The following is a 57,671-nucleotide window of genomic DNA, read 5'->3' on the forward strand; positions in this document are numbered from 1 at the left end:
TTCACGACGAAGGAAACAATCACACAAGGGTAACAATACGTTCCCGGTTTGCGTCTGAAGAAGCTCTCAGACAAGTACTGGAGATGGGCGCTGTCGAAGGCTTTGAATCACAATTTGAACGCCTGGCCGGTTATCTGGACAGGATCCAGGAGGAGTTGCTCGATTATCAATAATGTGTATGACAAGCGGCATCAGCTGAACAGCATCTTACAGAACACATAATCCCTGCCGGAGAGTCGGCGGGGATTATGTGCTTTACTGCTTTTTCCGGCTGTGAAAATGATCGGCTATCCAGTTTCGGAGATCATCGACTTCAGTTTCAGTCACACTGTGTCCCGTGGGATAGTCATGATAGTCGGCGTCCAGTCCCGATTCTCGGAGGAACCGGTCGATTGATCGTCCTTTTTCTACGGGAAACAGCGGGTCGAACCGGCCATGGCCGATGAAGAAAGCGGGCTTTGGTTCCTGGCTGCAGGTGATTGTCTCACTTTGAAAGAAGTCGGGCAGACGGCCGCTAAGGACAACAGCTCCTGCTGCCGTATCCGGATGGAGCAAGGCATAGGAAAGACTGAGGATTGCTCCCTGACTGAAGCCGAGAAAGAACAGCGGCTGACGGCTTGAAAGCCCCTCTTTTTGATAAATATCGGCCAGGGCGTGTTCCAGTTTTGCCATTGTTCCCGTGATCACCCGTTTCTCAGACTGAGCAGTGAAATCGGGGATATAGTACGTATATCCGGAACTGAAAGTCAGATCGCCCTGAATATTAATCTGGACAAAATTTTTCTCTCCGTCGGCGGCGATCGAAGCCAGATCATGATAGTCCGTGCCCATGCCATGCAGTGTGACCAGTACCGGCGTGGACGGATCCGTTTTCCCCGGTTTGCTGATTTGATACAGATAAGTCATCTGTTTGTGCCCCTCCTTATACGGCCTGGCTGATAAATCGTGAATTCGGCTGATATGTGCTCAGATCGGCTGATAAATCCCGGCCAGTTCCGGAAAATCCGTCTGAGGCGGCACATTTTTCCTTCCGCAGGGTAAATTATTGCCTGTCTGCTCGCAATTCCAGCCTGATTTCTGTCATTACTTACTCTTTTTTACGTATTTCCTGTCTTAAATGTACTTGCCGGGAACTTATCCGTCAAAGAATTATTCCTGTCGTCAGTGCAAAAAGAAAAAGCCTGAAGAAGTGACTCTTTAACAGGCTTCCTCATACTGAAAAGATCAGTTGATCCATTCGACAACATCCTGAATCGGCTGTCTCGTCTTCGCACGCGGTTCCCTGGCCCGATAACCGAAAGCGACCATACAGGCGATCCCGTAATCGTCACCTTTGATTACGCCTGCGTCCTTCAGCAGCTGTTCCACCTTTTCCTTGTCGAAGCCTTCCATCGGGCAGGAGTCGATGCCAATCTCTGCCGCAGCGGTCATCATGTTGGCCACAGCCAGATAGTCCTGACGGCAGCCCCATTCGAAGAAAACACGGTCGTTGCCGGTCAGCCCGAAATCATTTTTTTCAAAATTTCCGATGGCATCGGTCATCTTTGCGACCACATCCGCAGGCATCTTCTGGATGTCCTTCAGCATGTGCTGCACGTGAGCGGACCGAGCATCAAGACTGTTCGCCTTCCGTGACAGAACCAGAACAAAATGACTCGCTGTGCGCAGCTTTTCGACAGCTCCCCAAGCCGGTCCTTCCAGTCTTTTTCTCAGATCTTTATTTTGTACGACGACGAATTTCCATGGCTCGAGGCCGAACGAGCTCGGCGACAGATGGGCGGTTTCAAGAATAAAGTTGAAATCCTCATCGCTGATTTTTTTATCCGGATCGAACTTCTTGCAAGCGTGCCTGAACTGAAACGCCCGGATAATCGCATTTTTCACCTGTTCCTTGTCAATTGTCTGTGCCATCCTTTTAAATCCTCCTCTAAAGTGCCGGTAAATGAATGAATTTCCGGCATGATGTCCACAGAGAATAGTATAGGTTCTCTATGTGAAAATATTAACTGAACCGCTCAAAGCAGCATGATCATCACAGAAAAATGAACGCCAGGGCGACAAAAACGGCCCAATAGGGGAACCAGAGGGTCAGACTGACGGCATACCAGATGGTCGCCTTCAGGCCCTTCGGGCGGCGTCCCGACAGGCCTTTCATGAGGAAGTAATAGATCGCTGCTGCCGCAGCAGCCAGCAGGAAAAACCATTGCGGCGCTGCATCCGGTGAAATGTGAAGCAAAGCGGCGGTCTGCGCCGGACGGAACAGCAGCATCGTTGCCGCGGCCAGCAGAAGACCGTAGCCGCAGCTGAGCAGATTCAATTTAAGCGGCCTAATCGGCTTCATTTATGTCAGACTCCCGCAGAAATGTACTTTATGACGCAGCAGAGTTTTTCAGACAGCGGATACCCGAACGTCGTAAGATCCCCATTTCATCAGTGGAGTAATTTGCTTTGCAACTGGCTTATTTCTTCGTCGGACAGGCCGATCCTATTCAGGTAATGATGAACGGAGCCATAGGTTTTGAAAAATTGGTCGAGCGTCTTTTCCATATAGATCATATCCGTGCGTCCAACGTATTCCGGAAGGCCGGGATGCTGCTTTCGCAATGCATCAATCAAGCGGCGCCGATAAGTATAGGAAATCTGATAATCCACAAGAATATCACTTTCCGATACGCCTGCTGTCAGCAGAAGAAGTGCGGACACGACGCCGGTCCGGTCTTTCCCGGCAGCACAGTGGATGACGACGGCGCCCGGCTGCCCGGCGATCGTCTGCATGACCCGGCGCATGATCGGAAAATCGGAAATGATCCGGGCATACAGCGGCGGAACGCCTTCAGCCGATCCCGGATCCTGATTACCGATCGCAAACGGGCAGTGGATATAGGTGAAGTCGGGCAATAGCGCGAATGCACTTGGTCTGACAGTAATCTCTCTTGCCGAGCGAAAGTCGATGGCGGCCGTCACGCCGAGATTTTTAAGTATCCTAATGTCCTGCCCGCTGAGGTTGAGCGGGACATCGCTGCGGATAATACGGCCGAACCGGGTGGCGCCGCTATTTGTCGGATAACCGCCCAGATCGCGTGTATTCAATGTACTTGAAAGTGGAATTCTGCGTAATGGCATCATCAATTGTCTCCTTATCTATTATTATAAGCTGTTCTGCGCTGTTTCCGGAATAAAAAGCTGTCACCTCGTTGATTAATCATTCCATTCCGGTAAATCGTGGTACGATGGGATTAAAAACAGGAGAATCTCATGACGCATCGGGGAATATTCATTTTATCGCTTGCTTTTAATTTTGCCTTTATCCTTGGGTCAGCATTTCTGCTTTTGTTCCGGGGCGGTCTGGTGCCTTTTGAAACCTGGCTTGGCCTTCATCCGCCGAATAAACTGCGTCACCCGCTGGTCAGTGTCAAATACGGCGCCAACACACTCGTGAATCAAAGACATTATGACGTCGTCTTCATCGGTGACAGCCATACCGACTTTTTTCAATGGTCCCAGTATTTTCGCCGCACGTCCTGTTCAAATCAGGGGATTTCCGGAGATACGACGGAGGGCGTCCTGAGACGACTGGATCAGGTTCGCAGCGATACGCCGGACAAAGTCTTCCTGATGGTCGGCGTCAATGATTTGCGTCATGGACGGACGGTCGGCCAGACCGAGCGGGGTTATCGGGAAATTGTCCGTCGTCTGATCCGGGAAAACCCGCAGACCGGAATTTATGTCCAGACGATCTTCCCGGTGAACGACAAAAAATATCCGCTCTATTTTCCACAGAATCCGGTGGCGCTTAATCACGAGATCAATCAGATGAACCGCTGGATTGCCGGCTTGCCGAAGCAATATTCGCGGCTTATGCTGATCGACAACCGTCCGATTCTGGATGAGAAGGGACAGCTTCCTGCCCGGATGACTGTCGACGGACTGCATCTGAGCAGCAGGGGTTATGAAAAGTGGACGGCACATTTGACACGTTATGTTTATTAAATTCAGAAAATACAATTTGATGATCAGCCTCGCCAGACAGGCAAAATGTTCGGACAATGAGCCGGCAGATCTTCTGAATCGTGTTGACAAAAATCTTCATGACTGATATGTTTATGTCACTATCATTCAAGGAGCCCTTAAAAATGGCAACAGTGAATCAATATTTGGTCTCACAATTGAATCGATATTATTACTTTGGTTGGTTTAGGTAGTGTTTGCAGCTACACACGGTGTGGATGCAAACACTTCCCCGTTTGCATCTATACCGGCCGGAGTTTTTAAGCACGAATAAATAAGAATACGAAGCCGCATAGATGTTGCAATGAAAATTGTCAATAAGCTGTGCGGCTCTTTTATATCCTCAGACCAGCGAGGAAAAACAGATTAAGAGTCCCGGGTTTATTGACTGCCCCGGGGCTCTTTTTCGACTATTGGGGGATCAGAGAATGCGAAAACAGGAGGGAGAAAAGATCATGTTTGATGAGATTGATCAGTTATGTGTCAATGCCGTGCGTATGCTGAGCTGCGAAAGTATTGAACGGGCCGGTTCCGGTCATCCGGGGCTGCCTCTGGGTGCTGCGCCGATGGCTTATGTATTATGGCGGAACTATCTGAATCTGAATCCGGGTGATCCGGAATGGTTCAACCGTGATCGTTTTATCCTGTCGGCCGGCCATGGTTCGGCCATGCTGTACAGTTTGCTGCACCTGGCCGGATTTTCCCTGACCATTGAGGATTTAAAGCAATTCCGCAGGTTCCGCAGTAAAACCCCGGGCCATCCGGAACGGGGTGTCATCGGCGGGATCGACGCTGCCACAGGACCGCTTGGGCAGGGCCTCGGCATGGCGGTCGGCATGGCGATGGCCGAAGCACATCTGGGTGCGATGTATAATCGGGGCGATCTGGCTGTCGCCGACCATCACACTTTCGTACTTTGCGGCGACGGTGATTTGATGGAAGGAGTCTCTCATGAAGCGGCGAGCCTGGCAGGACATCTGAAACTGAATAAGCTGATTGTGCTTTACGACTCGAATGCCGTCTCACTGGATGGACCGACTTCCTGCTCTTCTTCCGATGATGTCCGCCGCCGTTTCGAAAGTTATGGCTGGCACTATCTGTCCGTTGCCGAAGGTAATGATCTGAATCAGATTGATGCCGCGATTGGCGAAGCAATGAAACAGACGGACAGGCCGACGATTATTGAAGTCAGGACGGTGATTGGTTTCGGTGCTCCGGATCAAGGGACAAATAAAGTCCACGGCACACCGCTGGGTCCGGAGGGCATGGCTGAGCTCAGAGACCACCTGCACTGGGATGCTGCCGATTTCACCGTTCCAGGAGCTGTCTATGACCGCTTCCGGGATAAGGTTTCGGCACGCGGGGCCAAAGCTGAAGCATCATGGCACCGGCGCGTTGCCGAATGGGAGACAGACAATCCGGCACTGGCCCGGCAGCTCAAGCAGTCGCTGGCCTGCCGGCTGCCGGAGACCTGGAAGAACGAGCTGCCAAAGTATACGGAGGGTGCGCTGGAAGCGACGCGAAATGCAAGCCATCAAGTGATCCAGTCGCTCTCCAGTAAAATACCGTTCCTCTGGGGCGGTTCTGCCGACTTGTCCAGTTCCGACAAGACAAGCATTGAAGGCAGCGGCAGGTTCAGCGCGGCCGACCGGATCGGACGCAATATCTCCTTTGGTGTCCGGGAATTTATCGAAGGAACGGCGCTGAACGGGATTATACTTCACGGGGGCAGCAAGGTCTTTGGCGGAACCTTCTTTGTCTTTTCAGACTATATGCGTGCTGCGATCCGGCTGGCCGCACTGCAGCACCTGCCGGTCATCTATGTGTTCACTCACGATTCCATCGCTGTCGGGGAGGACGGGCCGACGCATCAGCCGGTGGAACAGCTGATGAACCTTCGGACAATGCCCAATGTGTCGGTGATCCGTCCGGCAGACGCCAATGAAACCGCTGCTGCCTGGGAAGCGGCGCTGCAATCCCGGACACAGCCGACGGTGCTCGTCCTTTCCCGGCAGAAACTCCCGGTGCTTCAGGATACAGCAGATCTGGCCGGGGAAGGAGTTCGTCGCGGCGGGTATGTGCTTTCACCCCAGAAAGGTGCCGTACCAGAAGGCATTTTGATTGCGACCGGTTCCGAAGTGCATCTGGCTGTCGAAGCGCAGCGTGAATTGTTCCGGGAAGGGCATGATGTTTCCGTGGTCTCGATGCCAAGTTTCGACCGGTTCGACCGACAGAGTCCCGCATACCGCGAAGCGGTGCTCCCTTCCCGGGTGCGCCGGAGAGTATCGGTGGAAATGGGTGCGACACTAGGCTGGGAACACTTTACCGGATCCGACGGCATCTGTCTCGGCGTGAACCGGTTCGGCGCCAGCGGCCCGGCAGCAGACCTGCTCCCGGCCTATGGCTTTACAGTGGATCATGTGGTCGGTGCCTATCGCCAGTTAGTCCGGGAAGTTCCGGATGCAGCGTCTGTAGGGAACTAAAGAAAGATTATTTTTACGCGCTGAGCGTGAAGGGGGTGAATCAATTGAATGATTTTATTGATGGACGGACGCGTCTCTACGGTCTGTTCGCCCATCCTGCGGTGCACAGCCTGTCTCCGTTGATGCATAATCTCAGCTTTCGGCGCAGGCAGATCAATGCCGTTTATCTTGCTTTTGATATCACTTCAGATTTCAGTGATGCCATCCGAAGTATCCGTCAGCTGAATATGGGCGGCGTGAATTTATCGATGCCCTTTAAGAAACAGGTGATTCCTTATCTGAACGAACTGACCCCGACGGCGAAAATGGTTGGTGCCGTGAATACGGTGGTTCATCGCCAGGGACATTTGATCGGCGCCAATACGGATGGAACCGGCTTCTTTGCAAACCTGCGGGCACGCCACTATACGCTCAGAGGTAAAACAGCAACGGTTCTCGGCGCGGGCGGTGCCGGCCTGTCGATTATTGCCGCCGGTGCTTCTGAGGGACTTGGGATGATCCACGTTTTCAAGCGTCGCAATGTCACTTTCCCAAAGGTCGAAGCAAAGTTAAGAGAATTTGCGCAAATTTATCAGACACCGATCCTTCTCCATGCCTATGATGATCAGACTGATTTAAAACGTGCCGTACGTGCCAGTGATTTTCTCATTAATACGACGAATATCGGTATGGGGAATGACCGGCAGTCGATGCCGCTGACCGGGGAGGAAATGGGCGCACTGCTTCCGTCGTCCGTTGTCTGTGATATTATCTATGAACCCAGAAAGACACGCCTTCTGCAGGAGGCTGAAGCGCGCGGCTGCGAAACAGTTAACGGACTGGGCATGCTGATTTATCAGGGGGCACAGTCATTTAAACTCTGGACACATGAAGAAATGCCGGTCGTTGCCGTCACAGCAGCGATCGAGAAAGAATCAGAAACTAATTCGGAAACGAATAATGGAGGAAATAGATCATGATTATTCAATTCAGACAGCCAGATACAGAAATTATCGGTGAATTAAAAGGGAAATTCGAACGAATACCGAAACAGGTTTATGTCTCGGGTACCCATATGGCTGTGATTGGACTGGATCATTTTAATTTTACAGTCCGTGAATCGGCGGCGATCCGCGAAGTGATTACGGAAACACCATCTTACGTGCAGGGCAGCCGGGTTTTTCACCCGGAAGACACGGTCATCCGGCTGCCCCACACGCAGATCGGCGGGAAAAATTTTACGCTGATGGCCGGCCCGTGTTCTGTGGAGTCAGAAGAACACGTGAAGCGCATGGCGGCGGTCGCCAGGGAAGGCGGCGCGACTGTACTGCGCGGCGGGGCGTTCAAACCCCGGACGTCCCCGTATTCGTTTCAGGGTCTGGGAGAAAAGGGGCTGCGTTTCCTTCGTGAGGCGGCCGACGAGAACGGAATGGACGTGATCACTGAGGTCATGGATGAAAGCCATGTCCCGCTCGTTGCCGAGTACACCGATGTATTTCAGATCGGCGCACGCAATATGCAGAACTTTTCATTACTAAAAGCAGTAGGGAAAACCCGGATTCCTGTTGCTCTGAAACGCGGTATGTCCGGAACCGTCGATGACCTTCTTAATGCTTCTGAGTACATAGCGAGTGGCGGAAATCATCATATTATGCTGATTGAGCGCGGTATTCGTACGTTTGACAATAAATACACACGGAATACGTTCGACCTGGGGGCAGTTCCGGTCCTGCAGAAACTGACCCATTATCCGGTTATTGTCGACCCGAGCCATGCCGTCGGTGCCTGGGATCTGGTTGCGCCGATGGCTTATGCCGGTACGGCCTCCGGTGCGAGCGGGATGATTGTCGAAATCCATGATGATCCGGAACATGCTTTTTCCGACGGCCCGCAGGCGCTGAAGCCGGACACGTTTCTGAAAATGGCGCAACATGTTTTGGACCTCAGGCGTTTAATGGATGCCTGGGAGGGATAATCGTGAAAACCATTCATGTGGCTCTACCAGAGAAAAATTATTCCGTCCACATTGAGCCGGGCATTTTGAGTCATCTTGGAGCCTGGGTTGCGAAAATCTGGACGCCGCGTCAGATCGCTGTAATCAGTGACAGCCATGTCGCACCGCTCTATCAGGAGCAGGTGATTGCGCAACTGAGCGGTGCAGGTTTCCATGTGACCGCTTACGTGGTGCCAGCCGGTGAGGCATCCAAGAACTGGATGGAAACGATTCGGCTCTATCGGAAGCTGATGAACGACCACTTCCAGCGGACAGACGGTATCCTGGCGCTGGGCGGAGGCGTTGTCGGCGATCTGGCAGGTTTTGTTGCATCGACCTACATGCGCGGACTGGCGCTGATTCAGATTCCTACGTCGCTGCTGGCGCAGGTGGACAGCAGTGTCGGCGGCAAGACAGCGATCGATCTGGATACCGGCAAGAATCTGGTCGGTACCTTTTATCAGCCGGATGCGGTTTTTATTGATCCTGATCTGCTGGCTACATTACCGCAGCGTTACCTGGCGGAGGGCTACGCAGAAGTCGTCAAAATGGCCGCACTTTCCGGGAACGGTTTCTGGGCGCTTATGGAACAGATCAACCGGCCGGAAGATATTTTAAAACATGCGGAGGCACTGATTGAACAGAGTGTCGCATTCAAAGCAGAAGTGGTCATAGATGACGAGAAGGAAAGCGGCCGCAGACAGATCCTGAACTTCGGCCATACGATCGGTCATGCCATTGAGTTGCTGGCTCAGGGCAAACTGGCACACGGAGAAGCAGTCAGTATCGGTATGGTGCAATTATCCGGGCTTTTTGAAAAATACAGACTGTCTCCGCCGGGGACGGCAGCAATGCTGACGAGCCGGCTGCGGGCCGCAGGGTTACCGGTTGCTTCGTCTCTGATCGGGACAGCTGATTTTTATGAAAAAGTAAAAAATGATAAGAAGAATCGCAGCGGACGGCTGAATCTGGTGTACTTGCAGGCACTGGGCCAGCCTGCACTCTATCCGATTCCCGGCGATCAGGCCCGTCTGTTCTTCTCTGGAAGAATGCCGGAACCGAAGCGATAAGAGGTGTGTTCCCCAAAGTAATACACTCATCCGGAAGCTGAAAGTATGTTATGATGATCAAATAATGAGGTCATGAATCACTGATCATACATTTGCAGGAAGGATGAGGTTATGGAGAACCGGCTGTTTACAGAGAAAAAGCTTCCGTTAAAAGGCGTGTTCAATTTCCGCGATATGGGCGGTTTGAAAACAAGGGACGGCAGACGAATCCGCTCCGGCCTTATCTTCCGGTCGGCTGAACTGGCCGGGCTGACGGCTGACGATCTGGCATATTTAAAGAATCAGCAGATCAGGTTTATTTATGATTACCGAGATAAAGCGGAAGCAGACCTGAAGCCCGATCCGAAAATAGGAAATGAAGAACATATACGTGTGGCTGTCAACGGGGAGGATCGGCTGACGGCGCATTCGGAATGGGATCCGGCGACTTTTTATCGTTCGTTCACGGTGGAAAAATTTGCCCGAGTTTATGCAGATATGCCGATCCATAATGCTTCCTATCAGACGATGATGCATCTGGTAGCCAGGCCTGAGAAGAATCTGCCGCTGATCCACCACTGTGCCGGCGGGCGCGACCGGACGGGTGTCGGTTCCATGCTGATTCTCAAAACACTTGGCGTTTCCGATGAGACAATTGTTGACGATTATTTGCTGTCGAACCGGCTGCTTCATACGTATCATCAGGAATTATTTGCGGATGCGGCCCGTTATCTGTCCGGAGCCGCTCTGCGACGTTTCGAGCAAGGTTTCCTGCTGCATGAGGAGTTTATCGAAGCTTCCATGAAGGCCATCACGAACACCTACAGGACTTTCAGCAATTATCTATCAGCCGAGTTCGGCATCAATGAAAAGGTGCGGAAAAAAATACAGGATTTCTGCCTGGAATGATGACGAAAAAACGTATTTACTGTCTCCTTACGCTAGGGAGATTTTTTTTATCCATCAGCAGAAGATTCACTGTCTGCCTGTTTGCACGCCGTCAAGCTCATGGTGCATTATTTCCCGATATTTCTGATGCGCATTTTTCAGACCATAGGCCCCTGCGTCAGACAGAGGTACTACGCGATACATGCCTCCCTTGTGGGTGACATAGGTTGGGAAAAAGGATGGTCTGCCTAAACGGACAGATATGGTTTTCCCGTCCCTGATCTTCTTAGTCACCCTGATGGTTGCCATACCGCCGAGCTGTTTATATATTCCGTCCTTCTGTCCGGAGAAAAAGTTCCCCAATGAATAAACAACGAGTGCGGTTCTGCCGTCCCTTGCTTTAACCCAGTTCATCGGCTGCAGGACATGAGGATGCGCGCCGAAAATAATGTCCGCTCCCGAATTAACAACAAAACGGGCCAGCGCTTTCTGCTGCTGATCCGGAAGACGCTGATATTCAATCCCCCAGTGCATGCTGACGACGACAAGGTCTGCCTTCTTTCTGGCGGCAAGGAGATCCCTGCTTATTTTCTTCTTATCGATCAAATTAACAAGATAACGTTTGTGTTCAGGGATCGGCATGCCATTGGTTCCAAAGGTATAGGAGAGCCAGGCCACACGGATTCCATGTGAACGGGTCACGACCGTCTTGTTGGCATCAGCAGGCGTCATATATGTGCCAACGTGCTTCATACCGATCCGGTTCATGAATTTCAGTTCGGCAACGATGCCGGCTTCGCCCTTATCCAGAGCATGATTGTTTGCCGTCGAAGAAATGTCGACCCCGGCATCCTTGACAGCCAGTCCGACTTCCTGAGGGCTGTTGAACATCGGATAAGAGGATAAGCCAAGCTTCGCACCGCCGAGCACAGACTCCTGATTGGCCGTCAGCATATCCGGTTTCTGCATAACCTTTTTGACAGCACTGAACGCTGGTTTGAAATTGAATCCTTGTCGCGTCCGGGCGGGATTGTATACACGGTCGTGAATCAGAATGTCACCGACGGCGCCGATGGTCATCTTTTGGGTTGTGATTTTGTCTTTTGCCGGTACCGGGGAAGTTCGTGTGGGCGCGGCACTGGTCTGTGAATGATTAACCGCAGTTCCCGGCCGGTAAAAATGAATGACCCGGTCCGCACCATAAATAATGGAAAATAAAATAATCAATGTGAGCGGAATGAGTATGATCTGTTTAATATATTTTTTCATCACCAATATCACCTGTGCAAGAAGATCTAAAGGCCGATCTGAAAAAAAGGCCACCAGTGCCACTCTATCACATGATAGACCGAATCGGTAGGACGTTTTTGTCAGTAACCGTCGAAAAAAGCCGAAACAGGGCATATCTCAGAGGCCGGGAACCGGAATTGCCGGAAACTGTAACAAGTGGGGCGAACCGTCTGAATACACTGCGAATCATGGTATACTTTAATAGAAAAGGATATGACGATCCACAAAATGAAAGGATGAATACCGAATGACACTGATCATTGTTATCGCTGTAATTGCGATTATCGTGATTTTCTTCATTGTTTCATACAACGGTCTGGTTAAGTATCGCAACTGGGTTCAGGAATCTTTCAGCCAGATTGATGTTCAGCTGAAGCGGCGGCATGATCTGATTCCGAATCTGGTTGAAACCGTGAAAGGTTACGCCAAACATGAAAAGGAGACACTTTCTCAGGTCATTGAAGCACGCAACCGTCTGGTCAGCGGGACCCCGCAGCAGCGCATCGAAGCAGACAATCAGATTGAAGGGGCACTGAGGTCGATTTTTGCCCTGGCGGAATCCTATCCGGATCTGAAGGCGAATCAGAACTTTCTCAGTCTGCAGGAAGAACTGGCTACGACTGAAAATAAAGTCGCTTATTCACGTCAGCTCTACAATAAAACGGTCAAGGATTACAATATCAAACGGGAGTCCTTTCCAACCAATCTGATCGCCGGACTATTCGGGTTCAAACGGGAAGAATTGCTGACGATCCCGGAGACGGACCGCGAAGTTCCAAAGGTGACGTTCTGACGGAGGCCCGCCATGTTATATCAACAGATACAGCAGAATAAGCGAAAAACATTCGTGCTGCTTGTTTTCTTCTGCCTGCTTGTACTGGCCATCGGCTGGGCGGTCGGCTACTTTGCCGGCGGGGATTCGTTGATGGGTATTGTGATTACGGCCATTGTTCTTTGCTTTTATGTGCCGGTCACCTTTGCCAGTGCAAAGGCGCAGGTACTCGGCATGGCCGGTGCCCATGAGATTCAGAAAAAAGATAATCCGATGCTGTTCAATGTTGTTGAGGAACTTTCCGTGGCCGCCAATGTACCGATGCCGAAAGTCTATATCGTTGACGATCCGTCTCCGAATGCCTTTGCGACCGGCATGAAGCCTGATTCAAGTGTGATCGCCTTTACCAGTGGATTGCTGAAACGGCTGAACCGGGAAGAAATTGCCGGCGTGGCCGCTCACGAATTCTCCCATATCCGTAATTACGACATTCGTCTGATGACTTTATGTATTGCGCTCGTCGGCGTCATCATCGTCATTGCCAACGTCGGTCAGCGGATGTTCTTCTGGGGCGGGGGCAGGAACAGTAAGCGCAGCAATGATAAGTCCAATCCGATCCTGATGATTGTCGCACTCGTGTTAATTATCCTCGCACCGCTGGCGGCTCAGTTCGTGCAGCTGGCGGTTTCCCGAAACCGTGAATACCTTGCCGACGCTTCGGCTGTGGAACTGACGCGGGATCCGCAGGGCCTGGTTCAGGCGCTGACCAAGATCAGCAGCGATACGGAGGGTCTGAAGAATGCCAAACCGGCGACGGCATCGATGTATATTGCCAGTCCGTTCGGAGAAAAACGGAAGGCGTCGAACTGGTTTGCCACACATCCGCCGATTGAGAGCCGGATTGAGCGGCTTAAAGCCATGTAATGATGAATGAAATGAGCAGTAAAAGCGGCTATCTGAGGATAGCCGCTTTTACAATGGCGCAAGATGATCTGCCGGTCTGATTCACTGGGTTCAGCGCTGGTTCACACTGTTCTTGACGATGCCGAACTGATCGATGACGTAGGGTGCAGTGCCTTTGATCCGGTCAACTTCATAGACAACAACCGTGAGCTTGTTGTTATCGATCGTCACACCGGCAAAATTCTGAATCGCGCCGCGGACCGGTCTTGTCGGATCAGACGGATCGAGTCCATACTTCAGCGCATGGTTCTCTTCCGCACGATCGAACATATTAAAGAAGGAATCACCAAGCAGCGGCGAGGTATTTCTCTTGTACGTTTTCGGTCCGGCTGTGGCCGGGATCACATAGACAGCGCCGTCCGGGTTTACGGAATAATCGATCGCCTGTCCATTCAGCCATTCGGTGATTTTTGTCGGCTGTGTGGCCTGATTCTGGCCGTTGATCGGTTTTGAGCGTGCATAGATATGATCGTGGCCCTGGATGACCAGATCAACGCCAAGTTTGCCGATCAGCGGAGCAATCTGATTGCGGACGCCGTTTGTATCGATGATATCGGAGTCAGTGGCATGATTTGAGGTTGTATAAGGTCCTTTGTGGATCAGAACGACGGTCCATTTTGCCCCGGCTTTTTTTGCTTTCTTGATATCTGAAGTCATCCAGTTTACCTGAGCCGGAGTGAAATCACGGTACTGACTGGAGTCTTCATTCGTATTCAAGACCACAAAGTGTGTGTTGCTGTAAGTGAAAGAATAGTACGCCCCTGTCGTATTGGTATCCGAAGCAGCGGGTTTCAGATTGAAGTGGTCGATAAACGCATTATTCTTGCGCTCATGATTACCGGCAGCCGGTACGACCGTTGTATTTCCCCAGACCTTCTGACTGTTATTGATCAGCCAGTCCCACTCGGGTTCAACCGTTCCGTCGTCAACAAAGTCCCCGGTTACCGTCATGAACGAATAATTTTTCACCGTAGCTGCAGCCTGATTAAAGGTATCGGCGGCAAGTTCTCCTTCACTTTCACTTTTTGCCTGAGGGTCGGTCAGTTCGAGAAAGGTGAAGGCAGTGTTCTTTTTTGGCGCTGTTTTAATGATGCCTGTTTTACTCCAGATACCGGCTTTGGCATCACCCACACGGTAATAATATTCTGTGTTCGGTCTCAGGCCCTTTGCTTCAGCCTTGTGAACCTGCTCGGCAGAGCTGTTCGATGAAACATAGCTTGTCCCTTTAAAACGCAGTGCTTTGTCAAAGCGGGGCTGGCTTTTCCCTGCCTTTTTCACCAGTTGAAGATCACTGCGGACGGACTGCAGGCTCGTGTACCAGGTGAACCCCTTTGTCGTCCGGGAATCTCCCGTAAAGGTAGGAACCACTTTCGTTACAGCGATTCCCGGCTGGTTTGTTTCTGCCTTGGCTCCGATCCCTGGTGAGATGATGCCGATCCCAAATGTCAGCATGCCGGCAATGAAGAGTGCACCCAACTGTTTCGCGTGCCAGAATTTCAAAATTTTTCACTCCCTTTGAGATTGAAATGCCCTTCACAGAAAATTTTAACGAACATACATCAATGTGATGAAAAGGGGCTGTTACTTTTCGGTAAATGTACGGACTTTTCTCATGGGCGAAAAGATTAAAAAGAAAAGGTCACTGCGACGGTTGATCCACATAGTGTTAAGGACAGCGAGACAATTCTGCATCACTGTTTTCCGAAATAGTGAAGCAAACGAACGTGTACTTAAGACTTTTTAATGAACAATTAATGGATAAATAATGGTAAATATTACTATAAATGTGGCATGAACGTGTCGCTGACAAATAAGTGCGGGTAAAAAAATGCCGCGGATGAACATCCGCGGCGCTTCATTTTTAACTTTTAGCCGAACGTATCCACACAATCTCCGAACAATTCTTTGTCTTCCTTGATTTTTGATTCGCCGCCGAAGACGCAGATGTGATTCTCATCGGTGACTTTCTGCAACAGTCCGGAGAACTTCTGGATGTCTTCAGGTGTTGTCGCAAGCACTTCCTCACGGATCCGCTGAATATCTTGTTCCGATACATGGGCGAAGTAGCGCTCGTCGGACAATTCGCCGATACCGCTTGGTGTCAGCGGAGCGTCCAGGCTGGAGATCGTGCCGATGATATATTTGGTCATCGTGAACGGATCCGCTTTGAAAGACGCGGCAAACTTGGCTGATTCATCATAAATTTTCAAGGTTTCGCGCAGATTCGGATCGCGATAGGACCAGAAAATGAAATTGCCGGAGGATTCGGCTGAGATCCCGCAGCCATAGGCACCGCCAAGCACGCGGACACGGTTCCACAGATAATCCAGCGTCAGCGCCTGTTTCAGCACGAGCATCTGGCCGGTATAGTCAAAGCCGAGCTGTCTGAAATTGGCACCCTTCGCAGCATACTGCACTTTGCTTGAGGTCATCAGGCCTTCGTTACGGGCCGGAATCAGATCAATCGAAACGGATGATGTCCGGCTATCCGGAATGGCTTTCAAATCCAGTTGGTCAAACTGTCCTTTAAACTGTTCAAAGATCTCATGATTTCCGGTCAGTCCGATGATCAGGCGATCTTTGCTGAACAGGGAACCGGTCAGTTGCTTCAATTCACTGGCCAGCTGATCGTACTTCTGATCGAAACCGGCATCCAGATCGCGGATGAACTGATAGAAAGCCAGTCCCCTGAGCCGTTCCTTGTATGCTGCCGATTTTGAAAAATAAGCACCGACACGCCGCAGTGCAACGGCATTGCCGCTCTGGTTGAAGGCAATCTCCAGGCGCGATTTGATTTCTTTGACCAAGTCATGAATCCGCTTTTTGTTGTCGAACCGGCTGCGGCCGAGAATATCATGGATCAGACGGATGCCCTCCGGCAGTTTGTCCTGCAGGATCTTGGCTTTGACGGTAAACTTCGTCGCGAGCTGACTGTCGTCGGTTTTATCCGAAATGACATTGGTTTCAAAATGAACGTCGCCGGTCTGAATGTTGAGTTCATTGACCAGTGCTTCGTAGTCGTAAGTTTCCGTGTCGATTTTCCCGAGCAATTCCTTGAGCAGTGCAAGCAGCGGAATTTGATCCTGAGGCACTGCAGCAGTGTCGAAATACAGGCCGAGATAGGCAATCTTATTTGTCGGCAAGTCGTGAAAGAGGGTTTTGACCCCATCGATTTCGGTTTCAGATAGCGGCAGTGCTTCAGTTTTCTTGTCAATGTCGTCGAGCGACAGCAGCGGAATTTTACGCAGATCTTCCGGACGGTCTTCTGACGACTGGCGCTGCTGCAGCTTCTTCGTGTTGGCCGCGAGCTGATTCAGTGCGGACGGATCAAGACGCTTTTTAAATTCGGCAAGTTTCCGGTTTAATGCCTCGGCTTCTTCACCCGCCATAGTCCGGGAGGGCTTGACGACGACCAGCGATTCATGGTTGCTGTTCAGCAGGTATTTTTCAATCAGCGATTCAAAATAACGGCCGGACAATGCCTGTTTGATCTTCGCCAGTGTTTTTTCAAAACGCATGTGGGTGAGCGGATCTCCGTCATAAAGCCAGCTGTCCATGATCGTGATGCTGTAGATCAGCCCTTTCGGCATCGAACCGTAATCCGCTTCACGCAACTGAAACTCTTTGACGTTGATAGCTGCTTCGATCAGCTTTTTGCTGATCCCGTTCTGAACAAGACCGCTCAGCGTATCACGAACAACCTTTTTGAAAGCATCTTTCTGATCTTCATTGGCATTTTTTACATTCACAGAGAAATAAGGCTGGCGGATGCTGTTGTCGTAGGAGCCGAAGACATCACGGCCGATTCCGGCATCGAGAATGGCTTTTTTCAAAGGGGCAGCAGGACTGTCCAGAAGCAGATAGTCGAGCATGTCGAAGGCCAAATACGTCTCCGGATCGGTTGATTCTGAAACGGCGAAATTCAGACTCAGATAGGTCTTATCCTTCTCGTCTTCGCCCGGGAGAATCGGGTAAGAACGGACCGCTTCCGTTTTTCCGGTCGGTTTCTGCTCGGCGATCGATGAATCCACGTCAATCTTGTCAAACTGGCTTAAATACTGTTTGTCCAGATAATCCAGTTTCTGATCGATATCCAGTTTTCCATACAGGTAAATATAGCTGTTTGCCGGGCTGTAATATTTATGGTGGGAATCAATAAAATGCTTGTAGGTCAGCTCCGGGATATACTCCGGATCGCCGCCGGACTCGAATCCGTATGACGTATCCGGAAACAGCGAACTCTGGTTGGCACGCATCAGTAAACCTTCCGGCGACGAGAAGACCCCCTTCATTTCGTTGTAAACAACGCCCTTCAGATGGATCGGTTCTTTGGCATCATTCAGTTCATAGTGCCAGCCTTCCTGCTGAAGGATTTCCTTGTATTTGTAAATGTTCGGATGGAAGACCGCATCGAGATAAACATCGATCAAGTTCTGAAAATCCTTGTCATTTTTGCTCGCCAGCGGATACATCGTCTTGTCGCTGAATGTGAACGCATTCAGAAAGGTACTTAAAGAACCTTTCAGTAATTCGACGAAGGGTTCTTTCACCGGGTATTTATCAGAGCCGCAGAGAACCGAATGCTCAAGAATATGAAAAACGCCGGTATTGTCTTCCGGCGGAGTCCGGAAACTGATGGTGAAAACCTTGTTTTCGTCTTCATTCCGGAGATAGAGCAGCCGGGCACCGCTTTTGACATGCCTGAAAAGAAAGGCTTCCGAGCCGATATCCGGGACTTGTTCTTTATGTAAAAACTGGAATCCGTGATAGACTTCATTCTGCTGATACTGGGTCATAAGTCCGCCTCCTGTAAAAATGTCGTACACGTAATGACTGTTGCAATGGCTGTTTTCCCAGTTTATTATACAACACCTGTTAAAGAATTATGAATCGGTACGGTATCAGGCGTTAAACCCCAAAAAGAGATAAAACCTCCGTCGCCTTTGGTGGCTTTTTGGAGGTTTTACCGTTCGTTCAATGATTACAGTGCTTCCGGCACAGTGACGTTCAATTCCTGACCAATTCGTTTCAGATCCGCAGCCGTCTTGTCGTCCACGGCAACCCCGTTCTTGCTGTTCTCGGCATAACGCTTGTATTCACGGTCACCCGGAATCTTGATCTCGGTATTCGGCAGGTGTTCCAGGTTCCGGATCCGATCAAACATGCTCGTGACGTGCTCTCTCAGTGTATCCAGATCACCAAAGAACGACGGATCAATCGTCATCAGAAATTGACTGAAGTCATGCTTGCCGACGCTTGTATCGGCAGAAATAGACCCTTGCGCCAGGATACCTGTCAGTAATTCGACAACCAGCGAATTTCCTAATCCCTTGTAATTTGAATTATTTTCTTCAACGCCGCCAAGGGTCAGGACGCCGCCGCCCTTTTGATGGGGTGTGAAGGCTGCTGTCGCAAGAATATCTTCAGCTTTTCTGGCGCTCTTCACAATTTTGCGGTCTTTATCAACAGCCCATTCACCGGGAATATCCTGATTGTTTTTGTCCAGAACCTGAATTTTACCGCTGGATACGACGGACGTTGCCCCGTCAAACACAAACGGATGGGGTTCTGCCGGGAAAGTGAAAGCAAACGCGTTTGACCCCAAAAAGGCTTGCGTCGCATTGGTTGGCACGACCAGCGGGCGGGTATTCGTGTTGGCAATGCCGATCAGCCCTTCCTTAACAGCCATTCGTGCCCAGTATCCGGCGGTTCCAAAATGGTTTGAATTTCGAATGACGGCGATGGAAACAACCGACTTCTTCGCTTTCTCAATCAATTGATGCATGGCAAGTGCACAGGCGACCTGGCCCATGTTCTTGTTGGCATCGATCAGTAAACTTGTCGGCGTTTCTTTCAAAATCTTGACTTCATTTTTCGGTTCAATGGTGTGTTCTTTGACCATGTTCAAATACCATGCCAATCGCTGAATACCGTGAGATGAAATGCCGCGCAAGTCAGCATCCACCAGTGTATCGGCGAGCAGGTCACTGTTTTCTTTTGAAAAGCCGGTTGCAGCAAATACCTTCTGTAAATATGTACGTTCAGATTCTGCACTAATTCTCATGATGGTCCTCTTTCCTATCCTGTAATTGATTTCCCGTAATCCGAATTTTGACGATTAAATAGGCCCTTATTTAATCACTATACTCTTGTATATTTAATCTGAACAAAAAATTCAATATTTTCACTAACATAAGTATTGAAACGGTTACACGGAAGTGAAGCATGCCGTCCGTTATGATCCGATCCTTTTCCGGACGAGGTCTTCCAGACAGTTGAGAAACAGCGGATGGTCGTTCACCGCCGGCAGGTAATGGTAATGGCTGCCGCCTGCCTGATGAAAAACAGCCGCATTCTCCTTCTGGAGTTCTTCCAGCGTTTCAATACAGTCTGAAGTAAAGGAAGGAGCTGCAATCAGGATGTTTCTCACACCGTCGGCGGGTAATTTCCTGAGTACTGAGCTTGTGGCCGGTTCCAGCCACGGCTCATTGCCGAATTTCGACTGAAAGCTCTCAATAATTTTCAGGTCCGGAAACTTTGCTCTCAGGGCATTGGTGGTTTTCCGGCAACGTTCCGGATAATCGTCACCGCTTTCTGCGTAGCGGACGGGTATGCCGTGATACGAGAGAACCAGAGCGTCGGGAGCGTCGTTTTCAACCAGATAAGGCCGGATTCGGTCGGCAATGGCATCTATGTAATCGGCATGATCGGGATAATCACGGATAAACAGGAATTCAGGCAGATCACGCCATTTGGCAACCGTCCGGATGGTCCGGTCCCAGATTGCAGCGGTCGTGGTTGAGGAGTATTGGGGAAACAGCGGCAGAAGAACGAGCCGGCGCATACCCCAGCGGTGCAGTTCTTCAAGTTTGTCCGGAAGTGAAGGATTTCCGTAATTCATTGCCAGTTCCACCCGGATATGATCCGGAGCCAGACGCTTTTCCAGTGCATCCCGCTGCTTGCGGCTCCAGTAGAGCAGCGGCGATCCGTTCTTCGACCAGATGGACTGGTAAAGCCTGGCGGATTTGCCGGGCCGGACGCGCAGGACAATTCCGTGCAGAATCGGCAGCCATTTCCAGCGGGGCAAGTCAATGACCCGCGGGTCGCTGAGAAACTCTCCGAGATAGCGGCGCACCGAAGCGGTGTCCGGGGCGTCGGGCGTACCCAGGTTGACAAGCAGTACAGCAGTTTTTGCAGTCATCTTATCATCTCATCTCAAGTTTGCTGTTCTTTCATTCTATCAAAGCAGAATACATTGGGGACAAGAACAGAAAAACTTTTTAAAGGATCTTCAGGAGGCTGGTATACTGAAACCATCAAACAAGGGGGATTCGCTCATGCAAAAATCAAAACTGTTCTGCCTTAATCGGAAAACAGGGGAGGCAGTTTGCTGAAGCTCCATACTTTCTCCTGTTTTCTTGCCTTTATTTAAAAAATATCAGAAAAGCAGGAGAATGAACCATGAAACAAACACTTGCATCAGGCAATATCCGGCTGCTGTTCTGGCTGGGAATATTCGGAACACTGAACTTTCTCCAGCCTGTGATGACTCTTTTCTATCTGAAGAACGGACTGACGGAGCGGGATATCTTTATTATTCTGTTCTGCTGGAGCTTTGCGGTCCTGATTGGCGAAATCCCGACCGGTGTTTATGCCGATCGTTTCGGGCCGAAGGTTTCGTTTCTGACCGGCTGCCTCGTCAGACTCGCCAGTATTTTTCTTCTATTATTTGCAACGGAACCGTGGCTGTTTTATGTCTCCAGCCTGATTAACGGTCTTTCCGTTACCTTTTATTCCGGTGCGGATGAGGCGTTCATCTATGAATCTCTAAAGGAGAGCGGCGAGACAGGCAAAATGGATCAGGCGATGGGGCGGATCCAGTCGGGCGACTTCATTGCGACGCTCATTTCGGTGCTGTTCGGGGCATTTCTCGCAAAAGATCTGAGCCATGATCAGTTTACGATGCTGATTCTGCTGACCATCAGCTTTCAGATCATCGAATTCGGGCTCACATTTTTTCTAAGGAATCCCAAAGCGGTAACGCAAAAGAAACAAGTCCGGGCATTTCAACAGATTAAGTCGGGGATCGGTGTCATTCGCCGCGCCCCCCGGCTGCTTGTCATGTTTCTCAATGTCACACTGGTCTTTATACCGGCTGGCGCCGTTTTTAAAAATTTTGATCAGCCTTATCTTGTAACCGCCGGGGTGCCGGTCGCCTGGATCGGCGTGCTCTATGCGCTGGCAGCTGTTTTCGGCTTTTTTGCCGCCAATTCGATAGGCCGGCTGACGCATTGTTGTTCACGGATCGTCCTGATGTATACGACCGGATTCCTGTCTGCGGCAGGTCTGGTGCTGGCGGCAATCTGCCGATCCGGAATCTGGACAGCCATCGGCATCTTCTTTTTACTGAAAATTGTCCAGGTTATTCGCTATCCGATCTATTCGCAGATCAGTAATGACTATATCCCGTCGGGAGTGAGGGCGACGACCATTTCGCTGCTGTCCATTGTGGATTCCTGTTGTGATCTGGCTGTGTTCTTACTGTTGATGCCGATTACTTCTGAAAACTCGCTGAGCAGTGTGTTCCTTGGCTGTGCCGTCATCGTTCTTGCCGGGACATTGCTTCCGATCCGGCCAATAAACAGCGATCCGGCCGGTACCCGTCCTTCAGATTGAAAATGGTATGCAGAGCTTAATCAAACGATTGATTAAACGCCTGTCCGCAATTGCTGCAGCCGGACATCATCATATCGTTCTGTTTAGTAGGTATCTTTTCATAAGTAGGTTACAATAAAATAAAGTCAGGGGTGATTAAGATGAAACGAACTTTATCAGTCTGTCCGAAATTTGAGAAGGCATTTCAAATCATCGGAAAGAAATGGAACGGACTGATTATTGAGGTGCTTTTAAACGGGGAGTGCCATTTCAGTATGATTGCCGATGCGATTCCGGAACTAAGCGACCGGATGCTGGCGGCACGTCTGAGAGAACTCGAAGCGCTCGGCCTTGTCGACCGGCATGTCGATACCGGCTATCCGGTCCAGGTCACCTACCGGCTGACGGAGAAGGGGCAGGAGATCCAGCCGGTACTTGCCGAAGTGCATCGCTGGGCAGACAAGTGGTTTGTTTCTGCCGCCGAAGCAAAAATAAAATAATTTACATTTGTCCCGGTCAACGCTATACTTACGTAAGTATCAGAAAATAAATTAGTTGGGAGCGGTTATTTGTGAACAGTGCATTGCAGGCTTTTGTTAAATCGAATGAATTTCTCGACGCAATAAAGAAACGTCGTTCTATATACGCCCTTGACAAAGACGTCAAGATCGAGAACGACAAAATCGCAGCAACCATTGAGGAAGCTGTCCAGTATACACCGGCGGCTTTTAATGCACCTTCTGCCCGTGCAGTCATTCTGTTTGGCGAGGAGAGCAGCAAACTGTGGGGTGAAGGCGGCATCGCGGAACAGGCCATCCGCAAAGTACTCCCGGAAGGACAGTCTTTTGAACCGACGGCGAAAAAACTGGCTTCCTTTAATGCAGGTATCGGTACGGTTCTATACTTTAAGGATGTTGCTGTCGTTAAGAATCTTCAGGAAAAATTTTCCCTTTATGCGGATAATTTTCCAGTCTGGGCGGAACAGACGAACGGAATGACTCAGTTTGCCGTCTGGACGGCTCTGGCCGATATCGGTATCGGTGCTTCGCTTCAGCACTACAATCCACTGATTGATGACGCTGTCCGAAAGACTTTTGATATTCCGGAAAACTGGGTATTGAGAGCAGAAATGCCGTTCGGCAATATTGCGGCACCGGCAGGTCCGAAGGAATTCCAGCTGATCAGCGAGCGTGTCAAAGTCTTAGGGTGACAGTAACATGAAGTAAACAGATTTGATCGGGGCAGAGAACGATTCTCTGTCCTTTTTTGTTTTCATCCATCAGGTCCATGTCTTTTCTTTCCGCCGGATCACCGAAAGTATATCAAGAATTATTAAAAAATTCTATAATTGGTCTGTCAATTCAGAAAAAATGAGGGTATAATGAAACATAATTTGATGCGATATCTTTTCATACATACTACTGGGGGTCAATGGAACATGAAGAAAAAGTTGTCTTTTCTGTCTCTTATTCTGGTGCTCGTGCTGGCGCTGACAGGCTGCGCTTCGGCGGGCAGCTCAGGCAGCAGCAGCGCAGCGGCCAAGAAGACGCTGCGGGTTGTGAACGATGCAACATACCCTCCTTTTGAATATCTCAATAAGGGGAAAATGACCGGTTTTGACGTCGACATTATGAAGGCTCTGGCAAAGGCGGCCGGCTATAAGTACAACCTGGTCAATGTCGGCTGGGATCCAGTGTTCGCTGAATTAAAAAATAAGACAGCGGATTTGAGCATTTCTGCAATTTCGATTACAAGTGACCGCGAAAAGACTTATGATTTCTCGGTTCCTTATTTTCTGTCCACAAATAAAATCCTTGTTGCCAAAAACAGCAGTGTTAAATCTGCAGCAGATCTGAAAGGGAAAAAGATCGCCGTCCAGTCCGGAACAACAGGACAGGTGGCCATTGAGAAAATTGTCGGGAAAAACAATCCGAATGTCAGAAAGTTCAAGACGATCAACCTGGCGATTCTGGATATGCTGAACCACGGTTCTGACGCCGTCGTTGCCGATAATACGGTGATTGAACAGTATGCGCGGAATAACCCGGGCAAAAATCTAAAAGTCATTCAGGATAATAAAGCGTTTGTTCCGGAATTCTACGGCATTATGTATCCGAAAAACAGCAAACTCAAGGCCGATTTTGACAAAGCGATTAATAAGCTCTACAATGACGGCACTTACAAAACAATTTATGAGAAATGGTTCAAGAGTACGCCGGATATTGCTGCTCTGAAAGCACAGCAGAAATAAAATGAGAAAATAAATGAATCTGAAGAGTTGCTTAACAGAAACGTTAGGCAACTTTTTGGTTAGGAGAGGATTTTGTTGAATTTTCGTTTTGACCTGATTTGGGGCTACATGCCCTTCTTTCTGGCGGGCACAAAACTCACGATCATTCTGTCATTGTCGGGTATTGTCTTCGGTACACTGCTCGGGCTGATTATCTGCTTTGGAAAAATGTCGAAGCATCGTGCGATACGGATTCCCTTTCTCTGTTACATCGGCTTTTTCCGAGGAACACCGCTCTACGTGCAGATCCTGATTGTCAACTTCGGTGTCGTTCCTGTGCTGCTTCATCAGTCTAACGGCCTGCTTGCAGGGATCGCGGCGCTGTCGCTGAATGAAGCGGCCTATATTGCCGAAGTATTCCGGGCAGGTATCGAATCGATCGATGACGGCCAGACGGAAGCGGCCCGTTCGCTGGGCATGACGCATGTACAGGCAATGCGTTATATCATTTTACCGCAGGCAGTGAGACACGTTCTGCCGCCGATGGGTAATGAGTTTATCAGTCTGATTAAGGATTCATCGCTTGTTTCCTATATTGCAGCTCCGGAACTGACCTATTGGGCAGTAAACATGGGTGCCCAGTATTCGCTTGTCTGGGAACCTTATCTGACGATCGCGCTGATCTATCTGATCCTGACGCTGACGATGAGTTACTTCGTGCATCTCACGGAAAGGAGGATGGCAACAAAATGATGATCCAGGTAGAAAACCTGAAGAAGACGTTCGGTAATAATGAAGTATTAAAAGATATTAATCTGAGTGTCGACAAACGGGAAGTGGTCGTGGTCATCGGCCCTTCAGGATCGGGAAAGTCGACACTGCTTCGTTGTATCAACCAGCTTGAGCCGATTACTTCCGGGCGTGTTCTGATTGAGGGCGTCGACATATCCGGGCAGAAGACAAATATTAACAAGATTCGCCAGGATGTCGGCATGGTGTTCCAACAGTTTAATCTGTTCCCGCATATGACGGTTCTTGAGAACATCATGCTGGCGCCGATGAAGGTGAAAAAAGTGCCGAAAAGCGAAGCAAAGGAAACCGCCATTGCGCTTCTGAAAAAAGTCGGCCTTGAAGAGAAAGCGGGAACGTATCCGGATTCGCTTTCAGGCGGTCAGAAGCAGCGTATTGCCATTGCCCGCGCACTGGCTATGGAGCCGAAAATGATGCTGTTCGATGAGCCGACGTCGGCTCTGGACCCTGAAATGGTGGGGGATGTTCTGGATGTGATGAAGCGTCTGGCCAAAGACGGGATGACGATGGTTGTTGTGACCCATGAGATGGGCTTTGCCCGGGAAGTCGGCGACCGCGTCATTTTCATGGATGGCGGGTATATTGTTGAGGAAAATGAGCCGCACGAGCTGTTCAGCCATCCAAAGGAGGAACGGACAAAGTCTTTCCTGAGTAAAGTACTGTGATCCGCTGAAAAAGAGGCCTGCTCACCAATGAGCAGGCCTCTTTTTTCAGCGGACGGCTTTTCTTTCCTTCTCTAATTCGTTTAAAAATAACGTTAAAAGGTTTCAGATTTCCTTATAAATCTGTATTTGTTTAATCTCCGGCATCATGCTGTAAGCCGTCAGTCTGTGCTGGCCGTCGTACAATCCAAAGTCCTTATTGCAGATCAGCGGCGGAAGTTTACCGCCGTCATGAATGTAATCAATCATCTGCTTCACGTTATCCGTATGATAATCGTCATAGTTCTGCGGATTTTTCTCCCATTCCTTAAAGGTCATCAGATTCTTGCCGTTCGTGCTGAATGAGCAGGGCGCGTCATACAAAGATTCTTTGTCGACTGTCGTGAGGATAAACTTATGCTCGTCCGTACCAAACGCATCATTTTCAATGTCATTGTACCTGCTGCAAATTTCTTTACCCGTGATATATTCGGTCATGTGTGATTATCCCTTCCTTACAAGGCTGTGTCGCACGTATCTAAGTCTAATTTATAATAATCCCGTTGATTTTGCAAAAAAACTCGTCATCCTTGATTTGACAGTGAATTCTGATAGACTGGTTAATAAAAAAGATAGAGGATGGAGTGACTTTAAGTGACTTTAGAAAACGTCAGAGCAATGTTTCGAGCAGTTGGACGGGAACAGGATATTATTGAACTTCATCAGTCCAGCGCAACAGTCGGACTGGCTGCCGAACATCTGCATGTTGAACCGGAAAGGATTGCCAAAACGCTGGCCTTCCGCGGAGAAAATAAAGAAGGAGCAATGCTCGTTGTTTCAGCGGGTGATGCGAAAATTGATAATAAGGGATTCCGTCATGAGTTCGGCTTCAAGGCACACATGCTTTCCCCGGAAGATACACTTGATCTTGTCGGTCATGCCATCGGCGGTGTCTGCCCGTTCGCATTAAAAAAGGACTGGCCGGTGTTCCTGGATGTATCCTTAAAACGGTTTACAACTGTTTTTCCAGCGTGCGGCAGCAGTAACTCAGCGATTGAGCTGACGATTGACGAACTCTATAAATATGGCCATGCCCGGGGCTGGGTTGACGTGTGCAAGGGCTGGCGCGGCGAAACAGATCTATCCTGAGCAGCCGAAGCGGATCCTTTTTGTCGATTCAGCACATCTTATGAAGTAATTTGTTTGATTTTCTAAACTGTATTCATTATAATTACATTAATCTATTAAAAAGGATACGATTCAATGAACAGTGAATTTACGATAGCTGTGCATTGTCTGATTATCCTGGCAGGCGCACCCGAACAGATATGGAACAGCGAGACTCTGGCGGGTAAGGTGCATACACACCCGGCCCGGGTCAGGAAGATTATGAGTCTTCTGAGAAGAAATTGTCTGATCAGGACAAAAGAAGGTCTGGGCGGGGGTTACCGTCTTGCCTGTGATCCGGAGACTTGCAGTCTGGCTGAAATTTACCGGATGACCTCATGCAGCGCCCTGAAGCTCAACTGGTGTTCGGATTCAGACGATAAGACTGGCAAAGCGGAGAGCAGCGGAATCAGATTGGCACTGGAGCGGACCTTCTCAGGTGCGGAACATGTTCTGGAAAAGTATCTGTCGAAGCAATCGATCGGCTCTCTCCTTCGCGAACTTCAGGGAGAGTCCGGCACGGAGATATCTGCTGCGAAAAGTCTCTCGGAAAAATAATTACAGGATCGGTGGTGATAGGTGATGAAGCAAAGATCAAGCTGGAAAAAGGGCGATTGGGTAAAAGGAAGAACAGTAAACGGCGAGCTGATGTGTGGCTATGTCATCGACTTTGACAGTAATGACGGAACGGTTAAGGTTGCCGTTGTCGCCTGCGATCGTGAGTCAACGGTCGGCAGGACGGTTGAGACGCTGAACTATCTGATCAAACCCTTCCCGGTTCAGCCGTTCAACAATGATCAGCTGCGCAGTCTGGCCGACCTTGCCTTGATCACGTCCGACCGGGAATGGTTTATGGACTTGTCAGGACAGCTGGCCAAAAGTAAAAGCACTGTCAGTGACCGGAAAGAAAAGGCCGATAACTGGTTCTGGTCGCCGCAGCGCTGATAAAGACTACTGGGAATGATTAAATAGATGATTACAGGAGCGCCCGCACACTTATCTGTACGGACGTTTTTATTGACCGGAACCAGGAAGATTTTTACGGACAGTCCGGAAATCAGACGATTTTTTTGGTGACAGTTGGAGAAAGCGTATATTTCTTTTTTTAATAATTAATTTATGAGAGAATGAACAAATGTACGGGTCGGACAAAGATTCCGGTCAGCGGAAAACAACGGTCCGGTTTCGTTGACCTGACGATCAAGTAAATTAATGACAGGAGTTTTGAACGAATGAGTCAACAGAAAATCCGGCAAGAAGAACAGAAGATCAGAAGAGGGATGATTACGGTTGCACTGATCATCGGGGCATTTGTAGCGATCCTGAATGAGACATTTCTGAACATCGCGATGGCCGACCTGATGAAGACATTCAATGTGTCGGCGACAACCGTGCAATGGCTGGCCACATCTTATATGCTGGTCATCGGGATTCTTATGCCGGTTACCGCTTTACTTGCCGGATGGTTCACCACACGTCAGATGTTCCTCGGTGCGATGGCGCTTTTCCTGCTGGGTACGGTGATTTGCGGTTTTTCGCCGACTTTCGGCTTCCTGCTCCTGGGTCGCGTGATTCAGGCATCCGGCTCAGGGCTGCTGATGCCGGTGATGATGAATACCATCCTGTACATTTATCCGGCTGAAAAACGTGGTGCAGCCATGGGGATGATCGGACTGGTTATTATGTTTGCACCCGCTCTTGGCCCGACACTGTCCGGGTTAATTATTTCCGTGTTCTCCTGGCGCTGGCTGTTCTATCTGGTGATTCCGCTTGCCGTTTTCTCCATTGCTTTTGCGGCACGTTATCTGAAAAATGTATCGGATGTCACACGGCCGGCTGTTGAGATTCCTTCAATTATTTTGTCGACAGTCGGTTTCGGCGGGCTGGTCTATGGTATGGGCTCCAGTGCTGAAGGCGGTGCTGTCGGTCCGGTCATGATGATGATCGGTGCCGTGTCGCTGATCCTGTTTGTCTGGCGCCAGCTGGCCATTGACCATCCGATCCTGAATCTGCATACATTTAAATTTCCGATGTACGCCTTGTCGACGATTATCCTGATCCTGATGATGATGACGCTGTTCTCGACGATGATCCTGCTGCCGCTTTACATGCAGAAAGTGCTGCTGCTGTCGTCGTTCGGCGCCGGCCTGGTACTTCTTCCGGGCGGATTGATAAATGGGTTTCTGTCTCCGATTATGGGCAAGCTGTTTGATAAATTTGGGCCGAGGTGGCTTGTTATTCCGGGCATGCTGCTGATGATCCTCGTCATCTTCCTGATGAGCCGAATGAACATTGCAGAAAACACTGTCTATGTGGTCATTCTTTATGCCGTCCTGCTGATCGGCATGGCCATGGTGATGATGCCGGTTTCCACAACAGGACTGAATGATCTTCCAAAGAAACTCTATCCGCACGGGACAGCGATCATGAATACGCTGGAACAGGTTGCGGGCGGAATTGGCACAGCTTTGTTCGTCGGAATAATGGCTTCAGGACAACAGGCTTATCTAAGCCGATCGGCAGATCCGACCAACTCCGGACAGATTCGTCAGGCGATGGTTTCCGGTATGAGCACAGCTTTCCTGATCGCCATGATTCTGGCCGTTGTCTCATTAATTCTTGCATTGTTCCTGAAACGAACGGTTTCTGAAGAGGCGCAGTCTGAGCCCCATTAAATTCATTTGACCAACGAAAAAAACGGTCCCCATCGTTTACGGGGACCGTTTTATGCTGCCCGGCGTATCAGCCGAGTTCCTGATTCTTCGTTTCTTTTCCCAAAAACAGTACAGCAAGTACGGCGATAATAATTGAGATACAGAACACGGTGAAAATAACAGAAATACTAGTGCGGCTGACAATCAGATAACCGACAAGGAGCGGTCCGAAAATGCCGCCGATCCGGCCGAATGCTGCAGCCATACCGGTACCGGTTCCACGGATCAGTGTCGGATACTGTTCCGGTGAGTAGGCATACAATGCGCCCCATGCCCCCAGATTAAAGAAAGAAAGCAGGATACCGGAGGTCAGCAGCAGCGGCAGGGTGGAAGCGATGCCGAAGAAGAAGGCGAAGATGGCGGTTCCGAGCAGGTAAACAATCAGCACCATTTTTCTGCCCCACTTTTCAATCAGCCAGGCCGCAGTGAAGTAGCCCGGCAGCTGAGCGAGTGTCATGATCAGGACGTACTGAAAACTTTTAATCATACTGAATCCCTTCAGGACCACAACACCCGGCAGCCACAGGAACATGCCATAATACGAGAAAACGACGCAGAACCAGAGAATCCAGAGCATGATTGTACGTTTCGCATATTTTCCCGACCAGACTTCGGCGATGTTTTTCAGAAAACCTTGTTTTTCTTCTTTCTTCTTTGCTTCAAACTTTTCTGAGTCCTGAATACTCCATCTCAGATAGATCGCATAGAAGGCCGGGAGTGCGCCGATGACCAGGGCAATGCGCCAGCCATACTGCGGGATGATGAAATATGAGATCAGCGCTGCGACGATCCAGCCGCCTGCCCAGAAACTTTCCAGCAGAACAACGGTGCGGCCCCGCTTTGCCGTTGCCACACTTTCCGAAACAAGCGTAGAGGCAACCGGTAATTCACCGCCGAGGCCCATGCCGATAAAGAAGCGCAGGACGAGAAAGATGGCAAGACCCGTGGTCAGTGCCGATAATCCAGCACCGATGGAGAACAGCAGCATGGTCAGGATCAAAACATTCCGGCGTCCTGCCCGGTCGGCCAGGATGCCGAACAGGAACGCACCGACGGCCATTCCAATCGAACTGATGCTCCCGATCCATCCCATCTGAACTTCGTTGAGTTTCCATTCCTGGGCCAGCGCGACAATAATAAATGAGATCATCCCGACATCCATCGCGTCGAACAGCCAGGCCAGCCCGGCAACGCCGAGCAGCTTTCTTTCTCCTTTTACAGGTGCAGCAGATACAGTTGTAGCAGACATTTAGCGATCCCCCTGAATTCATGATGAGAGCGCCTTGACAAGTTCCAGCCGGGCGCCTTTTTCTTAGCATGTACCGTCAAACTTGACCTTATTATAGAAGTAAATATTACAGGTGTAAAGACACATGAAAGATATATTTTTCTGCCTGGAAAAATCATAAATGGTTTACAAAATAATGTCCGGATTGTGTCCGGACGCTGTTGCCACATGATAAACTGAAAGAGCAGGAGAAGGACAGAGGTCATGCGATGTTTCCGGCCGATGTCCCCGGATCCGCAATCCATGGATAAGCATGTGTGGCGCAGGGAGCTCAAGGATAAGTATGGGGAGGGACGTTAAATGTCTGAAAATCCGAACAACGGTGAACAAAATGCTGAAAAGTCCGGTTCGCAGCCTTTTACCAATTTTGTCGAAACGATTCTGAAGAACAAAGAGGTTTCGTCGGTCTACGGCGAACCTGTGACGGTGGAAGGGAAAAAGGTCATTCCGGTTGCCAAAATTCGTGCAGCAGGCGGTGGTGGCGGCGGAAATTCCCGGATCAGTCAGGCTGCAGGCCATACGAATGGCGGCGGTGGTGGCGGCGGCCTTTCCGTCCGGCCTGTAGGCGTCTATGAAATCGAGGGAGATAAAACGCGTTTTCTGCCGGCCTATGATCTCAATTTCATTGTCCTGATCCTCTCATTCCTGACATTTGGCATGGCACTGATTTTTAAAAGATTACTGAAAAAATAATGCAGAAAAAGGGGCTGGCAGGGTGATGCAGCCGGCCCCTTTGACAGGACTATCGGTGGCTATTGGATCAGTAGCCGACTTCGACGGCTGCATTCACAATATACATCAGATCATTGCGATCGTTCTTATCCTTGAGGAAAATGCCGCTTGGGGTCGCCATTCCCCCGTCGGTAACAACGACCGTCACCGTTCCATAGGGGATTTCAGCTTTGACTTTCTCAAGGTCGACCAGCTCTTTATCCAGTGGAACGGCAAGCCGGATGGTGACCTTCATATTATTCAGGTCGTGTTCCGGAAGCACATCGGTAATTCCAGGCATTGAGTTCTTATGAATGGCGTCGATGACGGCACGTACAGAAGCAGTGGTTACATCCTGACCATGAACATCGGTACCGACACCGGTTTCAATAAAAAGTAAATGGTCCATGATATATGATATCCTCCTTATTCGGTTCGACAGCTGACGACTTCAGTATAGCAGATCAATGGAACAGGAAAAAAGCAATGTCAGATAATCTGACCATTTCTGCCAAAAAAGAACGGTATGCGGTAGAATTTATTTGGTAGTCTGCAGGAATGAAAAGGTGCCTGATAATGCCAAAAGCGAACATTATTCGATTTTCTCCGAATAATTTACGCTTTTTGTGCATTTTTATATTTATTTTTTTGATCGAATACTGTATAGTTACTTTTGTGAAATCTGATACTAAGAAAAAAACGGGGGGTTTTTTTTGTGTTCAAAAAGAGAATAGCGATTCTCGTTGCCTGTTTTGTGGTCCTTGCCACAGTATTAGCCGGATGCGGGTCGGGCAGCAAATCCGGTGCATCGTCAACCGCAGGGACGTCATTTAAGGCCGGCATGGTAACAGATACCGGCGGTGTTGATGACAAATCCTTCAACCAGTCTTCATGGGAAGGCCTCAAGAACTTTGGCAAGGATAACAACTTGAAAGTGGGTACCGGGGTCAAATATCTCCAGTCCACACAAGCTTCTGATTATTCTCCGAACCTGAACCAGCTGATTCACCAGAATTTCAACGTTGTATTCGGTATCGGATTTCTGATGCAGAATGATGTTCAGAAAGTTGCGGAACAAAATCCGAAAGCTCATCTGGGTATTATTGATGCTGTAGCTGTTGACAAGAATAACAAACCTCTGAAAAATGTGGCCAGTCTGACATTCAAGGAACAGCAGGGATCTTTCCTCGTCGGTGTCGTTGCCGGTCTGACAACAAAGACCAACAAAGTCGGTTTCATCGGCGGAATCAACTCAGCACTGATCAAAAAATTTGAAAATGGCTTCAAAGCCGGTGTCAAGACCGTAAATCCGAAGGCTCAGGTTTATGTTCAGTATGCAGGTGCATTTAATGCTCCGGATAAGGGACAGAGCATTGCTTCGACGATGTACACCAAGGGTGCCGACATCATCTATGCCTCTGCCGGGGACACTGGTAATGGTGTATTCACTGAAGCAAAGAACCGGAAGAAGAACGGCAAGAAGGTCTGGGTTATCGGTGTTGATAAAGACCAGTATGCACAGGGTCTTCCTCAGAACGTAACACTGACTTCGATGGTTAAACGTGTCGACAAGGCCATCTATGATGTCACATCGAAAACGAAACAGGGCAAGTTCCCTGGCGGCCAGGTTCTTGCATATGGCCTGAAGGAAAATGGTGTCGGCCTTGCTCCGACAACCAAGAATGTTTCCAAGAAAGTTCTGGATTCCGCAAATCAGTATAAGCAGAAAATTATTGATGGCAGCATCGTCGTCCCGACAACGGACAAGGAATATGCAGCTTATGCAGCAAAACTGAAGTAATGATGTTCTTCCTGATGGATGAGGTGCGGATTATACGTGCCCCATCCATCATTATTAATGAGAAAAATTCAGCGTGCCCCCGCTGCTTGAATACAATTATTACACCATGACGGTACGGCGGTCGATGATGACCTGTACTGCATCTTATTAAATATGACCGATATCACTGGAGACGGGAGACAGAGAAGATGGCATATGCGATTGAAATGAAGCATATCCGGAAAGCTTTTCCGGGTATTGTGGCCAATGATAATATCACTCTCCAGGTCAAAGAGGGAGAAATACATGCACTGTTCGGGGAGAACGGTGCCGGCAAGTCGACCTTGATGAATATCCTCTTCGGCCTTTATCAACCGGATGAGGGCGAAATTTATGTTCATGGTGAAAAAGTGAAGATCACTGATCCGAATGATGCCAACCGGCTTGGCATCGGCATGGTGCATCAGCATTTTATGCTGGTCGATAAGTTTACCGTTGCAGAGAATATTATTCTTGGCAAAGAGCCGAGTCATCTGGGCAGGCTGAACATGGCCAAAGCAGTAAAAATTGCCCGGGATCTGTCGGATAAGTACGGCTTGGATATTGACCCTCTGAAAAAAGTTGAAGATATCAGTGTCGGGATGCAGCAGCGTGTCGAAATTCTTAAGACACTGTACCGGGGATCGAACATTCTGATCTTCGATGAACCGACCGCTGTGCTGACGCCGATTGAAATCAAGGAACTGATCCAGATCATGAAACGCCTGGTCAGCGAGGGAAAATCCATCATTCTGATTACCCATAAGCTCAAGGAAATATTTGAGGCATGTGATTCGGTGACGGTCATCCGCCGCGGTAAAGTGATCGATTCGATGGCGATCGCCGATACAAACCCCGATGATCTGGCTAATATGATGGTTGGTCGCAAGGTCAATACGCAGATTAATAACACGGCATATGAACCAAAAGGTAAAGTACTCGATATCAGGGATCTGACCGTCCTTGATTCCAGAAGAGTGAAGGTGGTCAACCACCTCAGCTTGTCAGTTCATGGTGGTGAGATCCTTGGTATTGCAGGTGTCGACGGCAATGGCCAGGAAGAGCTGGTCGAAGCGATTGCCGGCTTGCGCAAAGCAAGTTCGGGGACGATCGAGATCAACGGACAGGATATGACGAATCATAAAGGGAGAAAAATCACGGAAAACGGGTTCGGCTATATCCCGGAGGATCGGCAGAAAGACGGTCTGGTACTGGATTTTACGGTTGGCGAAAATCTTGCGTTGCAGACCTATTACCGCAAGCCCTTTGCCTCCTCCGGAATTCTTCACCCGAAAGTGTTCACGCAACAGGCGAAACAACTGATCGAAGAATTTGACGTCCGAACGCCGAGTGAGCGGACACTGGCGCGCTCACTTTCCGGAGGTAATCAGCAGAAAGTGATTGTAGCCCGGGAAGTGAGCCGGAGTCCGCAATTACTCGTTGCCGCTCAGCCGACGCGGGGGCTGGATATCGGTGCGATTGAATTCATTCATGGTAAGCTGCTTGAAGAGAAGCAGATGGGAAAGGCGGTTTTGCTCGTTTCATTCGAACTGGATGAGGTTCTGCACCTGAGCGACCGGATTGCCGTGATCAATGAGGGACGTATTATTGATATTGTGAATCCTAAAGAAACCAATGAAAATGAGCTGGGTCTGTTGATGGCCGGGCATAAAAAGGAGGCGCATCAGGCATGAGCACGTGGTTTCGCAAAATCAACTGGCTGACGCTTCTGATCCCTGTCATTTCTGTTTTTCTGGGCCTGCTCTGCGGTGCCGTGATTATGCTTGCCGGCGGCTATAATCCGCTGCTTGCCTATGGTTCGATTATCCAGTCGATCTTTCTTCAGCCTTATTACGGCGGAGAAACGATTCGTGCCATGATTCCACTCGTCCTGTCCGGTCTGGCTGTCGCATTCGCTTTCAGAACCGGCCTGTTCAATATCGGTGTAGAAGGACAACTGATGGCAGGGTGGCTGGCATCAGTCGCCTGTGCGATTGAACTGGACGGGCTGCCGAAGGTGATCCTTCTGCCGCTTTCGATTATTGTCGGCGGCCTTGTCGGCGGATTATGGAGTTTCCTCCCCGGTTTGCTGAAAGCCAGATTCAAAGTGCATGAAGTTATTTCAACCATTATGATGAACTACATAGCTCTTTACTCCACAGCCTACATCATTAAAAACTTTTTATATACCGAAGGCGAGCGGACGCCAACGATTCCGTCGTCAGCTTCTCTGGCATCCAATTTTCTGGCTACCATTACGCAAGGTTCCCGGTTGCACTGGGGATTTATCGTCGCCATCATTGCGGTGGTCGTTATGTGGTTTCTTCTGTGGCGGACAACGATGGGTTTTGAACTGCGATCAGTCGGCTTCAGTCCCGATGCATCAAGATACGCCGGTATGAATGTTTCTCGGAACATCATTCTGTCGATGACAATTTCCGGTGTATTTGCCGGACTTGCCGGTGCCATGGAAGGACTCGGGACCTACCAGTATATGTCGATCATGTCCAGCTTTTCCGGAATCGGATTCAATGGGATCGCCGTTGCCTTGCTCGGTATGAACACACCGATCGGCGTAGTGCTTTCCGGAGCCCTGTTTGCCGGTCTGCAAACAGGCGGCCTGACGATGCAGTCGGTGGCCGGTGTGCCGACCGATCTGATTCAGGTTGTGATCGCATTGATCATCTTCTTTGTCGGATCCAGTTATGCCATTAAATGGATCTGGCTTCGCATGTCACGAAAGGGGCGGAAGTCATGAGTTTCTTTCAAGTATTAACGATTATTATCCCCTCAACTTTGCTGACTGCAGCTCCGCTTATTTTCACTTCACTGGGCGGCGTCTTTTCTGAACGATCGGGTGTTGTGAATATCGGACTGGAAGGCTTGATGTGGGTCGGTGCATTCACAGGTGCTGTGGCCACTCTGTTTCTGGAGCATGCCGGTGTGGGTGCCGCATCACCCTGGATCGCCATTCTGATTGCGGCGGCGGCCGGCGGCATTTTTTCGCTGATTCATGCGGTTGTATCCATTTCGTTTCATGCGGATCAGACCGTCAGTGGTGTGGCATTGAACTTTCTGGCGACCGGCCTGACTATTTATCTGGTTAAGATGATTTATAATGGACAGGGTCAGACCCCGTATATTGCCAATAATATTGATAAAACAACGATTCCGGTTCTTGGCCATATTCCGTTTATCGGGCCGATCTTCTTCCAGCAGGTAACGTATACCTCTTATATTGCTATACTGTTTGCTTTTATTTGCTGGTACATCCTGTTTAAGACCACGTTCGGCCTGAGACTGCGGGCAGTCGGTGAACATCCTGAGGCGGCAGACACATTGGGCATCAGCGTCATCAAACTACGTTACATCGGTGTGATGATCAGCGGTGTGCTTGGCGGAATCGGCGGTGCGGTGTATCTGGTCACGATTACGTCCAACTTCAACATTTCAACCATTGCCGGCCAGGGCTTTCTGGCACTGGCGGCAATGATCTTCGGGAAATGGCATCCGATCGGCGCCATGCTGGGGTCGCTTTTCTTCGGTTTTGCTCAGGCACTCAGCATCACCAGTCAGCAGATCCCTTATCTGGACAGGCTTCCTTCGGTGGTCCTGATGATTGCGCCTTATGTGCTGACACTGATTGTCCTGACCGGTTTTGTCGGTAAGGCAGAGCCGCCGAAAGCGGACGGTGTGCCTTATTTCAAGGGTCAAAGGTAAACAAAATCACCTTTCCTGGCTGTCCGGTGCCATGTATCGGACAGTCTTTTCTTCGCTTTTTTGTTTCAGCGCAAGAATTTACTGAATTGCAAAGTTTGACAGGGCACAGAGACAGATTATTCGCTATAATGAATTTACACAGCATGGATGCTGCAGAGTCGGGAAACTTCTAATGGAGGATGAGTCATGACAGCATTATGCCTGGTCAGACATGGAGAAACAGACTGGAACGCAATGGGTAAGCTTCAGGGGCGTGAGGATGTTCCATTGAACGACCGGGGCGAGCAGCAAGCGATCATGGTTGGCGAGTATCTGGGCCGATCGAAATTTAATGCGATTTTCACCAGCCCGCTTCTTAGGGCAAAGGAGACAGCGCTTATCGTTAATCATTTTGTCGGCCATCTTCCTCTGTTCGTCAGCAACGATTTTATCGAAAAAGATTATGGTCAGGCATCCGGTATGACGGTTGGAGAGAAGAACAGCTGTTTTCCAGACGGGAAAATTCCGGAAATGGAGACCTTTGACCATGTCGGCACCAGAGTAACAAGGGGGCTGCAACTGATCCGAAACAAGTTCCCTGAGGGCACAGTGCTGCTGGTTGCCCACGGTGGCCTGATTAATGTGATTCTGTCCCTGCTGTCGGGGGGACAGATCGGTACTGGAAAGACCAAGCTGTTCAACACATGCATCAGTCATATTGTGACCGAAGGGGAAACCTGGAAGATCGTCGACTATAATCGTATCGATCACCTGAAGTCTTTTGGGAAGGTAACCAGCATCTGAACAGAAAATCAGGCCATAAAAAAAAGAACGCCGACGCGTCCTTTCCGTGAAGCGGGTGATGGGAATCGAACCCACGACGAGAGCTTGGGAAGCTCTAATTTTACCATTAAACTACACCCGCAGAACCTGCTGTTCCTCACAAAGACAAGTCTTATCTTATAAGAATGGAGCTTGTTTGTCAATATGGGTGCGGCGCTGACTTTCGTCAGGTTCTGCGGCCGGATCCGGCTCATGGAACAAGGAGTTATTCAGTTATTCGGAGGTATCGTTCATGAAAGCAATTCTTACAGTTATCGGCAAAGATAATGTCGGCATCATTGCGGGGGTCAGCAAACAACTTGCCGACCTGCAGGTGAATATTCTTGATGTTTCACAAACGATTATGAATGGTTATTTTACGATGATCATGATTCTTGATCTGTCGGCATCCCAGGAAAAGTTCGCCGGAATCAAGAAAACACTGGCAGATAAGGGCGCTGTACTGAACGTGCAGATCAAGATTCAGCGCGAGGAATTGTTCACATCGATGCACAGTATCTAACATGGAGGCTTTTACCGAACAATGGAAACAAACCAAGTTCTGGAAACCATTCGGATGATAGAAGAAGAAAAACTGGATATCCGGACAATTACAATGGGTATTTCTTTACTGGACTGTATTGACAGCGATGGAGAAAAAGCGAGACAGAAAATTTACGACAAGATCACCCGCCTGGCAAAAGACCTGGTGCAGACGGGAAAGGATATTGAAACGGAATTTGGGATACCGATTATACATAAACGCATTTCTGTAACTCCGATCGCACTGATCGCCGGCGCGTCCGGTGATGAAGACTATACCGCCTACGCCAAAGTTCTTGACAGGGCGGCAAAAGAGACCGGGGTTAACTTTATCGGCGGATTCAGTGCTCTGGTGCAGAAGGGTTATACGACGGGAGACCACCGGCTGATTCAGTCGATCCCTCAGGCCCTTGCGGAGACGGAGCGTGTCTGCTCGTCCGTCAATGTCGGGTCGACTAAAGCAGGCATTAATATGGATGCCGTGGCCGAGATGGGCCGGATCGTGAAGCAGACCGCGGAACGCACAGCCGCGGAACAGGGACTGGGCTGTGCCAAACTGGTGGTATTTGCCAATGCGGTCGAAGACAATCCGTTCATGGCCGGTGCTTTTCACGGCGTCGGGGAAGGCGGCTGCATTCTTAATGTCGGCGTCAGCGGTCCCGGTGTCGTCAAACGTGCTCTGGAGAAAGTCAGGGGCCAGTCCTTTGATGTTGTGTCGGACACGATTAAGAAAATTGCTTTCAAAATCACCCGTATGGGACAGCTGGTCGGCCACGAAGCATCCAAACGTCTGGGCATTCCGTTTGGGATCGTCGATCTCTCCCTCGCCCCGACGCCGGCAGTCGGTGATTCGGTGGCGCATATTCTGGAAGAGATCGGTCTGGATTCCGCCGGGACGCATGGGACAACGGCAGCGCTGGCACTGCTCAATGATGCCGTGAAAAAGGGCGGCGTGATGGCCTGCAGCCATGTTGGCGGCCTGAGCGGTGCGTTTATTCCCGTGTCTGAAGATGCCGGAATGATCCATGCTGTAGAGGCAGGTACATTGAACCTTCAAAAACTTGAGGCGATGACGGCTGTCTGCTCGGTCGGCCTGGATATGATTGCGATACCGGGAGACACCCCGGCCGAGACAATCTCGGCGATGATTGCCGATGAGGCGGCAATCGGTGTCGTGAACAACAAGACAACAGCGGTGCGGGTCATCCCGGCACCCGGTAAAAAAGTGGGCGATACAGTCACCTTTGGCGGCCTGCTCGGACATGCGCCGGTGATGGCGGTCAGCAGCAGTTCAGCATCCGCCTTCGTGGCACGCGGTGGCCGGATTCCCGCACCAATTCATTCTTTCAAAAATTAAATTAAGAACAATAAAAGAAAGGGGATCTCTAGAGATCCCCTTTCTTTTGCCCTGCTTTCAGTGCTTATTGGCTTTCTTTTTCGATCCGTGTTCTTCTTCGTCCCCGGTTCTCTGGGCCCGCTCAATTTCCTCAACCGAGTGTTCATCAAGTGGCTGAGCAAATTCCTCGTCCCCGAAAGCCTGCGCGTTCTGCTGATCTTTCTTCAGCTTTTCCTCATGATCTTTAGGCATTTGCATTCACAGCTTTCCTGAGAATTTTGGCGATACGTCGCCACAACATAGTCTGGCCTGTTTTTCAGTAAATATCCGTCACGGTGATCGGCAAGCTCAGAAACGGAAAAGACGGCATGAAGAGAAAATCCGGAAAGAAACTTGCCGGCCTGTTTCCATTTGAGGGATAATAAAGACGGCTTCACAGCAAGATGGGTACTTCAGGTGCTCGCGAACGGGATCAGAAGATGAGGGGGTATCAAGGTGGAACGCCTGAGTAACTGTGATCTCACCCAGAGAATTGATAACCGTAAGGAATATGAGAAGAAATTGAAAAAGTATCAGCTGAGGCTGCTTGCTCTGCAGCATCTGCTGGTTGAGAAGAAAATCGCCGTGATCTTTGTCTTTGAGGGATGGGATGCTGCAGGAAAGGGCGGTGCCATCAAACGATCGGTTGCCAATCTGGATCCGCGCGGGGTGCGGGTTACCTCGATTGCGGCACCGGCACCGCATGAAAAAAGGTATCACTATATGCAGCGGTTCTGGAGGAAGATCCCCCAGTATGGCCAAATTGCAATCTTTGACCGCTCCTGGTATGGCCGCGTATTAGTGGAACGTGTTGAGAAGTTTGCGGAAAAAAAGGAATGGAAACGTGCTTATTCGGAAATCAACAGTTTTGAAAAACTGCTGACGGATGATCGCTATATTATTGAAAAGTTTTGGCTTCATATCAATAAAGGGGAGCAGTACAGGCGCTTTATGGAGCGGCAGAACAATCCCCTGAAACAATGGAAAATCACTGAAGAGGACTGGCGTAACCGTGCACGATGGGATGATTATCTGGCTGCTGCCGAAGAGATGTTTGAAAAGACGGATCGTCCTTATGCCCCATGGCGGATCATCCCGGCGAACGATAAATGGTTTGCCCGTGTCGCTGTCATCCGCTATATGGTTCATGCGATTGAACGCAATTTTAAAAAGGCTCTAAATGATGAAGACCATCCATCCGGAGGAGGACTGGGTAGTGAAGGTTGTACAGAAACACGCGGTCATTGACATTGGCTCAAATTCAATCAGGCTCGTCGTCATCGGTATTGATAAGAACTATTTTTTTGAAGAGCTGCTCAATTTCAAAGCGGTTGCCCGTCTCAGCAACTACATAGATAACAAAAATAACCTGAGTGAAAAGGGCATCAGTGTTCTGCTGACGGTGCTCGATCGTTTCCAGTCGATTCTCTCACGAGAGAGCAAGGTCACCGTCATTGATACGGTCGCAACCGCAGCAATGCGTAAAGCGAGAAATAGCGGGCAGGTCATTCAGCGGGTTAAGGAGCGGACAGGGCTGACAATCCGTCTGCTTCCTGGATTGAAAGAAGCTTATTATGGCTATTATGCAGTCATAAATTCAACCTTCGTTGAAAATGGGATTGCCATCGATATTGGCGGCGGCAGTACAGAAGTTACTATGTTCCGTAACCGAGAGCTGATTCATTCGCACTCGTTTGCCTTTGGCGCGGTGACTTTATACCAGACCTATTTTGCCGGAAATGACCGGGAGGCAGCCGCTAAATTACGTGATTTTCTGGAACATGCTTTTTCCGGATACAGCTGGCTGACCGGGCAGGCTCTTCCCATCATCGGGATTGGCGGAACAGCCCGCAACCTGGCCAAAATCGATCAGGTTCAGCAGCATTATCCAATGGTCGGCCTGCACCAGTATACGATTCCGCGTGAACGGCTGGGCAGCCTGACTCATCAACTGGCATCGATGACACAGTCGGAGCGCGAATCGATGGACGGATTGTCCAAAGACCGTGCCGATATTATTGTGCCGGCATCAGCAGTCATCAATACACTGATGCAGATGAATCAGGGGACAACGTTTATGCTCAGCTGCGCCGGGCTGCGCGAAGGGATTTTCTACGAATGGCTGTTGCACGAAAGGGGTGTGGACAAAGTCCCTTATGTTCTGAATGAGAGTATCCGTCATCTGAGACGCAATTTCAATCTTGATTCCAGCCATACGAATTATGTCAAGGCACTGGCGTTTCAGATTTTCAACGGGATCAGCCCGCTGATCGGCAGTACGTTTTCAGAGAAACAAACAGCCTGGCTTCTGTCTCACAGCGCTGATCTGGCCTACATCGGTGAATACGTAAACAATGAATCGAGCAGTGCACACACTTTTTACCTGCTGACGAATATCAGTATTAATGGTGTGAGTCATCATAACCGCCTGGGCATGGCGCTGATCGCCTCGTTCAAAAACCGGGCGAAAATGCTTGACTTTGCTGTTCCGTACAAAAAAATGGTTACTGATGGAGAACTTAAAATGTATGAGACGCTTGGCTCAGTGCTGCGGCTCGCTCATGATTTCGACCGGACGCGTCAGCACGTTGTCGATGAGGTGAGAGTAAAAATAGGCAAAAAGCGTCAGGTTCAGCTGGAAGCTTATTATCATGACGATGCGTTCTTTGAAGAGCAGGCCGCACAGAAACATAAGAAACATCTGGAACGTGCGCTTCAGCAATCGATAACCATAAAGTTTATCAAACGCTGAATCGGCTCCGCAGAGGGAACTGCCTGTTTCAGCCTTGTCAAAACGAATGAATTAGCAGAGAATATTCATGCCAGTAAAAATAGTTCTTGATGATTCGGGAGGAGTTCAGTCATGTCTATACTCGTTTTAGGCGGAGCGGGCTATATTGGTTCGCACGCCGTATATCAGTTGATCGATGCCGGCGAAGATGTTGTCGTTGTCGACAACTTGCAGACCGGCCATAAAGAAGCGCTGCATCCGCAGGCAAAGTTCTATCAGGGAGATATTCGCGATAAAGCATTCCTTGATTCGGTTTTCAAGAAGGAAAAGATCGATGGTGTGATTCACTTTGCGGCGAATTCACTTGTCGGCGAGTCCGTTGAGAAACCGTTAAAGTATTTTAATAACAACGTATACGGCATGCAGATTCTGCTCGAAGTGATGAAAGAAAATAATGTAAAGCATATTGTTTTCTCATCGACTGCGGCGACTTACGGCGAACCGAAGCAGGTGCCGATCACCGAAGAGATGCAGACCCTGCCGACGAACCCGTACGGCGAAACAAAACTGACGATGGAGAAAATGATGAAGTGGTGTGACCGGGCATACGGCATGCGGTTTGTTGCTCTCCGGTACTTTAATGTTGCCGGAGCAAGCAAATCAGGAAAAATCGGTGAAGATCATCATCCGGAAACGCATCTGATTCCGATCGTCCTGCAAGTGGCAGCCGGCGAGCGGGAGAAAATCTCGATCTTCGGCGATGACTATCCGACCAAGGACGGTACGTGTGTCCGCGACTATGTACATATTGAAGACCTGATCGCAGCACATCGTCTCGCGCTCCGCTATCTTCTTGACGGCGGCAAAAGTGACGTCTTTAACCTCGGTTCCAGCGAAGGCTTTTCCGTCAAAGAAATTATTGAGGCGGCCCGCAAAGTCACCGGGAAAACGATCCCGGCTGAGGTGGCACCGCGTCGCGCGGGCGATCCGAGCACGCTGATCGCGTCTTCAGATAAGGCAAAAAGGATTCTGGGCTGGAAACCGGAACATACGAACATTCCGGAGATTCTGGCCGATGCCTGGAAATGGCACAGCAGTCACCCCAAAGGCTACGCGACCCGGTAAGCATTTGACCGACAAATCGCATAATCGGTAGAATTATGTAATTTTTTTGACACAAATGCAATTTCAGGTTACAATCTATTTACTGACTAATTTAATATTCCTTATCCAGAGCGGTGGAGGGACTGGCCCGATGAAACCCGGCAACCCAATCAGATGATGATTAGGGTGCCAATTCCTGCAGTACATATTTTAGGTGCTGAGAGATAAGAGAAGAAACAGAATCATCGGCTTCTCTTATACAGAGAAGCCTTTTTCATGTTCTTCTTCTCGTATGGCGGATATTTAGAATAGCATTTGTCAGTAAACACTACACGTGGAGGGAATTCAATTGAAGAGATTCGCAAAAGCATTATCTGCCTTGTTAGTCCTGTCGCTCGTTTTCGCCTTGTCGGCATGCGGGAGCAGCTCATCCGGAGAGCTGAGTACAAAAGAAGTGACGGTCGGCGTTACGGCCGGACCGCATCAGCAGGTGATGGAAGAAGTCGCACGTCTCGCTAAGAAGGACGGACTGACGATTCATCTGAAAGTATTCAACGATTACAACCAGCCGAATATCGCTTTGAATGATAAAGATCTTGATGCCAACAGCTATCAGACAATGCTCTTTCTGAAAGATCAGATCAAAAACAAGGGCTACAAGATCACTGATGCATTCGCTACAGTAGCTTTCCCAATGGGAATCTATTCCAAGAGCATCAAGAAACTCAGTGAACTGAAGAACGGACAAAAGATTGCGGTGCCTAATGACCCGGCGAACGAACTGCGCGGGCTTCAATTATTTGAAAAAGCCGGCGTGATCAAGCTTAAAAAGGGTGCCGGTGTCACATCGACGAAACGCGATGTCATCAGCAATCCGAAACATCTGCAGATCGTCGAACTGGATGCGGCACAGCTGCCGAAACAGCTGGATCAGGTTGCCGCTGCGGCGATTAACACAAACTTTGCCATGGGCGCCGGTCTGACGGTTCTCAAAGACTCCATTTTCCACGAGCCGCTGGTTCATAATCCGTATCCGAACTATTTTGTTGTCCGGACGGCAAACAAGAACGACAAAGTGATCAAACAGATCCAGAAATACTATCACTCAGCTGATGTTAAGGCTTATATCAAAAAAACATTTGGTGGTTCTGTCGTTCCAGCATGGTAAGGAGTTCAGGCTATGATTGACATTCAGCATGTTTCAAAGACATTTATTACAGGGAAGAACAAAGTTGAAGCATTGAAAGACGTCAGCCTGAAGGTAAATAAGGGCGAAATTTTCGGCGTGATTGGCTACAGCGGTGCCGGGAAAAGCACGCTGATCCGATGCGTCAATCTGCTCGAGCATCCGACCAGCGGCAAGGTTCTCGTCGACGGCACAGATATTTTAAAACTCAACCGTGCCGGCCTGCGAAAACTGCGCCGAAAAATCGGCATGATTTTTCAGGGCTATAATTTGCTTGAAACCGCCAATGTCTATGACAATGTGGCCATTCCGTTAAAGCTGGAAGGCGTGCCGAAGAAGGAGATTAAAGCTCGGGCGGATAAATATCTCAGGATCGTCGGTCTGACGGACCGCAGCAAGGCTTATCCGAGTCAGCTTTCCGGTGGACAGAAGCAGCGCGTGGCGATCGCCCGGGCATTGGCGCATGAGCCGGAAGTATTGCTCAGTGATGAGGCGACGAGCGCACTCGATCCGACGACAACCGATTCGATTCTCGAACTGCTTCTGAAAGTAAACCGGGAACTGGGCATCACCATCTTCCTGATCACGCATGAACTAAACGTGATTCAGCGGATCTGTGACCGCGTGGCTGTCATGGAGCAGGGAAGGATTGTCGAGGCAGGCACGGTTGTTGATGTGTTTACACAGCCGAAGAAGCAGCTGACCCGACAGTTTGTCCGGAATGAATCCAATTTTAAGATACCGGATGAGATCTATAAGGACCTGCTCAAGACGGGTGAACTCGTTTCCCTGACGTTCCTGGGTGAATCGGCAAAGGACCCGGCCCTGGCCACACTTGCCCGGAAGTTCGAAGTGCTTCCCAGCATCATTGCCGGCGGGATTGACCAGCTTAAGGATCAGTCCATCGGCAATCTGCTCGTCCATTTAAAAGGTGAAACCGGACAGATTCACGATGCCGTGGCTTACCTGAAAGCACAGAATATTATTGTAGAGAAGGTGACCGGCTGAGATGGCTGAATTTATTAATCAGTGGGGCGACGCAATCTGGCAGGGATTTATCCAGACCATGCAGATGACCGTCATTTCCTTAGTGCTCTCAGTTCTTGTCGGAATTCCTCTGGGTGTCTCTCTGATCCTGACGCGCAAAGGCGGGCAGGCGGAGAATCCGGGGCTCTACGCGGTACTTAATGCGATCATTAATGTCATTCGCTCGATACCGTTCATTATTTTGCTGTTTCTGATTCTGCCGGTGACCAAACTGATTGCCGGCACGACGATTGGCGTTCAGGGTGTCATTTTCCCGCTTGTCGTTTCTTGTGCGCCCTATGTCGCCCGTCTGATGGAGTCGGCAATGCTTGAAGTGGACCATGGTGTCATCGAAGCCTATCAGTCGATGGGCATCTCGACGACAAAGATTGTCTGGTATGTCATTATTCGCGAAGCACGTTCGCCGATGATCCTCGGACTGACCATTGCGGCGATCGGACTTATCGGTGAAACGGCAATGGCCGGTCTGGTCGGTGCCGGCGGGTTAGGCGATCTGGCGTACCAGTTCGGTTATACACGGTTCCAGCCGGACGTTATGTATGCCGTCATAATCGTTCTGATCGTGATTGTACAGATCATTCAGTCTCTGGGCAATGCGTTTGCCCGCGGACTCAAGAAAAACTGAACGAATATATGGGTAAAATGAAAAACAGTTTGTCCCGGATCAACAGGGGCGGCTGTTTTTCGTTTTTCGATTAACCGTGTCTCCGGGTTTGGCGGATCACACTATTTAAGGAGAAATCAAATGGAAAACAGGGAAATCGATCACCTTATCACGTCTGTCCTCCAATGGATCCTGAATGTCGTACTGATTGCGCTGGCAGTCATTTTAAGCGTTGCGCTAATCAAAGAAACTTATCAGTTCTTCACCGATCTGTTTCTGAGCGGTAACGCTTCGTATGATCATCTGCTTGAGGGTATTCTGGTTTTCTTCCTGTACTTTGAATTTATCGCGCTGATCATCAAATACTTTCAGGCGCATTATCATTTTCCGCTCAGATATTTTGTCTATATCGGCGTTACGGCGATCGTCCGCCTGATCGTTGTGGTGCATGATCAGCCGCAGTCGATTCTGTATTATTCGATTTCGATTCTCGTTCTGGTCGGCGCACTCTACATTGCCAATACGAAACTGTTAAAAAGAGAATAACCCGCGAGCGACAGGGATCTGTTTCGAGTAAAGCGTATCGGAAAAAGTATGCTGCTTCTCTTAGGTGAGAAACGGCATACTTTGTGTAAACGATTACAATTCTTTTTCTAAAAAGATTAGTTTTTGTAGGATTCGCCGATCGCATCTGCCGTGACGATGGCATTGAAAACATCATCAGGTGTGATTTCGAACGGCATATTGCCCATCGTATCATTATCAGCACAGGAAAGCTGGGCTGCACGGCGCCATTCTTTTTCGTCAAAATGATCTACACCCAGATCGGATAGGGTCAATGGCAGACCAACCGCTTTAATAATATGAACAACTTGGTTGATCTCTTCCTGAGGCGCGTTTTCAAGAACCAGCTGGGTGAGAAGGCCAAATGTCACTTTTTCGCCATGCTGAACACGGTGGATGGACGGTACTGCCGTCATCCCGTTATGAATCGCATGTGCCGCTGCGAGCCCGCCGGATTCGGCGCCGACACCACTCATATAGATGGTTGCTTCGATGGTCTCTTCAACCGCAGTCGTCGATATTTTTTTCTCCACAGCACGCATGGCCGGAATCGCATTGTTCAGGATCGTCTCATAGCATAACCGTGACAGTCCCACACCGACCATGGATGATTTCAGATTAGCCAGGTTCAGACCATTAGCGCGGTGGCAGGCGCGGGCTTCAAAGTAAGTAGTCAGACCGTCGCCCACTCCGGCAGCGAAGAAACGTGCCGGTGCTGCTGCAAGAATCTCTGTATCGGCAATAACCATGTCCGGATTGCCGGGAAGAAAGAGATAATGATCGAACTGACCCTCATCCGTATAAATAACAGCGATTGATGTGCATGGTGCATCGGTTGATGCAATTGTCGGATAAATGACCACGGGCAGTTTTTCATAATAGGCAGTTGCTTTCGCTGTATCAAGTGTTTTTCCGCCACCGATGCCGACAATAACGTCGGCACCTGCCTTACGGGCAAGTTTCCGGTTACGGTCAATTTCGGTCTGACAGCATTCATAGTTGAATTTCTCGAAGGTCGCTTTTTTTCCGTTATCCCGGAAAGAATCGCCGCCTTCAGATGCTGCGCGTTCAACGATGAATTCGTCACAAATAAAATAAGCATTACTTCCGAACGGTGCAATATATTCGCTGATATTTGCGAGAATGCCCTTACCAACAATAAACTTTTTTGGTGAGGTAATCGATTTTGCCAGCTTGGTATTACCCGTCAGTGTTGTCTCGTTCGACATTAATGAACCATCCTTTCGTTTTGATGGTTCAATTATAGATGTCACAATGTCTGGTTTCCAGTGAAAACGCTTGCAAATGTGAAAATAATATGAAATCATGTTGAAATCAATCTGATTACAGGGAATATAGTGACAATTAATATTGACAATGGTTCTATTTTGTAACCTTGTTTACTCCGCTCCCCCATCTATTGAAATTTTGAGATACATAGGGTATGTTTTTAGTGACAGACTATCGATATATGGGAAATAGTCAATATACGTGATTAGAGGTAGAGAAGATGGGAAAAGTGCTTGTTTTCGGGCATAAGAGTCCGGATACCGACGCAATCTGTTCCGCCATTGCTTTTGCTGAGCTGAAAAAGAAGCTTGGTGAAGACGTCGAAGCTGTTCGCCTCGGCGAGCTGAATGGTGAAACGGAATATGTGCTGAAACACTTCAATGTGGAAGTGCCGCGGCTCGTAAAGACGGTTGCCAGTGAAGTGCCGGCTGTTTACCTTGTCGATCATAACGAACGGCAGCAGAGCGTTGCCGATATCGACAAAGTGGACGTGCTTTCTGTTGTCGACCATCACCGGATCGCTAATTTTGAGACGAAAGCACCGCTCTATTACAGAGCAGAACCGGTAGGCTGCACCTGTACGATTCTGAACAAAATTTACAAGGAACAGGGCGTTGCCATTCCGAAGACGATCGCCGGGCTGATGCTTTCTTCGATTATTTCCGACACGCTGCTGTTCAAATCGCCGACCTGCACGGAGGAAGATGTCAAGGCTGCTAAGGAACTGGCGGAAATCTCCGGTGTGGATACGCAGTCCTATGGTCTGGCAATGCTGAAAGCAGGAACGAATATCGGTGACAAAACAGCGGAAGAACTGATCACCATGGATATGAAGCCATTTGAAATGGGCAAGTATCAGGTCGAAATCGGCCAGGTAAACGTAGTAGACTTTGACGATGCCCTGTCCAGACAAGCTGAGCTGGAAGCAGCCATCAACAAGGAGATCGAGGCGAAGAATCTTGACCTGTTCGTCTTCGCGGTGACCAATATTCTGACCAGTGATTCTGAGGGACTGATTCTTGGCAAAGCAGCGGCAGCAGCCGAGAAAGCTTTCCATGTCACTTTGAAGAACAATCTGGCAGTACTTAAAGGCGTGGTTTCACGCAAGAAGCAGATCGTTCCCCCGCTGACCGAAGCCCTGGGAAAATAAGTGGAACAGATGAAGAAGGCGGTGTGGATGGCCGATGTCCGCACCGCCTTTTTTAGCAGCTGTTTGGGCGGGACAGGGCTGGGAAACGTATAATATATAAATTCATTTGATAAGGAGATTTTGCTAAGTATGAAAACCAATCCGGTCATTGAGACGCTGCTGAGTCATCGGTCGATTCGCAAGTTCAAGGATCAGCCGTTAACTGAAGAACAGATTCAGCTTCTGGTTGAAAGTGCCCAGGCGGCATCAACATCAAGTTTTACCCAGTCTTATTCGATCATCGGTGTTGACGATCCGGAAATCAAGAAACAATTGAGAATCATTTCGGCGAATAATCAGTTTTACGTTGAGCACAATGGCTTTTTCTTCGTCTTTGTGGCCGACCAGTATCGTAATCAGCTGATTGGAAGAGACCATCATGAGGATACATCGGTACTTGATACGACACAACGGCTGATTGTGGCATTGGGCGATGCTTCTTTTGCTGCTCAGAACATGGCGGTCGCGGCGGAATCAATAGGCCTTGGCATCTGCTATATAGGAAGCATCCTGAATGATATCAACAAAACATCGGAACTCCTGCAGCTGCCGGATCATGTGTATCCGCTTTTCGGCATGGCCGTCGGCTATCCGGATCAGGATCCCGAGAAGAAGCCGCGCCTGCCGCATGATGTGGTCTATCACCGCAATCACTATAATCCGCAGCCTTCAAGGGATGCGCTCGATGCTTATGATCAGGCAGTCCGCCGCTATTACGAAACAAGAACCGGGGGAACCCGCGAGGAAACGTGGACAGGCCAGATTGCACGCGGTCTCGGCAATCCCTATCGAAAGGCATTGAAGCCATTTCTTGAAAAGCAGCATCTGGGCCTGCGCTAAACAATGTCTGTTCAGCCGGTGATTCTAACAGTACTCAGTGTGCTCTGGTCAAGCTTCATGGCATTTCTGTCCCTGACAGGCGGGCTCGTTGTCTTCGGGTTTATTTTGGGTTATCTTGAGGGACGGTCAAACAGCCATATGATCCGGTCATTCGGCCTGAGAGGGGTGTATGCAACGGCCTGGCTCGGCACACCGATTCATGAACTGAGTCATGCCGCACTGTGTCTCTTGTTCGGACACCGAGTGACCGGTATTCAGCTGTTTCAGAGAAGTGATGCCCACGGCACCATTGGCTATGTGTCGCACGCATACAATCCGGACAGCCTGTACCAGCGGATCGGCAATTTCTTTATCGGCACGGCACCGCTTTTCGGGGGCAGTCTGGCGATCCTGCTCTTTGGCAGGGTTCTGCTTCCTGACACCTTTCAAAAGATGACGGCGCTGATCTTTTCCAGTGATCAGGGATTTTTATGGATGGACCCGCAAAGCTGGGCGTTTTACAGCCACCGTTTAGCCAAAGTTTTTTTTGTTTTGTTTTCGAGTGTCCGGCCGGGGGATTATCGGTTTTGGATTTTTGCCATGCTTGCGTTCTGCACAGCATCACACATGTCGCTGAGCATGGAGGATATTCGCGGCGCCGCGAGCGGGGGCGGCGCGTTAGTTCTGCTGATCGTGGTGATCAACAGCCTCAGTGCGGTATTGGATCCGTCTCTAAGCGGGCAGACGATGCTGCTGATCGGCCGGCTTAATGCATATCTGCTGCTCATGATGGGACTGGCCGTCTTTTTTTCGCTGATCCATCTCTTGATCAGCTGGGGGCTCGATCATCTGCGGCGTCTGGCGGGAAAATAACAGCAATACAATCTTCAGGGCAGGGGGAAAACAGAATGAGTCAGATCAGAGGGTATATCGGCACCTATACAAAAGGAAACAGCAAGGGTATTTATTCATTCGTATTGGATACAGAGAAGGGGCAAATGCTCGATCCGGCATTGGCGGCAGAAGCAGGCAGCCCGACTTATTTATCCGTCAGCAAGGACAGCAGGCAGCTTTTTTCCGTGATCAAAGCCGGACAATCAGGCGGTATCGCGGCTTATCAAATAGATACGGAGGGACGGCTGGAAAAGTCAGGTGAACAGATTTCCGAAGGGGCGTCGCCTTGTTACGTCAGTATCGATCCGGAGGGACAATATCTCCTGTCTGCCAATTATCATCGGGCGACTGTCGACTTATATGCAGCCGGGGGGCCTGATGGAATCGGTGCTTTGCTGGACACAGATGTGCACTCCGGGTCCGGCGCTGATCCGGAGCGCCAGGAAGGTCCTCATGTCCACTTCGCTGATTTAACGCCGGACAGGAAGTTTATCGTTGCTGTTGATCTCGGCACAGATCAGCTGACTACCTATCGGATTGAAGGCGGGAAGCTGGTTCGTGCGGCCGTTATGGATTTTGCACCGGGTACCGGTCCGCGACATATTGTCTTTCATCCGTCCGCTCCTTTCGCCTATGTCATCTCCGAACTTAGTTCCGAGGTCATTGCCCTTCACTACAATGCGGACTCCGGGCGTTTTGACCTCATTCAGAAAATTAGCGCATTGCCGGTACAGTTTACCGGACACAGCCAGGGCGGGGCGATCAAGATCTCTCCGGAGGGCCGGTTTGTGTATGCCTCCAATCGTGGAGCCGATACGCTGGCTGTATTCAGGACGGAGGAGCATTCGGGAAAACTGTCGCTTGTTGCGCAAGTGCCGACCGGTGGGGCATGGCCGCGTGATTTTGAAATCGATCCCACAGGCCGGTTCATCGTTGCGGCGAACCAGAATTCGGGTAACCTGGTCCTTTTCGCGCGGAACAGTGAAACCGGCAGGCTTGACCTTGCTGGTTCGGAAATTTCTGTTCCGGATCCGGTGTGTGTCAAGTTTCTTCATCCTGATTTTCGGTAAAAAGAGGGAAAAAGGATCCTGTTCTCAGGATAGCTTTCTCAGTTCAACGTCCACCTGGTGGCTGATCTTCTCGACGCAGGCATCAATTGTGCCGGCAAAGATCCGTGTTCCGTTAACCATGGCGAAGGGACACATGCTGCACATGCCGCACCGGTTCAGACAATCGTAGGACATGACAGCCACTTCGGGTCTTGAGACTATTTTTTTCAGATGCTCCGGCGTGAGCTGATTGTAGTCGCACAGCTCAATCAGCACCAGACCGATTCCTTCTTCCATATACTCATCTCCCAAACGGTCATTCATCTCTTTAATTTTCATCCGGAGATTCTTTAAAAGCAAGTGGGGTCCACCGAACGGCGGACCCCACTTTTCGAGGGAAGGACATTGAACTTTACTCAGCAACCATCCGACCGGTCACTTTATCGTAAACGTCTGAGACGAAATCCCAGTTGATCATCTTGAAAAAGTTCTTGATGTATTCCGGCCTTTTGTTCTGATACTTAAGGTAGTAAGCATGTTCCCAGACATCGATGCCGAGCAGCGGTGTCTGCCCATCCATCAACGGACTGTCCTGATTCGGCGTGCTGCCAATTGTCAGTTTTTTGCGCGCGTCCAGGGTCAGCCATGCCCAGCCGGATCCAAAACGGCCGGCAGCTGCTGCAGAGAGATCATCCCTGAACGATTCAAAACTGTCGAATGCACTGTCAATGGCTTTTTTTAAATTGCCGCGCGGTTCATGAGCACCGCCGGGAATCAGAACTTTCCATAATAAGCTGTGATTATAGTGACCGCCGCCATTGTTTCGCACCGCTGTCCGGATTTCTTCCGGAACTTTATCCAGATGAATGATCAGGTCTGTTAATGATGCCTTCTTCAGTTCAGGATATTTAGCGAGTGCCGCATTAAGATTAGAGACATAGGTCTGATGGTGCCTGTCATGATGAATCACCATGGTCTCTTTATCGATGTAAGGTTCAAGGGCATCGGGGGAAAATTCAAGTTCCGGCAGATCAAACTGGGTCAAAACGAATCCCTCCTGATATATTCATCATGTTGTTCATGATGTTGGCCATAGATAACGCTGCCGGTAGTCTGCCCGGAAACAACGTGTTTTATGATCGTGGCCTGCCCGGTAATCAATCGTTAATGAAAAAGGTCAGTTGACTTACGGGCATTCATTCTTAAATAGAAATGCCGGTACGTTTCATCAGCCGATCAATTGCCTGCTCCGACTCTTTGAGAATAAGCGCTTTATCCATCGTTTTCATCTGCCGGTTTTCCATCACCATTTTACCATCGATGATCGTTGTTTCCACATCGGAACTGATTGCAGAATAAACAATTTGGGATACAGGGTCGGTTCCAAATGACGGCCGGCAGTGAAAATGATTCAGGTTGAGAATCGCCAGATCAGCTTTCTTTCCGGGTTCCAGGCTGCCGATTTGATCTTCCATACCGACAGCCCGTGCGCCATCGATGGTTGCCATTCTGAACACCTGACGGGCATTCATTGCCGTCGGCCCGTTTGCCGGTTTGTGGATCAGTGCAGCGAGACGCATTTCATTGAACATGTCCAGATTGTTATTGCACGGCGCGCCGTCTGCACCGAGCCCCATATTGATCCCCATGCCGGTCATCTGCGGGACGGCGGCGATACCGGAGGCGAGTTTCAGATTGGATCCGGGACAATGGCTGACATGCACGCCGCGTTTACGGATGATCTCCTTTTCTTCTTCGGTCAGCCAGATGCAGTGGGCAAGGATCAGATGCTTTCCCGCTAAGCCGATATGGTCCAGGTAGACGATGTTGCGCATCCCGGTATCCCGCTCGACAATCGCAATTTCACCACGGTTCTCGGAGGCATGTGTATGGACAAAGACACCGTAATGGTTTGCCAGATCGCGCACCTGAACGAGCAGCTGCTCCGTGCAGGAGATGACAAACCGCGGGGCAAAGGCGTAGCGGATCCGTCCGTTATCGCGGCCGTTCCATTTCTCCAGCAGATCGACACTTTCCTGAATGGATGCATCGGTTTTCTCCTGGAGCCCGGCCGGAACATCTGCGCCTTTATCCATCATGACTTTGCCGGACAGGGCGCGGATGCCGCTTTTATCAATCGCTTCGAATGCCGCATTCGTGTGATGAACGGTTTCCATATCGACAATGGTCGTCGATCCTCCGGCAATCAGCTCACCGGTGCCGAGCATCGCCGATATATAGACAGAATCTTTATCGTGGGCGGCTTCAAGGGGCCAGATCCGCTCCCGCAGCCAGTCCATCAGTTCCAGATCGTCGGCTTTGCCGCGAAACAGCGCCTGGCAGAGATGGATATGGGTCTGAATGAACCCGGGAATGACGGTTTTTCCGGTGGCGTCGATGACTTTATCAACGGTCGGATCATCGATAAACGGTGCTATCTTTGCGATGCGGTCGCCGTCAATAAGCAGATCCCCTGTAAGAATGTCTTCATTCTTATTCATCGTAATAATTCTGGCATGCTTCACCAGTATTTTTCCCAATGATACCCGCCCCCACTGAGTGTTTAAGAATAAGGCTCTGTTAACTTGTCAGTTGTTTTTCGCTGAAGGCGCTCGCTTTCCGCGGCTGATCCCGCAGGAGTCTCGCACCTTCCGATCAAAACAACACAGTATAAACTAACAGTAAACGTGAACAGAGCTAAGAATAAAAAAATGGCTACGAAAAATATGCACGCATATTTTTCGTAGCCGGGAATTTACGGTTCCACGGTAGAAACCCTCAAACCGTATTATTAAGGATATACGAAAACAGAAAGGATGAAGTTTACGGTATTTATAATAGACGGTAATTATACAGGTGTCAATATGAATGTAAGAAATCATAACAATATTATTTATTTCCTTCGTGAATCTGACACAAGACGGATTGAAGGACATGAACAGCTTTGAATCAATGCTGGAAACGTCATCTTTTCTAACCCGATCAGGAAACATTATTATGCTTTGCTGTGTACCTGGAAAAGAAAATGAAGCAGGAAGCGGGGAGACAGCCGGGCGGCATGCCACAGAAAATACAAAGTGAACGAAAAAAACATTGTCACCATTTTCCGTTTTATATTATGATAGAGGCATCAGTACGTGTCAGATTATATCCCATATATTGTGAGAAACTCTCAGGAGGTGTGTGGTTTGTCAGTATTACATAAATATTTGGATGAAAATATGGTCAGGAAACCCTTTGAGGATGCGTCTCTGCTGGAAAAGTACTGGGGCAGCGACTGGGGGAACAGCAATGCCGTCGGTAAAGTCCGCAAAGTGTTTGTTCACCGACCGGGTGATGAAATTAATGAATTGAATAAGGCAAAATTTGAGCCGGAAGCACATGCGCGGATTTTGCGTGACAAGAGCGGCGGCATCGTCAGTTATTGTCTGAGCAAGGATCCGCTCGATCTGGCGAAAATGCAGGAGCAGCATGACACAATGACCTCGGTGTTGAAAAAAGAAGGGGTTGAGGTCATTCCGATGGTGGAGGACGATGAACCCCTGACAAACAATCTGTTTGCCCGCGATGTCGGTATGGTCATCCCCGGCGGACTGGTGATGGCCCGGTTTGCCCTCAAGTTCAGGGTCGGTGAGACGAAAAGAACGCTGCTGACGGCTGCAAAAGCAGGGATGCCGGTACTGGCATCGATCCAGGGTTCAGGCTTCTTTGAGGGCGGCAGTTTCATGGTGCTGGACTCGAAGACAGCGATTTGCGGCCGTTCAATCCGTGTGAATCAGGCCGGCATCGACCAGATGCGGGCGATCCTGTCCTGGCAGGGCATGGAACTGATTGTTGTCGATCTGCCGTCCAGCATGATTCATCTGGATGAGGTTTTCAATATGGTCGATGTCGATAAAGCACTGGTCGATCCGACCAATCTGCCGCACTGGTTCCTGCAGGAGCTGCAGGGGCGCGGGATCAAGCTGATCTACACCGATCCGCTTGATCCGCCGATGACAACGAACTGTCTGTGCCTGGCACCGGGCAAAGTTTTGTTCACATCACTGGGTGTGCGGACCATCGACGCACTGGAAAAAGCAGGCGTTGAAGTCATTGCCATTCCTGTTGACGAACTGAATAAAATGGGCGGGGGTATTCACTGCTCATCACTTGTGCTGCAACGTGACAAACTGGATGACTGAACTTAAAGAGGGGACTGTCAATGTATCAGGAACTCAAGGATCTGCCGGAGGATCGTCAGATCGAGCAGATCGCACGCGCACTGGTTGCTGTTAAGAGCGTGAACGGCACATCAGGTGAAGTGGCTATCGCTGATAAACTTGAAGAAATCATTCGTTCCTATCCATATTTTACGGCTCATCCGGATCATGTCTGGACGCAGTTGCTGAAGCATGATGCTCTGGGGAGGAAGAGTGTGTTCGCATTACTCGAAAGCCCGCAGCCGACAGATCGTACGGTGATCTATCATGGTCATATGGACACCGTCGGTATTGAGGATTTTGGCGCTCTTGAGCCGCATGCCCTGGATCCGGATTATTTGCGTGCGTACTTCAGCAACTATGACAAAGACAGTGATGTGCAGCAGGATGCCGCTTCAGGGGACTGGCTGTTCGGACGCGGGATGCTCGATATGAAGAGCGGCGACGCCGTTCATCTGGGCAACCTGCTGCATTATGTCCGGCATCCGGAAGAACTAAGCGGCAACCTGCTGGTTATGTTCAATCCGGTTGAAGAAAACGATCATGAAGGGATCATGGAAGCCACAAATGAGCTGATCCGGCTGAAAGAAGAGAAGCACCTGAACTATCTGCTGGCGATTAACGGCGACTTTGTCAGTCCGCTCTATAAAGGCGACCCGACCCGGTATGTCTACACCGGGTCGGCCGGCAAACTGCTCGGCTGCTTCTATATCAGAGGACGCGAAACGCACGTCGGTGAAACACTGGCAGGTATTGATCCGACACTGATTGCGAGCAAAATCAATGAAGCGCTCAACGACCGGATGGACCGTGCGGAGAAAATCGATAATGAAGTCATCCTGCCGCCGTCCTGCCTGTATTTCAGGGACCGGAAAGATTTTTATAATGTCCAGACGGCCGGTGCCGCTTATCTGTACTTTAACTATTTTCTATATGAACGCACGCCGAAAGAAGTGCTGGATCAGTTGAAGGGCGTTGCCGAACAGGCGTGTGCCGATTTGAAAGAGTTCCTGAGCCATCAGTACAGCGCGTTTGCGAAAAACTGCGGTTTAAAGGGAAACGCGCCGGACTGGTCCGCCGAGGTCATGACATA

Annotated in this window: 57 protein-coding genes, 1 tRNA gene and 2 riboswitches (2 of these 60 only partly in view); of the genes, 40 read left to right on the top strand and 18 right to left on the bottom strand. The window is 49.7% G+C overall.

The window, feature by feature from the left end:
- Positions 1-173 carry the 3' end of an SRPBCC domain-containing protein gene (locus D889_RS0109280; protein ID WP_010631793.1) on the top strand. The gene continues 376 nt to the left of window position 1, outside the view, so the window shows 173 of its 549 coding nt (coding positions 377-549); its start codon lies beyond the left edge, outside the window; it ends in the stop codon at positions 171-173.
- A gap of 82 nt (positions 174-255) precedes the next feature.
- Here D889_RS0109280 and D889_RS0109285 read toward each other — a convergent pair whose 3' ends face one another.
- The 4 genes from D889_RS0109285 to D889_RS0109300 all read right to left on the bottom strand — a co-directional run bounded on the left by D889_RS0109285 (position 256) and on the right by D889_RS0109300 (position 3,123).
- Entirely contained in the window at positions 256-906 is a 651-nt protein-coding gene (locus tag D889_RS0109285; protein WP_010631794.1) for an alpha/beta hydrolase, read from the bottom strand.
- 318 nt (positions 907-1,224) lie between these two features.
- Positions 1,225-1,911, bottom strand: coding sequence for an NAD(P)H-dependent oxidoreductase (locus D889_RS0109290; protein ID WP_010631795.1), 687 nt, complete (start codon positions 1,909-1,911; stop codon positions 1,225-1,227).
- Between the two features lie 121 nt (positions 1,912-2,032).
- A complete protein-coding gene (locus tag D889_RS0109295) occupies positions 2,033-2,341 on the bottom strand; it encodes a hypothetical protein (protein ID WP_010631796.1) in 309 nt (102 codons plus the stop codon).
- A gap of 89 nt (positions 2,342-2,430) precedes the next feature.
- Positions 2,431-3,123: a tyrosine-protein phosphatase gene (locus tag D889_RS0109300; RefSeq protein ID WP_010631797.1), complete on the bottom strand. Its 693-nt coding sequence runs from the start codon at positions 3,121-3,123 to the stop codon at positions 2,431-2,433.
- A gap of 132 nt (positions 3,124-3,255) precedes the next feature.
- On the opposite strand from D889_RS0109300, the gene D889_RS0109305 reads away from it, so the two are divergent.
- The 6 genes from D889_RS0109305 to D889_RS0109335 all read left to right on the top strand — a co-directional run bounded on the left by D889_RS0109305 (position 3,256) and on the right by D889_RS0109335 (position 10,421).
- Positions 3,256-3,990 (top strand): GDSL-type esterase/lipase family protein, encoded by a 735-nt coding sequence (locus D889_RS0109305; protein ID WP_010631798.1) that lies wholly within the window; start codon positions 3,256-3,258, stop codon positions 3,988-3,990.
- A gap of 473 nt (positions 3,991-4,463) precedes the next feature.
- Positions 4,464-6,491: a transketolase gene (tkt, locus tag D889_RS0109315; protein WP_018962300.1), complete on the top strand. Its 2,028-nt coding sequence runs from the start codon at positions 4,464-4,466 to the stop codon at positions 6,489-6,491.
- Between the two features lie 35 nt (positions 6,492-6,526).
- On the top strand, positions 6,527-7,450 hold the full coding sequence (gene aroE / locus D889_RS0109320) for a shikimate dehydrogenase (RefSeq protein WP_238537640.1): 924 nt from the start codon (positions 6,527-6,529) through the stop codon (positions 7,448-7,450).
- Positions 7,447-8,445 carry a 3-deoxy-7-phosphoheptulonate synthase gene (aroF, locus tag D889_RS0109325; RefSeq protein ID WP_010631801.1) on the top strand — a complete coding sequence of 333 codons (999 nt, stop codon included), beginning with the start codon at positions 7,447-7,449 and terminating at the stop codon, positions 8,443-8,445. The genes aroE and aroF overlap by 4 nt, the downstream gene beginning before the upstream one ends.
- Before the next feature lie 2 nt (positions 8,446-8,447).
- A complete protein-coding gene (gene aroB, locus D889_RS0109330) occupies positions 8,448-9,533 on the top strand; it encodes a 3-dehydroquinate synthase (RefSeq protein WP_010631802.1) in 1,086 nt (361 codons plus the stop codon).
- Positions 9,534-9,644: 111 nt separating this feature from the next.
- Positions 9,645-10,421: a tyrosine-protein phosphatase gene (locus D889_RS0109335; RefSeq protein WP_010631803.1), complete on the top strand. Its 777-nt coding sequence runs from the start codon at positions 9,645-9,647 to the stop codon at positions 10,419-10,421.
- A gap of 66 nt (positions 10,422-10,487) precedes the next feature.
- On the opposite strand, the gene D889_RS0109340 is transcribed toward D889_RS0109335, so the two are convergent.
- Positions 10,488-11,669: a CapA family protein gene (locus D889_RS0109340; RefSeq protein ID WP_010631804.1), complete on the bottom strand. Its 1,182-nt coding sequence runs from the start codon at positions 11,667-11,669 to the stop codon at positions 10,488-10,490.
- 268 nt (positions 11,670-11,937) lie between these two features.
- On the opposite strand from D889_RS0109340, the gene D889_RS0109345 reads away from it, so the two are divergent.
- Positions 11,938-12,483 carry a LemA family protein gene (locus D889_RS0109345; RefSeq protein ID WP_010631805.1) on the top strand — a complete coding sequence of 182 codons (546 nt, stop codon included), beginning with the start codon at positions 11,938-11,940 and terminating at the stop codon, positions 12,481-12,483.
- Between the two features lie 12 nt (positions 12,484-12,495).
- On the top strand, positions 12,496-13,386 hold the full coding sequence (htpX, locus tag D889_RS0109350) for a zinc metalloprotease HtpX (RefSeq protein WP_010631806.1): 891 nt from the start codon (positions 12,496-12,498) through the stop codon (positions 13,384-13,386).
- A 90-nt stretch (positions 13,387-13,476) separates the two neighbouring features.
- Here the strand turns inward: htpX and D889_RS0109355 are convergent, their stop codons facing one another.
- The 4 genes from D889_RS0109355 to hemH all read right to left on the bottom strand — a co-directional run bounded on the left by D889_RS0109355 (position 13,477) and on the right by hemH (position 20,626).
- Positions 13,477-14,925 carry a purple acid phosphatase family protein gene (locus D889_RS0109355; protein ID WP_010631807.1) on the bottom strand — a complete coding sequence of 483 codons (1,449 nt, stop codon included), beginning with the start codon at positions 14,923-14,925 and terminating at the stop codon, positions 13,477-13,479.
- A gap of 368 nt (positions 14,926-15,293) precedes the next feature.
- Positions 15,294-18,221, bottom strand: coding sequence for an insulinase family protein (locus tag D889_RS0109360; protein ID WP_010631808.1), 2,928 nt, complete (start codon positions 18,219-18,221; stop codon positions 15,294-15,296).
- A gap of 185 nt (positions 18,222-18,406) precedes the next feature.
- Positions 18,407-19,489 (bottom strand): Ldh family oxidoreductase, encoded by a 1,083-nt coding sequence (locus D889_RS0109365; RefSeq protein ID WP_010631809.1) that lies wholly within the window; start codon positions 19,487-19,489, stop codon positions 18,407-18,409.
- A gap of 171 nt (positions 19,490-19,660) precedes the next feature.
- Positions 19,661-20,626 carry a ferrochelatase gene (gene hemH / locus D889_RS0109370; protein ID WP_010631810.1) on the bottom strand — a complete coding sequence of 322 codons (966 nt, stop codon included), beginning with the start codon at positions 20,624-20,626 and terminating at the stop codon, positions 19,661-19,663.
- Between the two features lie 260 nt (positions 20,627-20,886).
- On the opposite strand from hemH, the gene D889_RS0109375 reads away from it, so the two are divergent.
- The 6 genes from D889_RS0109375 to D889_RS0109405 all read left to right on the top strand — a co-directional run bounded on the left by D889_RS0109375 (position 20,887) and on the right by D889_RS0109405 (position 25,785).
- A complete protein-coding gene (locus D889_RS0109375) occupies positions 20,887-22,101 on the top strand; it encodes an MFS transporter (RefSeq protein ID WP_010631811.1) in 1,215 nt (404 codons plus the stop codon).
- A 140-nt stretch (positions 22,102-22,241) separates the two neighbouring features.
- The gene (locus tag D889_RS0109380) at positions 22,242-22,580 is read left to right on the top strand and encodes a winged helix-turn-helix transcriptional regulator (protein ID WP_010631812.1); all 339 of its coding nucleotides are present in this window, start codon (positions 22,242-22,244) and stop codon (positions 22,578-22,580) included.
- Between the two features lie 71 nt (positions 22,581-22,651).
- Positions 22,652-23,290: a nitroreductase family protein gene (locus D889_RS0109385; RefSeq protein ID WP_010631813.1), complete on the top strand. Its 639-nt coding sequence runs from the start codon at positions 22,652-22,654 to the stop codon at positions 23,288-23,290.
- Positions 23,291-23,518: 228 nt separating this feature from the next.
- A complete protein-coding gene (locus tag D889_RS0109395; RefSeq protein ID WP_010631814.1) occupies positions 23,519-24,331 on the top strand; it encodes a basic amino acid ABC transporter substrate-binding protein in 813 nt (270 codons plus the stop codon).
- A gap of 75 nt (positions 24,332-24,406) precedes the next feature.
- The gene (locus D889_RS0109400) at positions 24,407-25,063 is read left to right on the top strand and encodes an amino acid ABC transporter permease (RefSeq protein ID WP_010631815.1); all 657 of its coding nucleotides are present in this window, start codon (positions 24,407-24,409) and stop codon (positions 25,061-25,063) included.
- A complete protein-coding gene (locus tag D889_RS0109405) occupies positions 25,063-25,785 on the top strand; it encodes an amino acid ABC transporter ATP-binding protein (protein WP_010631816.1) in 723 nt (240 codons plus the stop codon). Before D889_RS0109400 ends, D889_RS0109405 begins: the two co-directional genes overlap by 1 nt.
- Before the next feature lie 102 nt (positions 25,786-25,887).
- Here D889_RS0109405 and D889_RS0109410 read toward each other — a convergent pair whose 3' ends face one another.
- Positions 25,888-26,259 carry a ParB N-terminal domain-containing protein gene (locus D889_RS0109410; RefSeq protein ID WP_010631817.1) on the bottom strand — a complete coding sequence of 124 codons (372 nt, stop codon included), beginning with the start codon at positions 26,257-26,259 and terminating at the stop codon, positions 25,888-25,890.
- A gap of 156 nt (positions 26,260-26,415) precedes the next feature.
- Between D889_RS0109410 and D889_RS0109415 the strand changes: the two genes are divergently transcribed.
- The 4 genes from D889_RS0109415 to D889_RS0109430 all read left to right on the top strand — a co-directional run bounded on the left by D889_RS0109415 (position 26,416) and on the right by D889_RS0109430 (position 29,603).
- Positions 26,416-26,910: a YbaK/EbsC family protein gene (locus tag D889_RS0109415; protein ID WP_018962303.1), complete on the top strand. Its 495-nt coding sequence runs from the start codon at positions 26,416-26,418 to the stop codon at positions 26,908-26,910.
- A 114-nt stretch (positions 26,911-27,024) separates the two neighbouring features.
- A complete protein-coding gene (locus D889_RS0109420; protein WP_010631819.1) occupies positions 27,025-27,486 on the top strand; it encodes an Rrf2 family transcriptional regulator in 462 nt (153 codons plus the stop codon).
- Positions 27,487-27,510: 24 nt separating this feature from the next.
- Entirely contained in the window at positions 27,511-27,873 is a 363-nt protein-coding gene (locus tag D889_RS0109425; protein WP_010631820.1) for a hypothetical protein, read from the top strand.
- A gap of 287 nt (positions 27,874-28,160) precedes the next feature.
- Positions 28,161-29,603 (top strand): MDR family MFS transporter, encoded by a 1,443-nt coding sequence (locus D889_RS0109430; protein WP_010631821.1) that lies wholly within the window; start codon positions 28,161-28,163, stop codon positions 29,601-29,603.
- Positions 29,604-29,670: 67 nt separating this feature from the next.
- Here D889_RS0109430 and D889_RS0109435 read toward each other — a convergent pair whose 3' ends face one another.
- Positions 29,671-30,891, bottom strand: coding sequence for an MFS transporter (locus D889_RS0109435; protein ID WP_010631822.1), 1,221 nt, complete (start codon positions 30,889-30,891; stop codon positions 29,671-29,673).
- Between the two features lie 339 nt (positions 30,892-31,230).
- Between D889_RS0109435 and D889_RS0109445 the strand changes: the two genes are divergently transcribed.
- On the top strand, positions 31,231-31,623 hold the full coding sequence (locus D889_RS0109445; RefSeq protein ID WP_010631823.1) for a spore germination protein GerW family protein: 393 nt from the start codon (positions 31,231-31,233) through the stop codon (positions 31,621-31,623).
- Between the two features lie 67 nt (positions 31,624-31,690).
- Here the strand turns inward: D889_RS0109445 and D889_RS0109450 are convergent, their stop codons facing one another.
- Entirely contained in the window at positions 31,691-32,050 is a 360-nt protein-coding gene (locus D889_RS0109450) for a Lin0512 family protein (protein ID WP_010631824.1), read from the bottom strand.
- A gap of 306 nt (positions 32,051-32,356) precedes the next feature.
- On the opposite strand from D889_RS0109450, the gene D889_RS0109455 reads away from it, so the two are divergent.
- The 5 genes from D889_RS0109455 (at position 32,357) to D889_RS0109475 (ending at position 37,963) form a co-directional block, all read left to right on the top strand.
- The gene (locus D889_RS0109455; RefSeq protein WP_010631825.1) at positions 32,357-33,442 is read left to right on the top strand and encodes a BMP family lipoprotein; all 1,086 of its coding nucleotides are present in this window, start codon (positions 32,357-32,359) and stop codon (positions 33,440-33,442) included.
- 188 nt (positions 33,443-33,630) lie between these two features.
- Positions 33,631-35,154, top strand: a complete 1,524-nt coding sequence (locus tag D889_RS0109460; protein ID WP_010631826.1) for an ABC transporter ATP-binding protein — start codon at positions 33,631-33,633, stop codon at positions 35,152-35,154.
- Positions 35,151-36,218 (top strand): ABC transporter permease, encoded by a 1,068-nt coding sequence (locus tag D889_RS0109465; RefSeq protein WP_010631827.1) that lies wholly within the window; start codon positions 35,151-35,153, stop codon positions 36,216-36,218. The genes D889_RS0109460 and D889_RS0109465 overlap by 4 nt, the downstream gene beginning before the upstream one ends.
- The gene (locus D889_RS0109470) at positions 36,215-37,180 is read left to right on the top strand and encodes an ABC transporter permease (protein ID WP_010631828.1); all 966 of its coding nucleotides are present in this window, start codon (positions 36,215-36,217) and stop codon (positions 37,178-37,180) included. The genes D889_RS0109465 and D889_RS0109470 overlap by 4 nt, the downstream gene beginning before the upstream one ends.
- A gap of 186 nt (positions 37,181-37,366) precedes the next feature.
- The gene (locus D889_RS0109475; protein ID WP_010631829.1) at positions 37,367-37,963 is read left to right on the top strand and encodes a histidine phosphatase family protein; all 597 of its coding nucleotides are present in this window, start codon (positions 37,367-37,369) and stop codon (positions 37,961-37,963) included.
- Positions 37,964-38,013: 50 nt separating this feature from the next.
- Here the strand turns inward: D889_RS0109475 and D889_RS0109480 are convergent.
- A tRNA-Gly gene (locus D889_RS0109480) sits at positions 38,014-38,084 on the bottom strand.
- A 150-nt stretch (positions 38,085-38,234) separates the two neighbouring features.
- Here D889_RS0109480 and D889_RS0109485 point away from each other — a divergent pair.
- The gene (locus tag D889_RS0109485; protein ID WP_010631830.1) at positions 38,235-38,504 is read left to right on the top strand and encodes an ACT domain-containing protein; all 270 of its coding nucleotides are present in this window, start codon (positions 38,235-38,237) and stop codon (positions 38,502-38,504) included.
- Between the two features lie 21 nt (positions 38,505-38,525).
- On the top strand, positions 38,526-39,881 hold the full coding sequence (locus D889_RS0109490; protein WP_010631831.1) for a PFL family protein: 1,356 nt from the start codon (positions 38,526-38,528) through the stop codon (positions 39,879-39,881).
- Between the two features lie 57 nt (positions 39,882-39,938).
- On the opposite strand, the gene D889_RS0109495 is transcribed toward D889_RS0109490, so the two are convergent.
- Positions 39,939-40,118, bottom strand: a complete 180-nt coding sequence (locus D889_RS0109495) for a hypothetical protein (RefSeq protein WP_018962304.1) — start codon at positions 40,116-40,118, stop codon at positions 39,939-39,941.
- 231 nt (positions 40,119-40,349) lie between these two features.
- On the opposite strand from D889_RS0109495, the gene D889_RS14940 reads away from it, so the two are divergent.
- From D889_RS14940 to psiE, 7 genes are all read left to right on the top strand, one after another.
- On the top strand, positions 40,350-41,147 hold the full coding sequence (locus tag D889_RS14940; protein WP_238537645.1) for a polyphosphate kinase 2 family protein: 798 nt from the start codon (positions 40,350-40,352) through the stop codon (positions 41,145-41,147).
- On the top strand, positions 41,116-42,651 hold the full coding sequence (locus D889_RS0109510) for a Ppx/GppA family phosphatase (protein ID WP_010631833.1): 1,536 nt from the start codon (positions 41,116-41,118) through the stop codon (positions 42,649-42,651). The genes D889_RS14940 and D889_RS0109510 overlap by 32 nt, the downstream gene beginning before the upstream one ends.
- A 111-nt stretch (positions 42,652-42,762) precedes the next feature.
- Positions 42,763-43,755 (top strand): UDP-glucose 4-epimerase GalE, encoded by a 993-nt coding sequence (gene galE / locus D889_RS0109515; RefSeq protein ID WP_010631834.1) that lies wholly within the window; start codon positions 42,763-42,765, stop codon positions 43,753-43,755.
- Between the two features lie 98 nt (positions 43,756-43,853).
- A riboswitch (SAM riboswitch) is annotated at positions 43,854-43,965 on the top strand.
- A gap of 118 nt (positions 43,966-44,083) precedes the next feature.
- The gene (locus D889_RS0109520) at positions 44,084-44,902 is read left to right on the top strand and encodes a MetQ/NlpA family ABC transporter substrate-binding protein (RefSeq protein WP_010631835.1); all 819 of its coding nucleotides are present in this window, start codon (positions 44,084-44,086) and stop codon (positions 44,900-44,902) included.
- Positions 44,903-44,914: 12 nt separating this feature from the next.
- On the top strand, positions 44,915-45,928 hold the full coding sequence (locus D889_RS0109525; RefSeq protein ID WP_010631836.1) for a methionine ABC transporter ATP-binding protein: 1,014 nt from the start codon (positions 44,915-44,917) through the stop codon (positions 45,926-45,928).
- 1 nt (position 45,929) lies between these two features.
- Entirely contained in the window at positions 45,930-46,592 is a 663-nt protein-coding gene (locus D889_RS0109530; RefSeq protein WP_010631837.1) for a methionine ABC transporter permease, read from the top strand.
- Between the two features lie 120 nt (positions 46,593-46,712).
- Positions 46,713-47,117: a phosphate-starvation-inducible protein PsiE gene (gene psiE, locus D889_RS0109535; protein WP_010631838.1), complete on the top strand. Its 405-nt coding sequence runs from the start codon at positions 46,713-46,715 to the stop codon at positions 47,115-47,117.
- Between the two features lie 116 nt (positions 47,118-47,233).
- On the opposite strand, the gene D889_RS0109540 is transcribed toward psiE, so the two are convergent.
- Positions 47,234-48,364, bottom strand: coding sequence for a glycerol dehydrogenase (locus D889_RS0109540; RefSeq protein WP_010631839.1), 1,131 nt, complete (start codon positions 48,362-48,364; stop codon positions 47,234-47,236).
- A gap of 281 nt (positions 48,365-48,645) precedes the next feature.
- Here D889_RS0109540 and D889_RS0109545 point away from each other — a divergent pair, with 281 nt between their 5' ends.
- From D889_RS0109545 to D889_RS0109560, 4 genes are all read left to right on the top strand, one after another.
- Complete coding sequence (locus tag D889_RS0109545; protein WP_010631840.1) at positions 48,646-49,575, top strand: manganese-dependent inorganic pyrophosphatase; 930 nt, start codon at positions 48,646-48,648, stop codon at positions 49,573-49,575.
- Positions 49,576-49,704: 129 nt separating this feature from the next.
- Positions 49,705-50,454, top strand: coding sequence for an oxygen-insensitive NADPH nitroreductase (gene nfsA, locus D889_RS0109550; protein ID WP_010631841.1), 750 nt, complete (start codon positions 49,705-49,707; stop codon positions 50,452-50,454).
- Positions 50,455-50,457: 3 nt separating this feature from the next.
- Positions 50,458-51,306 (top strand): hypothetical protein, encoded by an 849-nt coding sequence (locus D889_RS0109555; protein ID WP_010631842.1) that lies wholly within the window; start codon positions 50,458-50,460, stop codon positions 51,304-51,306.
- A 35-nt stretch (positions 51,307-51,341) separates the two neighbouring features.
- Positions 51,342-52,397: a lactonase family protein gene (locus tag D889_RS0109560; RefSeq protein ID WP_010631843.1), complete on the top strand. Its 1,056-nt coding sequence runs from the start codon at positions 51,342-51,344 to the stop codon at positions 52,395-52,397.
- A 24-nt stretch (positions 52,398-52,421) separates the two neighbouring features.
- On the opposite strand, the gene D889_RS14945 is transcribed toward D889_RS0109560, so the two are convergent.
- From D889_RS14945 to D889_RS0109575, 3 genes are all read right to left on the bottom strand, one after another.
- Entirely contained in the window at positions 52,422-52,673 is a 252-nt protein-coding gene (locus D889_RS14945; protein ID WP_238537642.1) for a YuzB family protein, read from the bottom strand.
- Between the two features lie 115 nt (positions 52,674-52,788).
- The gene (locus tag D889_RS0109570; RefSeq protein WP_010631845.1) at positions 52,789-53,421 is read right to left on the bottom strand and encodes a superoxide dismutase; all 633 of its coding nucleotides are present in this window, start codon (positions 53,419-53,421) and stop codon (positions 52,789-52,791) included.
- A gap of 157 nt (positions 53,422-53,578) precedes the next feature.
- Positions 53,579-54,916, bottom strand: coding sequence for a 5'-deoxyadenosine deaminase (locus D889_RS0109575; RefSeq protein ID WP_010631846.1), 1,338 nt, complete (start codon positions 54,914-54,916; stop codon positions 53,579-53,581).
- A gap of 184 nt (positions 54,917-55,100) precedes the next feature.
- A riboswitch (purine riboswitch) is annotated at positions 55,101-55,201 on the bottom strand.
- 354 nt (positions 55,202-55,555) lie between these two features.
- On the opposite strand from D889_RS0109575, the gene D889_RS0109580 reads away from it, so the two are divergent.
- Both D889_RS0109580 and D889_RS0109585 read left to right on the top strand, forming a co-directional pair.
- A complete protein-coding gene (locus D889_RS0109580; RefSeq protein ID WP_238537650.1) occupies positions 55,556-56,560 on the top strand; it encodes a dimethylarginine dimethylaminohydrolase family protein in 1,005 nt (334 codons plus the stop codon).
- Positions 56,561-56,580: 20 nt separating this feature from the next.
- Positions 56,581-57,671, top strand: partial view of a M20/M25/M40 family metallo-hydrolase gene (locus tag D889_RS0109585; protein ID WP_010631848.1) — the 5' portion only. Its footprint extends 586 nt past the window's final position; the window shows 1,091 of its 1,677 coding nt (coding positions 1-1,091); its start codon is at positions 56,581-56,583; the stop codon falls past the right edge of the window.

This window comes from Sporolactobacillus vineae DSM 21990 = SL153 (assembly GCF_000377985.1).
GTDB classification, from domain to species: domain Bacteria; phylum Bacillota; class Bacilli; order Bacillales; family Sporolactobacillaceae; genus Sporolactobacillus; species Sporolactobacillus vineae.

Bases quoted from the DNA above. Each gene is read 5' to 3' on its own strand.
- D889_RS0109485 (WP_010631830.1), top strand. From the start codon at position 38,235: ATGAAAGCAATTCTTACAGTTATCGGCAAAGATAATGTCGGCATCATT.
- tkt (WP_018962300.1), top strand. From the start codon at position 4,464: ATGTTTGATGAGATTGATCAGTTATGTGTCAATGCCGTGCGTATGCTG.
- D889_RS0109380 (WP_010631812.1), top strand. From the start codon at position 22,242: ATGAAACGAACTTTATCAGTCTGTCCGAAATTTGAGAAGGCATTTCAA.
- hemH (WP_010631810.1), bottom strand. From the start codon at position 20,626: ATGACTGCAAAAACTGCTGTACTGCTTGTCAACCTGGGTACGCCCGAC.
- D889_RS0109465 (WP_010631827.1), top strand. From the start codon at position 35,151: ATGAGCACGTGGTTTCGCAAAATCAACTGGCTGACGCTTCTGATCCCT.
- D889_RS0109495 (WP_018962304.1), bottom strand. From the start codon at position 40,118: ATGCAAATGCCTAAAGATCATGAGGAAAAGCTGAAGAAAGATCAGCAG.
- htpX (WP_010631806.1), top strand. From the start codon at position 12,496: ATGTTATATCAACAGATACAGCAGAATAAGCGAAAAACATTCGTGCTG.
- D889_RS0109445 (WP_010631823.1), top strand. From the start codon at position 31,231: ATGTCTGAAAATCCGAACAACGGTGAACAAAATGCTGAAAAGTCCGGT.
- D889_RS0109450 (WP_010631824.1), bottom strand. From the start codon at position 32,050: ATGGACCATTTACTTTTTATTGAAACCGGTGTCGGTACCGATGTTCAT.
- aroF (WP_010631801.1), top strand. From the start codon at position 7,447: ATGATTATTCAATTCAGACAGCCAGATACAGAAATTATCGGTGAATTA.
- D889_RS0109300 (WP_010631797.1), bottom strand. From the start codon at position 3,123: ATGCCATTACGCAGAATTCCACTTTCAAGTACATTGAATACACGCGAT.
- D889_RS0109395 (WP_010631814.1), top strand. From the start codon at position 23,519: ATGAAGAAAAAGTTGTCTTTTCTGTCTCTTATTCTGGTGCTCGTGCTG.
- D889_RS0109490 (WP_010631831.1), top strand. From the start codon at position 38,526: ATGGAAACAAACCAAGTTCTGGAAACCATTCGGATGATAGAAGAAGAA.
- D889_RS0109305 (WP_010631798.1), top strand. From the start codon at position 3,256: ATGACGCATCGGGGAATATTCATTTTATCGCTTGCTTTTAATTTTGCC.
- D889_RS0109525 (WP_010631836.1), top strand. From the start codon at position 44,915: ATGATTGACATTCAGCATGTTTCAAAGACATTTATTACAGGGAAGAAC.
- D889_RS14945 (WP_238537642.1), bottom strand. From the start codon at position 52,673: ATGGAAGAAGGAATCGGTCTGGTGCTGATTGAGCTGTGCGACTACAAT.
- D889_RS0109460 (WP_010631826.1), top strand. From the start codon at position 33,631: ATGGCATATGCGATTGAAATGAAGCATATCCGGAAAGCTTTTCCGGGT.
- D889_RS0109560 (WP_010631843.1), top strand. From the start codon at position 51,342: ATGAGTCAGATCAGAGGGTATATCGGCACCTATACAAAAGGAAACAGC.
- D889_RS0109470 (WP_010631828.1), top strand. From the start codon at position 36,215: ATGAGTTTCTTTCAAGTATTAACGATTATTATCCCCTCAACTTTGCTG.
- D889_RS0109295 (WP_010631796.1), bottom strand. From the start codon at position 2,341: ATGAAGCCGATTAGGCCGCTTAAATTGAATCTGCTCAGCTGCGGCTAC.
- D889_RS0109430 (WP_010631821.1), top strand. From the start codon at position 28,161: ATGAGTCAACAGAAAATCCGGCAAGAAGAACAGAAGATCAGAAGAGGG.
- D889_RS0109340 (WP_010631804.1), bottom strand. From the start codon at position 11,669: ATGAAAAAATATATTAAACAGATCATACTCATTCCGCTCACATTGATT.
- D889_RS0109420 (WP_010631819.1), top strand. From the start codon at position 27,025: ATGAACAGTGAATTTACGATAGCTGTGCATTGTCTGATTATCCTGGCA.
- D889_RS0109345 (WP_010631805.1), top strand. From the start codon at position 11,938: ATGACACTGATCATTGTTATCGCTGTAATTGCGATTATCGTGATTTTC.
- D889_RS0109405 (WP_010631816.1), top strand. From the start codon at position 25,063: ATGATCCAGGTAGAAAACCTGAAGAAGACGTTCGGTAATAATGAAGTA.
- D889_RS0109365 (WP_010631809.1), bottom strand. From the start codon at position 19,489: ATGAGAATTAGTGCAGAATCTGAACGTACATATTTACAGAAGGTATTT.
- D889_RS0109425 (WP_010631820.1), top strand. From the start codon at position 27,511: ATGAAGCAAAGATCAAGCTGGAAAAAGGGCGATTGGGTAAAAGGAAGA.
- D889_RS0109360 (WP_010631808.1), bottom strand. From the start codon at position 18,221: ATGACCCAGTATCAGCAGAATGAAGTCTATCACGGATTCCAGTTTTTA.
- D889_RS0109290 (WP_010631795.1), bottom strand. From the start codon at position 1,911: ATGGCACAGACAATTGACAAGGAACAGGTGAAAAATGCGATTATCCGG.
- D889_RS0109545 (WP_010631840.1), top strand. From the start codon at position 48,646: ATGGGAAAAGTGCTTGTTTTCGGGCATAAGAGTCCGGATACCGACGCA.
- D889_RS0109435 (WP_010631822.1), bottom strand. From the start codon at position 30,891: ATGTCTGCTACAACTGTATCTGCTGCACCTGTAAAAGGAGAAAGAAAG.
- D889_RS0109375 (WP_010631811.1), top strand. From the start codon at position 20,887: ATGAAACAAACACTTGCATCAGGCAATATCCGGCTGCTGTTCTGGCTG.
- D889_RS0109475 (WP_010631829.1), top strand. From the start codon at position 37,367: ATGACAGCATTATGCCTGGTCAGACATGGAGAAACAGACTGGAACGCA.
- D889_RS0109530 (WP_010631837.1), top strand. From the start codon at position 45,930: ATGGCTGAATTTATTAATCAGTGGGGCGACGCAATCTGGCAGGGATTT.
- D889_RS0109335 (WP_010631803.1), top strand. From the start codon at position 9,645: ATGGAGAACCGGCTGTTTACAGAGAAAAAGCTTCCGTTAAAAGGCGTG.
- nfsA (WP_010631841.1), top strand. From the start codon at position 49,705: ATGAAAACCAATCCGGTCATTGAGACGCTGCTGAGTCATCGGTCGATT.
- D889_RS0109285 (WP_010631794.1), bottom strand. From the start codon at position 906: ATGACTTATCTGTATCAAATCAGCAAACCGGGGAAAACGGATCCGTCC.
- D889_RS0109555 (WP_010631842.1), top strand. From the start codon at position 50,458: ATGTCTGTTCAGCCGGTGATTCTAACAGTACTCAGTGTGCTCTGGTCA.
- D889_RS0109540 (WP_010631839.1), bottom strand. From the start codon at position 48,364: ATGTCGAACGAGACAACACTGACGGGTAATACCAAGCTGGCAAAATCG.
- psiE (WP_010631838.1), top strand. From the start codon at position 46,713: ATGGAAAACAGGGAAATCGATCACCTTATCACGTCTGTCCTCCAATGG.
- galE (WP_010631834.1), top strand. From the start codon at position 42,763: ATGTCTATACTCGTTTTAGGCGGAGCGGGCTATATTGGTTCGCACGCC.
- D889_RS0109410 (WP_010631817.1), bottom strand. From the start codon at position 26,259: ATGACCGAATATATCACGGGTAAAGAAATTTGCAGCAGGTACAATGAC.